This is a genomic window from Streptomyces sp. NPDC007863 (assembly GCF_040633895.1).
Classification (GTDB): domain Bacteria; phylum Actinomycetota; class Actinomycetes; order Streptomycetales; family Streptomycetaceae; genus Streptomyces.
Genome location: NZ_JBEYEI010000019.1, coordinates 1 through 54,560 on the forward strand (window position 1 = coordinate 1; position 54,560 = coordinate 54,560).

General features: G+C 74.0%; 54 protein-coding genes and 1 pseudogene (1 of these 55 running past the window's edge). 29 read left to right on the top strand and 26 right to left on the bottom strand.

The genetic code is table 11. From position 1 onward, the window contains the following. Window positions 1-216: 216 nt before the first annotated feature. Together ABZ621_RS27230 and ABZ621_RS27235 are read left to right on the top strand one after the other, a co-directional pair. Entirely contained in the window at window positions 217-894 is a 678-nt protein-coding gene (locus ABZ621_RS27230) for an aspartate/glutamate racemase family protein (protein ID WP_360609000.1), read from the top strand. Between the two features lie 54 nt (window positions 895-948). Beyond that, window positions 949-2,451: a chlorohydrolase family protein gene (locus ABZ621_RS27235; protein WP_360609002.1), complete on the top strand. Its 1,503-nt coding sequence runs from the start codon at window positions 949-951 to the stop codon at window positions 2,449-2,451. Here the strand turns inward: ABZ621_RS27235 and ABZ621_RS27240 are convergent. The 7 genes from ABZ621_RS27240 to ABZ621_RS27270 form a co-directional block, all read right to left on the bottom strand. After that, window positions 2,409-3,371, bottom strand: coding sequence for a Gfo/Idh/MocA family oxidoreductase (locus ABZ621_RS27240; protein WP_360609004.1), 963 nt, complete (start codon window positions 3,369-3,371; stop codon window positions 2,409-2,411). The two genes, ABZ621_RS27235 and ABZ621_RS27240, sit on opposite strands and share 43 nt — an antisense overlap. A gap of 1 nt (window position 3,372) precedes the next feature. Beyond that, on the bottom strand, window positions 3,373-4,677 hold the full coding sequence (gene ligA / locus ABZ621_RS27245; RefSeq protein ID WP_360609006.1) for a protocatechuate 4,5-dioxygenase subunit alpha: 1,305 nt from the start codon (window positions 4,675-4,677) through the stop codon (window positions 3,373-3,375). Between the two features lie 26 nt (window positions 4,678-4,703). Further along, window positions 4,704-5,624, bottom strand: a complete 921-nt coding sequence (locus ABZ621_RS27250) for an amidohydrolase family protein (protein WP_360609008.1) — start codon at window positions 5,622-5,624, stop codon at window positions 4,704-4,706. A gap of 9 nt (window positions 5,625-5,633) precedes the next feature. After that, complete coding sequence (gene ligK / locus ABZ621_RS27255) at window positions 5,634-6,323, bottom strand: 4-carboxy-4-hydroxy-2-oxoadipate aldolase/oxaloacetate decarboxylase (RefSeq protein WP_360609010.1); 690 nt, start codon at window positions 6,321-6,323, stop codon at window positions 5,634-5,636. Window positions 6,324-6,340: 17 nt separating this feature from the next. Continuing rightward, window positions 6,341-7,366 (bottom strand): amidohydrolase family protein, encoded by a 1,026-nt coding sequence (locus tag ABZ621_RS27260; protein WP_360609012.1) that lies wholly within the window; start codon window positions 7,364-7,366, stop codon window positions 6,341-6,343. A 51-nt stretch (window positions 7,367-7,417) separates the two neighbouring features. Then, window positions 7,418-8,626 carry a 4-hydroxybenzoate 3-monooxygenase gene (locus ABZ621_RS27265; protein WP_360609014.1) on the bottom strand — a complete coding sequence of 403 codons (1,209 nt, stop codon included), beginning with the start codon at window positions 8,624-8,626 and terminating at the stop codon, window positions 7,418-7,420. A 114-nt stretch (window positions 8,627-8,740) separates the two neighbouring features. After that, on the bottom strand, window positions 8,741-9,508 hold the full coding sequence (locus ABZ621_RS27270) for an IclR family transcriptional regulator (protein ID WP_360609016.1): 768 nt from the start codon (window positions 9,506-9,508) through the stop codon (window positions 8,741-8,743). Window positions 9,509-9,640: 132 nt separating this feature from the next. Here ABZ621_RS27270 and ABZ621_RS27275 point away from each other — a divergent pair, with 132 nt between their 5' ends. Further along, the gene (locus tag ABZ621_RS27275; RefSeq protein ID WP_360609018.1) at window positions 9,641-10,300 is read left to right on the top strand and encodes a substrate-binding domain-containing protein; all 660 of its coding nucleotides are present in this window, start codon (window positions 9,641-9,643) and stop codon (window positions 10,298-10,300) included. 26 nt (window positions 10,301-10,326) lie between these two features. Here ABZ621_RS27275 and ABZ621_RS27280 read toward each other — a convergent pair whose 3' ends face one another. Then, window positions 10,327-11,007 carry a beta-glucanase gene (locus ABZ621_RS27280; protein ID WP_360609020.1) on the bottom strand — a complete coding sequence of 227 codons (681 nt, stop codon included), beginning with the start codon at window positions 11,005-11,007 and terminating at the stop codon, window positions 10,327-10,329. A gap of 143 nt (window positions 11,008-11,150) precedes the next feature. Then, entirely contained in the window at window positions 11,151-11,528 is a 378-nt protein-coding gene (locus tag ABZ621_RS27285) for a VOC family protein (protein ID WP_360609022.1), read from the bottom strand. A 106-nt stretch (window positions 11,529-11,634) separates the two neighbouring features. Here ABZ621_RS27285 and ABZ621_RS27290 point away from each other — a divergent pair, with 106 nt between their 5' ends. Further along, window positions 11,635-12,270 carry a hypothetical protein gene (locus tag ABZ621_RS27290; RefSeq protein ID WP_360609024.1) on the top strand — a complete coding sequence of 212 codons (636 nt, stop codon included), beginning with the start codon at window positions 11,635-11,637 and terminating at the stop codon, window positions 12,268-12,270. On the opposite strand, the gene ABZ621_RS27295 is transcribed toward ABZ621_RS27290, so the two are convergent. Further along, the gene (locus tag ABZ621_RS27295; protein ID WP_360609026.1) at window positions 12,267-12,752 is read right to left on the bottom strand and encodes a hypothetical protein; all 486 of its coding nucleotides are present in this window, start codon (window positions 12,750-12,752) and stop codon (window positions 12,267-12,269) included. The two genes, ABZ621_RS27290 and ABZ621_RS27295, sit on opposite strands and share 4 nt — an antisense overlap. A 39-nt stretch (window positions 12,753-12,791) precedes the next feature. Between ABZ621_RS27295 and ABZ621_RS27300 the strand changes: the two genes are divergently transcribed. Continuing rightward, window positions 12,792-13,742: a YafY family protein gene (locus ABZ621_RS27300; protein ID WP_360609028.1), complete on the top strand. Its 951-nt coding sequence runs from the start codon at window positions 12,792-12,794 to the stop codon at window positions 13,740-13,742. 5 nt (window positions 13,743-13,747) lie between these two features. Here the strand turns inward: ABZ621_RS27300 and ABZ621_RS27305 are convergent, their stop codons facing one another. From ABZ621_RS27305 to lanL, 4 genes are all read right to left on the bottom strand, one after another. Continuing rightward, the gene (locus tag ABZ621_RS27305) at window positions 13,748-14,605 is read right to left on the bottom strand and encodes an ABC transporter permease (protein ID WP_360609030.1); all 858 of its coding nucleotides are present in this window, start codon (window positions 14,603-14,605) and stop codon (window positions 13,748-13,750) included. Then, window positions 14,602-15,642 (bottom strand): ATP-binding cassette domain-containing protein, encoded by a 1,041-nt coding sequence (locus tag ABZ621_RS27310; RefSeq protein WP_360609032.1) that lies wholly within the window; start codon window positions 15,640-15,642, stop codon window positions 14,602-14,604. The genes ABZ621_RS27305 and ABZ621_RS27310 overlap by 4 nt, the downstream gene beginning before the upstream one ends. 97 nt (window positions 15,643-15,739) lie before the next feature. Beyond that, window positions 15,740-15,895: a VenA family class IV lanthipeptide gene (locus ABZ621_RS27315; RefSeq protein ID WP_359530790.1), complete on the bottom strand. Its 156-nt coding sequence runs from the start codon at window positions 15,893-15,895 to the stop codon at window positions 15,740-15,742. A gap of 77 nt (window positions 15,896-15,972) precedes the next feature. Further along, window positions 15,973-18,666 (bottom strand): class IV lanthionine synthetase LanL, encoded by a 2,694-nt coding sequence (gene lanL / locus ABZ621_RS27320; protein WP_360609035.1) that lies wholly within the window; start codon window positions 18,664-18,666, stop codon window positions 15,973-15,975. Window positions 18,667-19,028: 362 nt separating this feature from the next. On the opposite strand from lanL, the gene ABZ621_RS27325 reads away from it, so the two are divergent. Next, entirely contained in the window at window positions 19,029-19,619 is a 591-nt protein-coding gene (locus ABZ621_RS27325) for a dihydrofolate reductase family protein (RefSeq protein WP_360609037.1), read from the top strand. 27 nt (window positions 19,620-19,646) lie between these two features. Here the strand turns inward: ABZ621_RS27325 and ABZ621_RS27330 are convergent, their stop codons facing one another. After that, window positions 19,647-20,264, bottom strand: a complete 618-nt coding sequence (locus ABZ621_RS27330; protein WP_360609039.1) for a LysE family translocator — start codon at window positions 20,262-20,264, stop codon at window positions 19,647-19,649. Window positions 20,265-20,376: 112 nt separating this feature from the next. On the opposite strand from ABZ621_RS27330, the gene ABZ621_RS27335 reads away from it, so the two are divergent. From ABZ621_RS27335 to ABZ621_RS27350, 4 genes are all read left to right on the top strand, one after another. Beyond that, window positions 20,377-20,829, top strand: coding sequence for an Lrp/AsnC family transcriptional regulator (locus tag ABZ621_RS27335; protein WP_169092188.1), 453 nt, complete (start codon window positions 20,377-20,379; stop codon window positions 20,827-20,829). Between the two features lie 87 nt (window positions 20,830-20,916). Continuing rightward, a complete protein-coding gene (locus ABZ621_RS27340; RefSeq protein WP_360609041.1) occupies window positions 20,917-21,588 on the top strand; it encodes a HEAT repeat domain-containing protein in 672 nt (223 codons plus the stop codon). 3 nt (window positions 21,589-21,591) lie between these two features. Next, window positions 21,592-22,596, top strand: a complete 1,005-nt coding sequence (locus ABZ621_RS27345; protein WP_360609043.1) for a MerR family transcriptional regulator — start codon at window positions 21,592-21,594, stop codon at window positions 22,594-22,596. Between the two features lie 149 nt (window positions 22,597-22,745). Further along, entirely contained in the window at window positions 22,746-23,315 is a 570-nt protein-coding gene (locus ABZ621_RS27350; RefSeq protein ID WP_360609045.1) for a heme-binding protein, read from the top strand. Between the two features lie 47 nt (window positions 23,316-23,362). On the opposite strand, the gene ABZ621_RS27355 is transcribed toward ABZ621_RS27350, so the two are convergent. From ABZ621_RS27355 to ABZ621_RS27365, 3 genes are all read right to left on the bottom strand, one after another. After that, window positions 23,363-25,417 (bottom strand): phosphocholine-specific phospholipase C, encoded by a 2,055-nt coding sequence (locus ABZ621_RS27355; RefSeq protein ID WP_360609047.1) that lies wholly within the window; start codon window positions 25,415-25,417, stop codon window positions 23,363-23,365. 205 nt (window positions 25,418-25,622) lie between these two features. Continuing rightward, entirely contained in the window at window positions 25,623-25,982 is a 360-nt protein-coding gene (locus tag ABZ621_RS27360; RefSeq protein ID WP_360609049.1) for a metalloregulator ArsR/SmtB family transcription factor, read from the bottom strand. Window positions 25,983-26,136: 154 nt separating this feature from the next. Then, window positions 26,137-26,511 carry a hypothetical protein gene (locus ABZ621_RS27365; RefSeq protein WP_360609051.1) on the bottom strand — a complete coding sequence of 125 codons (375 nt, stop codon included), beginning with the start codon at window positions 26,509-26,511 and terminating at the stop codon, window positions 26,137-26,139. A 179-nt stretch (window positions 26,512-26,690) separates the two neighbouring features. Here ABZ621_RS27365 and ABZ621_RS27370 point away from each other — a divergent pair, with 179 nt between their 5' ends. Beyond that, on the top strand, window positions 26,691-27,359 hold the full coding sequence (locus tag ABZ621_RS27370) for a class I SAM-dependent methyltransferase (protein ID WP_360609053.1): 669 nt from the start codon (window positions 26,691-26,693) through the stop codon (window positions 27,357-27,359). A gap of 94 nt (window positions 27,360-27,453) precedes the next feature. Then, window positions 27,454-29,961, top strand: a complete 2,508-nt coding sequence (locus tag ABZ621_RS27375) for an ADP-ribosyltransferase domain-containing protein (RefSeq protein ID WP_360609055.1) — start codon at window positions 27,454-27,456, stop codon at window positions 29,959-29,961. A 48-nt stretch (window positions 29,962-30,009) separates the two neighbouring features. On the opposite strand, the gene ABZ621_RS27380 is transcribed toward ABZ621_RS27375, so the two are convergent. Further along, entirely contained in the window at window positions 30,010-30,879 is an 870-nt protein-coding gene (locus ABZ621_RS27380; RefSeq protein WP_360609057.1) for an SDR family oxidoreductase, read from the bottom strand. A 180-nt stretch (window positions 30,880-31,059) separates the two neighbouring features. Here ABZ621_RS27380 and ABZ621_RS27385 point away from each other — a divergent pair, with 180 nt between their 5' ends. Next, on the top strand, window positions 31,060-31,917 hold the full coding sequence (locus ABZ621_RS27385; protein WP_360609059.1) for a helix-turn-helix transcriptional regulator: 858 nt from the start codon (window positions 31,060-31,062) through the stop codon (window positions 31,915-31,917). On the opposite strand, the gene ABZ621_RS27390 is transcribed toward ABZ621_RS27385, so the two are convergent. Continuing rightward, a complete protein-coding gene (locus tag ABZ621_RS27390) occupies window positions 31,909-32,745 on the bottom strand; it encodes a dienelactone hydrolase family protein (protein WP_360609061.1) in 837 nt (278 codons plus the stop codon). The two genes, ABZ621_RS27385 and ABZ621_RS27390, sit on opposite strands and share 9 nt — an antisense overlap. 130 nt (window positions 32,746-32,875) lie before the next feature. Between ABZ621_RS27390 and ABZ621_RS27395 the strand changes: the two genes are divergently transcribed. The 6 genes and pseudogenes from ABZ621_RS27395 (at window position 32,876) to ABZ621_RS27420 (ending at window position 38,738) form a co-directional block, all read left to right on the top strand. Then, window positions 32,876-33,868, top strand: a complete 993-nt coding sequence (locus tag ABZ621_RS27395; protein ID WP_360609063.1) for a helix-turn-helix domain-containing protein — start codon at window positions 32,876-32,878, stop codon at window positions 33,866-33,868. A gap of 370 nt (window positions 33,869-34,238) precedes the next feature. Continuing rightward, window positions 34,239-34,823 (top strand): S1 RNA-binding domain-containing protein, encoded by a 585-nt coding sequence (locus ABZ621_RS27400; RefSeq protein WP_360609065.1) that lies wholly within the window; start codon window positions 34,239-34,241, stop codon window positions 34,821-34,823. A 322-nt stretch (window positions 34,824-35,145) separates the two neighbouring features. Further along, entirely contained in the window at window positions 35,146-36,582 is a 1,437-nt protein-coding gene (gene amrS / locus ABZ621_RS27405; protein WP_360609067.1) for an AmmeMemoRadiSam system radical SAM enzyme, read from the top strand. Further along, window positions 36,579-37,157 (top strand): annotated as a pseudogene (locus ABZ621_RS27410) (4Fe-4S cluster-binding domain-containing protein); the annotation flags it as partial. The gene amrS and the pseudogene ABZ621_RS27410, both read left to right, overlap by 4 nt. A 253-nt stretch (window positions 37,158-37,410) precedes the next feature. Next, the gene (locus ABZ621_RS27415) at window positions 37,411-38,190 is read left to right on the top strand and encodes an SPASM domain-containing protein (RefSeq protein WP_360609069.1); all 780 of its coding nucleotides are present in this window, start codon (window positions 37,411-37,413) and stop codon (window positions 38,188-38,190) included. Between the two features lie 218 nt (window positions 38,191-38,408). Further along, window positions 38,409-38,738 carry a WhiB family transcriptional regulator gene (locus tag ABZ621_RS27420; RefSeq protein WP_360609071.1) on the top strand — a complete coding sequence of 110 codons (330 nt, stop codon included), beginning with the start codon at window positions 38,409-38,411 and terminating at the stop codon, window positions 38,736-38,738. 64 nt (window positions 38,739-38,802) lie between these two features. Here ABZ621_RS27420 and ABZ621_RS27425 read toward each other — a convergent pair whose 3' ends face one another. Next, entirely contained in the window at window positions 38,803-39,321 is a 519-nt protein-coding gene (locus ABZ621_RS27425; protein ID WP_360609073.1) for a GNAT family N-acetyltransferase, read from the bottom strand. A 31-nt stretch (window positions 39,322-39,352) separates the two neighbouring features. Here ABZ621_RS27425 and ABZ621_RS27430 point away from each other — a divergent pair, with 31 nt between their 5' ends. Next, the gene (locus ABZ621_RS27430; protein WP_360609075.1) at window positions 39,353-39,523 is read left to right on the top strand and encodes a hypothetical protein; all 171 of its coding nucleotides are present in this window, start codon (window positions 39,353-39,355) and stop codon (window positions 39,521-39,523) included. 17 nt (window positions 39,524-39,540) lie between these two features. Here the strand turns inward: ABZ621_RS27430 and ABZ621_RS27435 are convergent, their stop codons facing one another. Continuing rightward, window positions 39,541-40,101 carry a hypothetical protein gene (locus ABZ621_RS27435; RefSeq protein ID WP_360609077.1) on the bottom strand — a complete coding sequence of 187 codons (561 nt, stop codon included), beginning with the start codon at window positions 40,099-40,101 and terminating at the stop codon, window positions 39,541-39,543. 113 nt (window positions 40,102-40,214) lie between these two features. Here ABZ621_RS27435 and ABZ621_RS27440 point away from each other — a divergent pair, with 113 nt between their 5' ends. Beyond that, the gene (locus ABZ621_RS27440; protein ID WP_360609079.1) at window positions 40,215-40,721 is read left to right on the top strand and encodes a GNAT family N-acetyltransferase; all 507 of its coding nucleotides are present in this window, start codon (window positions 40,215-40,217) and stop codon (window positions 40,719-40,721) included. On the opposite strand, the gene ABZ621_RS27445 is transcribed toward ABZ621_RS27440, so the two are convergent. Further along, window positions 40,702-41,208, bottom strand: a complete 507-nt coding sequence (locus ABZ621_RS27445; protein ID WP_360609081.1) for a hypothetical protein — start codon at window positions 41,206-41,208, stop codon at window positions 40,702-40,704. The two genes, ABZ621_RS27440 and ABZ621_RS27445, sit on opposite strands and share 20 nt — an antisense overlap. A gap of 183 nt (window positions 41,209-41,391) precedes the next feature. Between ABZ621_RS27445 and ABZ621_RS27450 the strand changes: the two genes are divergently transcribed. Continuing rightward, window positions 41,392-42,069 (top strand): MerR family transcriptional regulator, encoded by a 678-nt coding sequence (locus tag ABZ621_RS27450; protein ID WP_360609083.1) that lies wholly within the window; start codon window positions 41,392-41,394, stop codon window positions 42,067-42,069. Window positions 42,070-42,156: 87 nt separating this feature from the next. After that, a complete protein-coding gene (locus tag ABZ621_RS27455; RefSeq protein WP_360609085.1) occupies window positions 42,157-42,843 on the top strand; it encodes a hypothetical protein in 687 nt (228 codons plus the stop codon). An 18-nt stretch (window positions 42,844-42,861) separates the two neighbouring features. On the opposite strand, the gene ABZ621_RS27460 is transcribed toward ABZ621_RS27455, so the two are convergent. Further along, window positions 42,862-43,596 (bottom strand): SOS response-associated peptidase, encoded by a 735-nt coding sequence (locus tag ABZ621_RS27460; protein ID WP_360609087.1) that lies wholly within the window; start codon window positions 43,594-43,596, stop codon window positions 42,862-42,864. Window positions 43,597-43,772: 176 nt separating this feature from the next. Between ABZ621_RS27460 and ABZ621_RS27465 the strand changes: the two genes are divergently transcribed. Then, on the top strand, window positions 43,773-44,291 hold the full coding sequence (locus ABZ621_RS27465; RefSeq protein ID WP_360609089.1) for a hypothetical protein: 519 nt from the start codon (window positions 43,773-43,775) through the stop codon (window positions 44,289-44,291). Between the two features lie 178 nt (window positions 44,292-44,469). Next, window positions 44,470-45,789, top strand: coding sequence for a serine hydrolase domain-containing protein (locus ABZ621_RS27470; protein WP_360609091.1), 1,320 nt, complete (start codon window positions 44,470-44,472; stop codon window positions 45,787-45,789). A 94-nt stretch (window positions 45,790-45,883) separates the two neighbouring features. Here the strand turns inward: ABZ621_RS27470 and ABZ621_RS27475 are convergent, their stop codons facing one another. Together ABZ621_RS27475 and ABZ621_RS27480 are read right to left on the bottom strand one after the other, a co-directional pair. Further along, window positions 45,884-47,023, bottom strand: a complete 1,140-nt coding sequence (locus ABZ621_RS27475; protein ID WP_360609093.1) for a lytic polysaccharide monooxygenase — start codon at window positions 47,021-47,023, stop codon at window positions 45,884-45,886. 41 nt (window positions 47,024-47,064) lie between these two features. After that, window positions 47,065-48,216 (bottom strand): cellulose binding domain-containing protein, encoded by a 1,152-nt coding sequence (locus ABZ621_RS27480; protein ID WP_360609095.1) that lies wholly within the window; start codon window positions 48,214-48,216, stop codon window positions 47,065-47,067. 355 nt (window positions 48,217-48,571) lie between these two features. Here ABZ621_RS27480 and ABZ621_RS27485 point away from each other — a divergent pair, with 355 nt between their 5' ends. The 4 genes from ABZ621_RS27485 to ABZ621_RS27500 all read left to right on the top strand — a co-directional run. Next, entirely contained in the window at window positions 48,572-49,780 is a 1,209-nt protein-coding gene (locus ABZ621_RS27485; protein ID WP_360609220.1) for a glycosyltransferase, read from the top strand. A 204-nt stretch (window positions 49,781-49,984) separates the two neighbouring features. Beyond that, complete coding sequence (locus ABZ621_RS27490) at window positions 49,985-51,313, top strand: MFS transporter (protein WP_360609097.1); 1,329 nt, start codon at window positions 49,985-49,987, stop codon at window positions 51,311-51,313. 106 nt (window positions 51,314-51,419) lie between these two features. Continuing rightward, complete coding sequence (locus tag ABZ621_RS27495) at window positions 51,420-53,120, top strand: helix-turn-helix domain-containing protein (RefSeq protein WP_360609099.1); 1,701 nt, start codon at window positions 51,420-51,422, stop codon at window positions 53,118-53,120. 162 nt (window positions 53,121-53,282) lie between these two features. Next, on the top strand, window positions 53,283-54,560 hold the 5' portion of the coding sequence (locus ABZ621_RS27500; RefSeq protein WP_360609101.1) for a DUF5685 family protein. Its footprint extends 129 nt past the window's final position; only the first 1,278 of its 1,407 coding nucleotides appear in the window; it begins with the start codon at window positions 53,283-53,285; the stop codon falls past the right edge of the window.

The following is a 54,560-nucleotide window of genomic DNA, read 5'->3' on the forward strand; positions in this document are numbered from 1 at the left end:
ACGGACACTCCTCCGACTCGGTGGGAGGCACGGTCGCCGTCCCGCTCTGCCTCCATCCTGGGTCCGGCACACGACCCGGACGGTCGACCCGGCGGGTACGCGATGACGGCGGACGGCTGAGGCGGGGGTCATCCGATCGGTGGATAAGCCCACCCGGTCCCCGGGCTCGGACACCGACGTGCCATAGTCCGTCCGCCGCCACCGAGAAGGAGACGCATGACCCTCGTCGCGCTCGTCAACCCCAACACCGACCGGGCCACGACCGCGATGATGGCCGCGATCGCGCGCCGCACCCTGCGCCCGGAGGACGGCTTCGACGTCCGCGGCGTCACCGTCGCCGCCGGCCCGCCGATGCTCGTCGACGAGGCGGCGCTGCGCGCCTCGGTCCGGCACGTCCTCGACGCGGCGGACGCCCTCCTCGCCGGCCCGGACGGCCCCGAGGCGGCGGCCCTCGTCGTCGGCGCCTTCGGCGACCCCGGCGTCGAGGAGCTCCGCGCCCGCACCGCCGTCCCCGTCATCGGCATCGCCGAGGCCGCCCTGCGCGAGGCCGGCGCGGACGGCCGCCGCTTCGGCATCGCCACCACCACCCCCGGCCTGGCCGCCGCGATCGACGCCCGCGTCGCCCGCCTCGGCCGGTCCGCCCGGTACACCGGCGTCCGTCTCACCCCCGGCGACCCGAACCGGCTGGCCGCGCGCCCCGACGAGATGACGGAGCGCCTCGCCGAAGCCGTGGCGGCGTGCGTGCGGGAGGACGGCGCCGAGGCCGTCGTCATCGGCGGCGGCCCCCTCGGCGAAGCCGCCGAAGCCCTCCGCGACCGCTTCCCTGTCCCGGTCATCGGCCCGATCCCCGCCGCGAGCCGCGAGGTCCTGCGCCTCCTGAAGCCCGCCCGCTGAGCGCCGCCGCCCGTTCCGTACCCTCGGACGACCCTCCGAACAAGGAAGCCCCGCATGCGCACCCTCGTCACCGCGAGCCACGTCATCGGCTACGACCCCGAGGCCGACGACCACGTTCTGATCCGCGACGGCCAGGTCGTCTACGAGGGGAACAGGATCGTGCACGTCGGCCACGGCCACGACCCCGCCGACTGCGACGTCGTCATCGACGCCGGACTCGCCCTGGTGGGCCCCGGCTTCGTGGACCTGGACGCCCTCGCGGACATCGACCACGCCCTCCTGGACACCTGGCACGCCGACGGCCGGGGACTCCAGTGGTCGCAGGAGTACGCGAACGGCGGCCCGGCGGCGGTCTTCGACGCCGACGACCGCGCCTTCCTCCGCGCGTACGCCCTCGGCCAGCTCCTCCGCAACGGCATCACGACCGCGATGCCCATCGCCGCCGAGACCCACTCCGACTGGGCCGAGACCTACGACGACCTGATGAGCGTCGCCGACAGCGCCGCCCGTCTGGGCCTGCGCATGTACCTGGGCCCGAGCTACCGCAGCGCCGTCCCCGTCGTCACCGCCGACGGGAACCGCACCCTCCACTGGCGCCCGGAGCGGGGAGAGGCCGGTCTGGCGGACGCGATCCGCTTCGTCCGCGACGTCGACGGCGCGCACGACGGCCTGATCCGCGGCGCGCTGCTGCCCTGTCGCATCGAGACCCTGACACCGGAGCTGATGCGCGCCACCGCGCGCGCCGCCGAGGACCTCGACTGCCTGGTACGCCTCCACTGCCTGCAGGGCACCGGTGAACTCCGCGAACTGGCGGACCGTCACCACACCACCCCGCTCGGCCTGTTGAAGGAGACGGGCCTGCTCGGCGGGCGGCTCCTCATCCCGCACGCGATCTACATCGGCGGCCACGGCGAGGTCGACACCCCGTACGCGGGCGAGCTCGACGACCTGGCCACGATCGCCGGCATCGTCCACTGCCCGCACACGATGGTCCGCTACGGAGCGGCCCTGGAGGACTTCGACCGCTACCGCGCCGCCGGAGTCACCATCGCCATGGGCACGGACTCCTTCCCGCCGGACATGATCCGCAACATGGACTACGGCACCAACCTCTCCAAGCTCACCACCGGCCGCCTGGAGGCGGGCTCCGCCGCCGACTACCACCGCGCCGCCACCCTCGGCGGGGCGAGGGCCCTGGGCCGCGACGACCTCGGCCGCCTCGCCCCGGGGGCCCTCGCCGACCTGGTCGTCGTCCGGCTCGACGGCCCGCGCACCGGCCCGGTCGACGACCCGGTCCGCACGATGCTCATGAACACCTCGGGCGCGGACGTCGACACCGTCGTCGTCGACGGCCGCACCGTCCTGCGCGGCGGCACCCTCCCCGGCGTCGACGAGACGGCCTGGAGGCTGCGCGCCCAGGGCCTCTTCGACCGCATGAAGGACGCCTACGCGGGCCGCGACTACCTCCACCGCACCACCGCCGAGCTCTTCCCCGGCTCCTTCCGCTCCGGGGATCAGCCGCCCAGCTGCTCCTCCAGCGCCGCCAGCGTGCGGTAGCAGGCAAGCACCTGCGCGACGGAGGAGTTCGGCTCGCGGCCCTCGCGGATCGCGGCGACGAACTCGCGGTCCTGGAGCTCGATGCCGTCCAGCGACACGTCGACCCCGCTCACGTCGATCGGCTCGTCCCTGCCGGTGAAGAGGTCGTCGTACCGGGCGAGGTAGGTTCCGGTGTCGCCGATGTAGCGGAAGAAGGTGCCCAGCGGGCCGTCGTTGTTGAACGACAGCGACAGGGTGCAGATGGCGCCGTTCTCCGCCCGCAGCTGGATCGACATGTCCATCGCGATGCCGAGCTCGGGGTGGATCGGCCCCTGCACGGCGTTCGCCCGCACGATCGGCGAGCCGGTCTGGTACGCGAACAGGTCGACCGTGTGCGCCGCGTGGTGCCACAGGAGGTGGTCGGTCCAGGAGCGCGGCTGCCCCAGCGCGTTGAGGTTCGTCCGGCGGAAGAAGTACGTCTGCACGTCCATCTGCTGGAGGTGGAACCCGCCCGCGTCGATGCGCCGCTTCACCCACTGGTGGCTGGGGTTGAAGCGCCGGGTGTGGCCCGCCATGGCGACGAGCCCGGTGCGCTCCTGCGCCGCCACGACCCGCTCGGCGTCGCCGAGGGAGTCGGCGAGCGGGATCTCGACCTGCACGTGCTTGCCCGCCTCCAGGCAGGCGAGGGTCTGCGCGGCGTGCAGCTGGGTGGGGGTGGCGAGGACGACGGCGTCGACGTCGTCCATGGCGAGCACCTCGTCGAGGGAGCCGGCGGCGCGTCCCACGCCCTGCTCGGCGGCGAACTTCCGGGCGCGTTCGAGGCTGCTGCTCACGACGGCGGCCACCTCGACGCCCTCGATCCGCTGCAGCGCGGCCGCGTGCTTGGCGCCGAAGGCGCCGCCGCCGGCCAGGGCGATCCGCAGGGTCCGGTCGTCAGTCATGTCACTCCTTCTCGGCGGGCTCTTCGGCCCGGGGGCGGTTGTCCAGGATCAGGTGGCCGACGGCGGTGTTGGACGCCGGCACATGGTAGAAGCGGTGCTCGACCGCGACCTCTCCCGAGCCGTCGACGTCGCTCAGCGCGCCGCGCGCGATCAGCCACATGACCAGCTCGATGCCCTCGGAGCCGGCCTCCTCGACGTACTCCAGGTGCGGCACCCCGGCCAGGCCGGCCGGGTCCTCGACCAGCCGGTCGAGGAAGGCGTTGTCCCAGGTCCGGTTGATGAGGCCGGCGCGCGGTCCCTGGAGCTGGTGGCTCATGCCGCCGGTGCCCCACACCTGCACCTTGAGGGGGCGGTCGTACGACTCGATCGCCTTCCGCAGCGCCTGGCCGAGCCGGAAGCAGCGGGCGCCGGAGGGCACCGGGTACTGCACCACGTTGACGTGGAACGGGATGACCTTGCACGGCCACTTCTCCACCTCGCCGAACATCAGCGACAGCGGCACCGTCAGCCCGTGGTCGACGGCCATCTCGTGGGCGAGGGTGAGGTCGAAGTCGTCGCGGATGAGGGAGTGCGCGAGGTGCGCCGCCAGGTCGGGGTCGCCCTCGACGGCGGGCACGGGCCGGGGGCCGTACCCCTCGTCGGCGACGGGGTAGGAGGCGCCGGTGCCGAGCACGAAGGTCGGGACGAGCGACTGGTCGAAGGCGCTGGCGTGGTCGTTGTAGACGAGGACGACGACGTCGGGCACGTTCTCCCGCAGCCAGGCCCTGGAGTGCTCGTACCCCTCGAACACCGGCCGCCAGTAGGGTTCTTCGGTCTTCCCGTGGTCCATCGCCGCGCCGATCGCGGGGACGTGCGAGGTGAAGACGGCGCCGGTGACCCTCGCGTGCTCGGCGGGGGCGGCGGGGGCGTGGGCCGCTTCGAGGACCGCGTGGTCGATGCGGTTGCCCTCCACGGAGCGGCCGCCGCCGGCCATCATGGCCCGGTACTCCTCCTCGGTCATCCCGGTCATCGAGCCGGCCATCTGCTGGAACGAGAAGCCCAGCGTGGCGCCCCACTTGGCGAGGAAGTAGATGTTGCCGCCCTCGCGCATGGCGGCGTTGAGGTCGCGGTCGAGCAGCGCCCGCTTCTGTTCCTCGCGCAGCGGCCAGGCGTCCAGGTAGGCGCGCTCGTCGGCGAGGTACGCGGCGCGGTTCTCGGCCGTCATCAGCGACATGCAGAACTGGTTGAGGTGGTATCCCTTGGCCGACTGCTCGGCGTCGAAGATCGTCGTCCCCGGAACCAGCTTGTAGGTCTTGTCCAGCGGCATGGCCGGAACTCCAATCGTGGTGCGGGTCAGTCGGCCTCGGGCCAGTACAGGCGCGTCGGGTTGTCGACGAGGAGCTTGTGCCGGAGTTCCGGCGTCGGCGCGATGTGCGGGACGAAGTCGACGAGCAGCCCGTCGTCTGGCATGTGGTCGGTGAGGTTGGGGTGCGGCCAGTCGGTGCCCCACAGCACCCGGTCGGGGAACTCCTCGACCACGCGCCGGGCGAAGGGGACGACGTCCCGGTAGGCGGCCCGCTCCCCGTCGAGCGCCGGCGGACCGCTCACCGTCAGCCGCTCCGGGCACGTCACCTTGCACCAGATGTCGGTGCGGGCCCGCAGGAGGTTCAGGAAGGCCTCGAAGTCCGGCCCGTCCGGGTCCTTCGCGGTGTCGGGACGGCCCATGTGGTCGACGACGAGCGGCACGGGTATCGACAGGAGGAAGTCCCGCAGGTCGGGCAGGTCGGCCGCCTCGAAGTAGACGACGACGTGCCAGCCGTACGGCGCGATCCTCTCGACGGTGTCCAGGAGGTCCTGCCGGGGCGACGCGTCCACCAGCCGTTTCACGAAGTTGAACCGCACCCCGCGCACACCGGCCTCGTGCAGCTCCCGCACCTCGGCGTCGGTGATGTCGGGCCGCAGCGTCGCCACGCCCCTGGCCAGCCCGCCGGAGGCCCGCAGCGCGTCGACCATGGCGGAGTTGTCGGCGCCGTGACAGGTGGCCTGCACGACGACGTTGCGGGTGAATCCCAGGTGGTCGCGGAGCGCGAAGAGCTGCTCCTTGGACGCGTCGCAGGGCGTGTACTTGCGCTCGGGCGCGTACGGGAACTCCTCGCCCGGCCCGAAGACGTGGCAGTGCGCGTCGACGGCGCCCTCGGGGAGGCGGAGTCCGGGGCGGCTCGGGCCGGCGTACCAGTCCAGCCAGCCGGGGGTCTTCTCGAAGTCCGTGGTCATGGCGGGTCCTCAGTCCTCGTAGCGCAGTCCGAGCCCGGCCAGCGGGCCGCGCATCCCGTACAGGTCCAGGCCGAGCTTCCCCGCGCGGAACTGCGCGCGCTTGCCCTCCTCGTTCGCCTCGCGGGCGGCCGACGCGGCGGCCACCTCGGCGGCCCGCTCGCGCGGCACGACGACGACGCCGTCGGCGTCCGCGACGACCACGTCACCGGGCCGGACGAGGGCGTTGCCGCAGACCACCGGCACGTTGACCGAGCCGAGGGTGGCCTTGACCGTGCCCTTGGCGTTGACGGCCCGGGAGAAGACCGGGAAGTCCATCCCCTCCAGGTCGGCGACGTCCCGCACGCCGCCGTCGATGACGAGGCCGCGGCAGCCGCGGGCGCGGAAGGAGGTGGCGAGCAGCTCGCCGAAGAAGCCGTCCTCGCTCTCCGTCGTGCAGGCCGCGACGACGACGTCGCCGTCCCGGATCTGCTCGGCCGCGACGTGCAGCATCCAGTTGTCGCCGGGCTGGAGGAGCACGGTCACGGCCGTCCCGCACATCCGGGCCTTCGGATAGACCGGGCGCAGGTAGGGGCGCATCAGCCCGACCCGGCCCATGGCCTCGTGGACGGTGGCGACGCCGTACTTCGACAGCGCGGCGACGGCCTCGGGGTCGGCCCGGTCGATCGTCGTGCGCACGACGCCGATCTCGGTGTGTTCCATGGGTGCTTCTCCTGGGGTCAGCGGCCGGCCGCGGCGAGGCGGGCGGCGAGTCGGGGGTAGACGCGCAGGGCGTTGCCGGAGTACACGGCGGCGCGTTCGGCGTCCGACAGGTGCGGGGTGGCGTCGACGTACCGCTTCGTGTCGTCGAAGTGGTGGCCGGTGCGCGGGTCGACGTCGCGGACCGCGCCGATCATCTCGCTGGCGAAGAGGACGGACCGGCCGGGGATCACCCGCGTGAGCAGGTCGACGCCGGGCTGGTGGTAGACGCAGGTGTCGAAGAAGACGTTGTCGAGCAGCGCCTCCGGATCCGGCCGGCCCAGGGCCATCGCGAGGCCGCGGAACCTGCCCCAGTGGTAAGGGACGGCGCCGCCGCCGTGCGGGATCACGAACCGCAGCGTGGGGAAGTCGGCGAACAGGTCGCCCTGCACCAGCTGCATGAAGGCGGTGGTGTCGGCGTTCAGATAGTGCGCGCCGGTGGTGTGGAAGGCCGGGTTGCAGGAGGTGCTGACGTGGATCATCGCCGGGATGTCGTACGCGACCATCGCCTCGTACAGCGGGTACCAGCTGCGGTCGGTCAGCGGCGGAGCCGTCCACCGCCCGCCCGACGGGTCGGGGTTGAGGTTCACCGTGACGGCGCCCAACTCCTCGACCGCCCGGGTCAGTTCGGGCAGACAGGTCGCCGGGTCGACGCCGGGGGACTGCGGCAGCATCGCGCCCGTCGCGAAGCGGTCGGGGTACAGGTCGCAGACGCGGCGCACCAGGTCGTTGCAGATCCGCGCCCACGCCGAGGAGACGGCGAAGTCGCCGATGTGGTGGGCCATGAAACTGGCGCGCGGCGAGAAGATGGTGAGGTCGCTGCCGCGCTCGTCCATCAGGCGCAGCTGGTTGCCCTCGATCGCGGCGCGCAGCTCGTCGTCGGTGATGACCAGCTCGGCGGGGTCCGGGACGGGGCCGCGGCCCTCGGCGGCGGCGATCTGCCGGTCGCGCCACGCGGCGAGTTGCGGAGGGGCGGTGGTGAAGTGGCCGTGACAGTCGATGATCATGGGAAGGCCTCGGGGTCGTCCGGTGCGGTGGTCGGCGGTGCTCGGCGGTGGTCAGTGGTCGCGGGTGGGCCAGCCGGTGTACTGCTCGGCCAGATACGTCCGTCCGGCGCGCGTCCCCACCACGTTCTCCAGCTCGCCGAGCCGGCGCCGCAGGTCGAACCCGGAGGCGCCGGGCGGGGTGTGCAGCATCCGGGTCATCCAGTACGAGAAGTTCTGCGCCCGCCACACCCGTCGGAGCGCGCGCGGCTGGTACGTGTCCAGGGCCGCCTCGCCCTCGCCGCCGAGGGCCCGCGTCAGCACGTCGGCGAGCACCTTCACGTCGTGCAGCGCCAGGTTGAGCCCGCGGGCCCCGGTCGGCGGCACCGTGTGCGCGGCGTCGCCGGCCAGCAGCAGCGAGCCCCAGCGCATCGGCTCCTGCACGAAGGAACGGAACCGCAGCACCGTCTTCTCGGTGATCGGCCCCTCCTTCAGCCGGAAGCCGTCCTCGCCGGCCACCCGCGCCTGGAGCGTCTCCCAGATCCGGTCGTCGGACCAGGCGTCGGGCGCGTCGTCGGGGGAGCACTGGAAGTACATGCGCTGGACGGCCTCCGTGCGCTGGCTGACCAGCGCGAAACCGTGCTCCGAGTGCGCGTACACCAGCTCGGGCGCGCTCATCGGCGCCTCGGCGAGGATCCCGAACCAGGCGAAGGGGTACTCCTTGCCGTACCGCACCCGCCGGTCCTCCGGCACCAGGTCGCGGCACATGCTCCGCGAGCCGTCGGCGCCGACGACGTACCGCGCCCGGATCTCGTGCCGGGTCCCGTCCGGCGCCGTGTAGCGCACCCGCGGGGCGTCGGTGGTGACGTCGAGGACCTCGGTGTCGCGGACCCCGAAGCGGACCGTGCCGCCGTCGCGCTCGCGGGCGTCCGCCAGGTCGACGAAGACGTCGGTCTGCGGGTACAGCCACACGGACGCGCCGACGAGCTCCCGGAAGTCGATCCGGTACGAGCGCCCCGCCGACCGCAGTTCGACGCCCTCGTGCTCGTACCCGTCCCGCAGGATCCGGTCCGACACCCCCGAGTCGACCAGGTCCCGGGCCACGTCGGCCTCCAGGATCCCGGCCCGCTGCGTCGTCTCGATCGCGTGACGCGTACGGGTGTCGACGGCGACCGCCTCGATCCCGGCGCGGCCGAGGAGGTGCGTCAGCATGAGGCCCGCGGGCCCCGCACCGACCACCGCGACCGGGACCGAGACGACGGAGTCGACGGGGGCGTCGGCCATGGCATCTCCCAAGCAGCTGTGAGCGATCCGAACGGTTCGGAACGGCCCGAACGCTGCCAGCCCGGCCCGCCCCCGGTCTGCGGCGTTTCCGTCAGGCGGAAGCCGGTCCCGAACTCACTCCGTCGTCCGCGTCCGCCTGCCGAGTTCGTCGGAGATCCCGTACGCGGCCCGCAGCAGCGGCTCGCGCAGCTGGTGCGCCCGGTCCGCGCCCTGCGCCGTGACCACGATCCCGAGGGCCGCGCTCACCGGCCCCGACCGCCCGATCCGCACCGGCGCGGCCACCGCCACCGTGCTCTCCGACAACTGCCGGTCGCTGACGAAGACCTGCTCCCGGCGGATCCGGTCCAACTGCGCCCGCAGCGTCTTCGGATCGGTGACGGTGTGCGGGGTCCACGCCCGCTGCGGCGCGCCCAGGACCTCCTCCTGGAGGTCCCTCGGGGCGTGCGCGAGGAGCACCCGCCCCATGCCCGTCGCCCCCACCGGGAACCGGGTCCCGACCCCGGTGAGCAGCTCCACCGACCGGTGCCCGGCGATCCGCTCCACGAACACCAGCTCGGTGCCCTCCCGCACCGCGAGCTGCACGTTCTCGTGCGTCGCCTCGTACAGGTCCTGCATGAACGGCAGCGCCACATCGCGCAGGATCTGCGTCCGGGGACAGCCCGAGGCGATCTCCCAGAGCCGCAGCCCCACGTGCCACGCCCCGTCCTCGCCCCGCTCCAGGGCTCCCCACGCGGCCAGCTCGCTCACCACCCGGTGCGCGGTGCTCAGGGCCAGGCCGGTCCGCTGGGCGATCTCGGATAGTGTCTGCGCCGGGTGCTCACGGTCGAAGACCGCGAGGACCTCCAGCACCTTGCCTGCCGCCGTGCTCCGGGTCGTGCTCACGCCGCCAGTCTCGCAGACCCGCCCGAGCCGCCGGCCGCGCTCCTCGCTTGACCCCCTCCCCCTCCCCATCCCGATCCCGACGCGACGACGTGAGGCCTCGACATGCACCGAGAACTCGTAGGACTGTCCTCGATGGCGACCCGCCCGATCCTCGCGGAGCTCTGCGCGCACCTCCGCCTGGCCGACGGGACGCGGATACGCTTCGAGTCCGCCGGCGGCGTGGAGATCGCCCGCCGGGTGCGCGAGGGTGCCGAGGCGGACCTCCTCGTCCTCGCCGCCGACGCGGTGACCGCACTGGAGCGGGCCGGACACGTGGTGCCGGGAACGGCCCGCCCCCTGTGGGTCTCCCAGGTCGTCGCCGCCGTGCCGGCGGACGCCCCGGCCCCCGCCCTCGACACGGTCGACGACCTCCGCGCCGCCCTCACCTCGGCGACCGCCGTCGCCTACTCCACCGGCCCCAGCGGCACGGCCCTGCTGGACCTGCTCCGCCGCCTCGCCCTGGCCGACACGCTCGCCGACCGCCTGGTCCAGGCCCCGCCCGGCGTCCCCGCCGGCAGCCTCCTCGCCTCCGGCCGGGCCGATCTTGCCTTCCAGCAGCACAGCGAACTGATGGACCTCGCCGGCGTCGCCGTCCTCGGCCCCCTGCCCGGCGACACGGCCATCACCTCGCTCTTCGGCGCCGCCGTCCTCGCCACCACCACCGCCCCGGCCCGCGCCCGCGAGGCCCTGGCCCTCCTGACCGGCGACGAGGCGACGCGGCGCGCGGCGGCCCGGGGAATGACCAGGGCCTGACGGGCGGGCCCGGGAGACCGCTCGCCTCACCGGCGGCTCCGGAGGACCCGGAGTTCCGCCACCTCGAAGGACATCTCGGTCGTCCCGGGATCGGGCGCGGGGTGGTATCGGCCCGCGCAGACGGAGAGGTTGACGATCAGACAGGCGTGCCAGGAGCGCCCGACGCCCCGGCCGTCGGCGAAGACCTCGGTGCCGTTCACCCACCACACCACGGACCGGGCCCCGAACTCGGTCCGCAGCTCCACCCACTCCCCGGGCCGGACGTCGGGCGAACGGTGGTAGTGATGGGTACCCCGCACCCGGTTGGAGAGCTCCAGCAGATCGGGGTTGTCCGGGTGGTACTCGAAGACGTCGACCTCCTGCCCGCCGTCGCGCCAGGTCCAGATCGCCGGCCAGGCCCCCGTCTCCGAAGGCAGCCGCACCCGGGCCTCCAGCACGTCCCCCGCCCGGACCTCGAACCCCTCCTCGCTGCCCTCCGTCGTCAGCAGCCCGCTGTCCCACAGGCCGTCGGGCCGCCGGGTCGCCCGGAAGACCCCCGAGCGGCAGTAGGCGGGATCGTCCACGAGGTGGTCGAGCTTGTTGTCGAGCGGGTTGACCGGCCCGCCGTCCGGATAGGCCCAGGAACGCCCGGCGACCCACTGCGAGGGCGAGCCGAAGTCGGCGGCGAGGATGGGCTCGTCGGGCGACGGGGGATACGGCACGGACATGGCGGCTCCTCGTGGGGTGAATCGGCCGACAACGGACACCGGCATGGCTCCCCGCTCCCGCGCCCCCCATGCGGAATCACGGCTTCCTGTCCGGAACTCGTCACGGCCCGCCGGCCCCGCGCACGCCCCGGGGACCGGCGCGCTCAGTCCCGCACGAGGCAGAACGGATGCCCCGCCGGATCCGCGTACACCCGCCAACTCCGCTTCCCGTCACCGCCGTCGAGGAGCGTCGCCCCCAGCGCGAGGACCTCCGCCCCGGCCCGCTCCAGGTCCGCCACGCCCAGGTCGAGGTGGACCTGCTGGGGGTGGACGGGATCCGGCCAGCGAGGCGGCCGGTACGGGTCCACCCGCTGGAACGCCAGCACGAGCCCGCCGTCGCCGTGCAGCGTCGCCCAGGCGTCGTCGAGCGACCACCGGGGATCGGGCCGGTTGACCTCGCCCCCGAGCAACGAGGCGTAGAAGCGGGCGAGTTCCCTGACGTCAGGGCAGTCCAGTACGACGCATTGCAGCTTTCCGATCATGCGGAGCAGACTAGGGGACCGCCGCGGTCGCGGCGGCCTGACCGGGGGTGGGGGAATGGTACGAGGGTGGAGAGCCGGCGCTCTTCTGGCATGCGCGGTGCTGGCCGTGACGTCCTGCGTGGGGGCGGAGGGACCGCCGCGGACGCCGAAGGCGGCGGCGGGCGGAACGGCGTCGCCGAGCCCCACGCCGTCCGCCACCGCCACCGCCACCGCCACTTCCACCGGGAGTGTGGAGGACGCCGTCGCCGTGGCGGGCGAGGCGGTGCGGGCCGCCGCCGCCGGACGCAACGCGCCCGGTTCCCAGGGACTGCTGGTCGCCGCCGAGTCGACCGGCGGGGCGCTCTTCGTCTGGGAGACCGCGGACGGGCGGTTCTGCCACGGTGCCTCCGGCGGGATGACCATGGTGGCCTGCGTCTCGGCTCCCCACAGGCCCCCGGTGGGGGAGAAGCCCCGGCTCGTCCGCCTGGTCGCCATGATGGCCGTCGGCTGGAACGTGGTCTTCGGCGCCGAGCACGAGACCGTCGAGTCCGTGACCTGCGACGGCGTACCGGTCCCCGTGAAGGACGTCGGCGTCATGGCGGACGGCCGTCGTCGGGTCCACGCCCTCGCCTTCCCCGACCTGACGGTCGGAACGGTCGACGTACGGGTGCGCAGGGGCTCGCGCGTCGTCACCGAGTCCCTCACGCTGATGACCCCCGGGAAGGGGGACACGGCGCAGGTCGCGTCCTGCGGAAAGCCCTAGTCGGTCGTGCCCGACCGGAGCGCGTCCGCGAGGTAGGCGGGGAGGTCCGGGGCGTCGGGGGCGAGGACGTGGCGGATCCAGGCGGCGCGTTCGTGGGCGAGCGGCGCCAGCTCCCAGACGCAGCCGATCCACGAGCGGTCCCGGTCCGTGCCCGTGAGGGGGACGAAGTGCGTGGGGTCCGTGTCGGGGCAGTCGAGCGCCGGCTGGCCCGCCGCCGCGCCCGCGAAGTGGAGGACGTTGTCCCACGCCCAGCTGTAGACGTTCAGGTACGCCCCGGTGTCGCCGCCCCGGTGGAGGACGGCGAAGCCCGCCGCCGGGGTGCCGTCCGGCTCCGGCAGGAGCTCGGGGAGCAGGGCGTAGGCCGCCTTCTCCACCTCCGGTTCGATGCCGGCCGGGTCGGCCGTGACGTGGTAGCGCTTGACGTGCCGGCCGCCGATCTCGACGGCCTCCAGGGCGATGAGATGCTTCTCCGTGTAAGCCATGGCTGGACTGTAGGAGGACTTCACTGACACCTTGTGTCAGTGAAGTCGAGCCGAATGCTGACGATCCTGCTGCTCCTGGAGACCCGCGGCCGGATGACCGCCACCGAGCTCGCCGAGGAGCTGGAGGTCTCCGTCCGCACCGTCTACCGGGACGTCGAGGCGCTGCACACCGCGGGCGTGCCGCTGTACGGCGACGCCGGGCACCGCGGCGGCTACCGGCTGCTCGCCGGCCACCGCTCCCGCCTCACCGGCCTGTACGCGCGCGAGGCCGAGGCGCTCGTGCTCGCCGGGCTGCCCGGCGCGGCCGAGGAACTCGGCCTCGGCGCCCACTTCGCCGACGCCCAGCTGAAACTGCGCGCCGCGCTGCCCGCCCCGCTGCGCGAGCACGTCGACCGGCTGCGCGCCCGCTTCCACATCGACGCGCCCGGCTGGTACGCCGAGGACGACGACACCCGCTTCCTGCCGCAGGTCGCCGAGGCGGTCCGCGCCGGGCGGGTGCTCGCCGTCCGCTACCGGCGCTGGAAGGAGCCGACCGACGTCGACCGGCGCCTCGCACCGTACGGCCTGGTGCTGAAGGCGGGCCGCTGGTACCTCGTCGCCGGGCCGGGACCGCGGACGTACCGGGTCGACCGGATCCTCGGCCTGACCGTCACCGACGAGGAGGCGGACGTCCCCGCGGGCTTCGACCTCGCCGCGCACTGGCGGGCCTGCCAGGAGGACTTCCACGCCCGCCTTCACCAGGGGGAGGCCGTCGTCCGGATCTCCCCGCGCGGAGCCGCCCGCCTCACCGGCGCCGCCGCCCGCGCCCTCGCCGAGAACGGCGTCCCCGAACCCGACGGCTGGACCCGCGCCACCCTCCCCGTCGAGACCCCCGACCACGCCCACGCCACCCTCCTCGCCCTCGGCACGGACGTCGAGGTCCTCGCCCCGCCCGCCCTCCGCGACCGCATCGCGGCCACGGCCCGCGCCCTGGCGGACCGGTACGGCTGACCCGGCTACTCCGGGCGGCCGAAGCGGCGGGCCGCCCAGAGGAGGGCCGTCACGCCCACCGCCAGGAGGAGGCCCGCTTCGAGGAGGAGGGGCGGCTGGTGGCCCGCCCAGGCGAGGCCGTCGGCCGCCGCCTGGTCCGGCGCCCGGAGGGCGATCGACCGGCGCAGCACGTCCACGCCGTACGCGAGGGGGTTCGCGGCCGCCAGGGCCTGCGCCCAGCCGGGCAGGGACGTCAGGGGGAAGAAGCCGCCGGAGAGGAAGAGGAGCGGCATCATCACCAGGCCGAGCAGCGTGTGGAAGGTCTCGGGAGCGCGCAGGCCCACGGCCAGCGCCAGGGACAGCGCGGTGATGGCGAACGACGCGAGGACCATGCCGCCGAGCAGCAGCGCGAGCAGCACCGGGTCGTACGGGAGCCCCACCGCGCCCGCCAGGAGGAGGAGGACCGCGCCCTGGACCGTCGCCACCAGCGTGCCGCCGGCGCAGCTGCCGAGGAGGAGGGTGGCGCGGCCCACGGGGGCCATGAGCAGTTCGCGCAGGTATCCGCTCTGCCGGTCGGTGATCAGCCGGATCCCGACCATGATCGCCGGAGTCTGCACGGTCATCATCAGCATCCCCGGGAAGAGGTACGTCCGGTAGCCGACGCCGAGGGCGGCGGCGGGGATCAGCGCCGCCAGGCCGCCGCCCAGGATGAAGAGGTACAGGACCGGGTGGAGCAGCATCAGCGCGGTGGGGACCCGCTGGCAGGCGAGGCGGAGCAGATCGCGGTGGACCAGGGCGTGCACCGCGCGCAGTTCGTGCCGGAGCCCGGTGCCGGGCCGGGCGGCCGTGGCTGTGCCGGTGTCCTGGCCGGCGAGGGCCGTCATCGGCCGTCCCCTTCCCCCGGGGTCATGCTGCGGCCGGTGTGGTGGAAGAAGACGTCGTCGAGGGTGGGCGGGGTGGCGGAGGCGGCGTGGACGGCGATGCCGTGGGAGCCGAGCGCCGCGCACAGGCGGGGGATCCAGGTGCTGCCGTCGGGCACGCGCAGCCAGAGGCCGTCCCCGTCGACCGTGACGGGCCGGCCGGGCGGCGCGAGCGCGGCGACGACCCGCCGCGCGCCCGCGTCGTCGCTCGTGCGCAGCGCCACCCGGTCGTCCCCGATCGCGGCCTTCACCTCGTACGGCGTCCCCTGCGCCACCAGCCGGCCCCGGTCGACGATGGCGAGACGGTCGCAGTGCTCCGCCTCGTCCAGATAGTGGGTGGTGACGAAGAGCGTGCTGCCGTGCCGGTCGCGCAGCGTCCGCAGGTGGTCCCGGACGAGGACGCGGGCGTGCGGGTCGAGGCCCGTGGTCGGCTCGTCGAGGAACAGCACCCCGGGCGAGTGCAGCAGCTGGCGGGCGAGCTCCAGACGCCGCCGCATGCCGCCCGACAGGGTGCGGACGGGCGCGCGGCGCCGGTCGGACAGGCCGGCGACGTCGAGCGCCTCGGCCGTGCGGCGGCGGGCCTCGCCGCGGCGGAGCCCGTACAGGCGCGCGTGGACGCGGAGGTTCTGCTCTGCCGTCAGGTCGGTGTCGAGGGCGCTGTGCTGGAAGAGCAGCCCGACCCTGCTCCGCACCAGGTCGGGCTCGGTGAGCACGTCGGCGCCCGCCACCGTCGCGCACCCGGAGGTGGGGCGGGTGAGGGCGCAGAGCATCGCGATGGTCGTGGACTTCCCGGCGCCGTTGGGGCCGAGGAAGGCGAACGTCTCTCCCTGGCGCACGTCCAGATCGAGCCCGCGGACCGCGTGCGTGGAGGTGCCGTCCGGTCCCCGGAAGCTCTTGACCAGACCGCGCGTGCGGATGGCGGAGGGGACGGGTGAGGCCGACGGTACGGGACGCGCGGCGGCGGTGCGGGGGGAGTCGTGGTCACCGGGGTGCAGCGGCATGGTCGGTCCTCGTCGGTGGGGCCGGGCGGGCGGTCCGGGGCCTCGCCCCGGCCGGTGGCTGCCCCGGGACAGCCACCGGCCGGGGGAGGCGTTGCGGCTACGCGCAGCTCACACCGATACAGACGGTGTTGAGGAGCGTGAGCAGGCCGACGCACTCGCACGTGGCGGCGAAGGGCGCGCCGTCGACGCCGACCGGGTCGGTCTCCGGGAGGGCGTGCAGCCGGGCGAGGAGGTCGAGGTCCTTGTTCTCCATGGTCTTCTCCTTCTTCGTGGTGTGTCGTGTCGTTCGCTGCGCTGTTCCTCGGCGTGCGGCGGCGGGCCCGCCGCCGCTCATACCGGCGGCTGGACCATCCAGTGCCGGGGCTGTGTGTGGCGCACCCGCAGGAGGAACGCCAGGATTCCGACGGAGCCGTCGCTCCAGCCCGTCGAGACCTCCCCGTACTCGTTGGGGAAGACGACGTGGCCGCCGCGTACGGACCGTTCGGCGACGAGGAGGCGGGCCAGGTCGCCGGCCCGCGCGCGGTGGACCGGGTCGCCGGTGGCGTCGGCCAGGTCGAGGAGGAAGTCGCCGTTGCCCGCCAGGCCGTGGCACTGGGTGAGCGCGGCGCGGGAGGCCCGCTCGACGACGGCCCGGCCGGCGGCGCGGGCGAGGTCGCCGTACCGGTCGTCACCGGTCGCGCGCCACAGCCGGACCAGGAACGACCCGATTCCGGCCGAGCCGTGGCACCAGTACGGAGCCGTCGGCACGTCCCCCGTCTGGGACGGCCACTGGGCCGCGCCGCCCACGTCCACGGCGTGCGCCACCAGGTGCTCGCCCGCCGCCACGGCCAGCTCCCGGTGGTCCGGGCGGCCGGTGACGGACGCGGCGGCGAGGAGGAAGCAGCCGATGCCCGACGAGCCGTGGGCGAAGCCGAGGTAGCGCTTGCCCGCCTCCTGGGCGACGGCCTCCGCCGGTACCGGCCAGCTCACCCCCGATCCCTCGCGCCGGGCCGCGCCGGCCAGCCGGTCGGCCGCCTCGCCGACCAGCGCGGCGAGACGCGGATCGCCGGTGCGCCGCCACAGGTGCGCGCGCGCCATGCCGCTGCCGGCCGTGCCGTGGGTGATGTCGTGGCTGGGTGTCGGCCGCTGCGGGGCCGATGCCAGGGCCAGGGCGTGGTCGACGAGCTCCCGGTCCTCGACGGCCCGTCCGGCCTCGTACAACGCCCAGGCGGTGCCGCCGGTGCCGAAGTGCAGCCCCGGGCGGGCGGACCGGGGGTCGCTGCGGTCGGCGATCCAGCGTCCCGCCGCGGCGAGCGGTCCGGGCAGCCGGGGGTCGCCGGTCAGCTCGAAGTACCGGGTGAGCACCGCGAGGACACCGGCCGCGCCCTGCTGCACCGTGCACGGGTCGGTCTCCCCGGCGAGGGTCGAGACGGGCCACAGCCTCCGGTCGTCGTCGGGCGTCATCGTGTCGACGAGGTGCCGCACGATCCCGTCGACGGCGCTCCCGATCACGTCGTCGTCGGCGCGGGCGGTGGCCGGGGCGGACCCGGCCGGGGACGGCCGCGAGGGGCGCGCCGCCGGCCCGCCGGCGGTCCGCCCGAGGGCCTCGCGGGCCCTGGCCGGATCCCAGCGCGCGGCCGGATCGTCGCGCATGAGCCCGAGGATCGACTCCCGCATCCCGTCAGGGAGTCGTACGGAGACGAGGCAGGCGTCCAGCCACTCGGCGAGCCGCTCCTCCGCCGGCCGGCCCTGCGGCTCCTCGGCCAGCAGGTTCGGCACCTTGCCCGCGAGCACGAAGCACACGGTCGCGCCGAGGCTGTAGTAGTCGGCCGTCGGGGAGACGGGCGCGTCGAGCAGGCGCTCGGGGGCGCTGAAGCCGGGCGTGCCCACCCGGGTCGGGAGCGCGGCGTCGTCCGCGAGGACGGCCAGTTCCAGGTCGATCAGGCGCAGGTCGCCGTCCGGGCGGACCATCACGTTGCCGGGCGTGAAGTCGCGCAGCACACAGCCGTGTGCGTGGGCGGCGGCCACCAGGTCGACGAGCCGGGCGACCTGGGCCGTCGCCTCGGCCCCGTACCGCTCGCCGCCGGCGTCGCGGAAGCGCTCGGCGACCCAGGTCCGCAGCGGGACGCCCGGCACCTCCTCCTGCGCGAGGAACAGGTGCCCGGCGTGCTCGAACAGCGCCAGCGGCTCCGGCGCGAGCCCCGAACCCCGCAGCTTCTCCAGCGTCCGCGCCTCGGCGCGCAGCCAGTCCCGGACGTCGCTGCCGGAGGCGTCGGCCTCCACGTGCGGGCGGGTCTCCTTGATGACGACGGCCGCGCCGGTGCGGACGTCGCTGCCCCGGTACACGCCGCCCTTGTTGGTGTGCCGGATCGCCTCCCGCACCGCGAACCGGCCGCCGACCACCACGGGGCGCGGCGCGGCGGGAGCCGGGGCGGGGGAGGGGACGTGGGCCGGGGCGGGGAAGGGGCTCACGGCCCACTCCGGGGGCGTGTACCGCCCGGTGCGCCGGTCCTCCACCGGATTGCCGTCGGGGTCCTCGAAGTACCAGACCAGCAGGCCGTCGTCCGAGAGCCGCCGCCGGCCGACGAAGGCGCCGTACCGGTAGTGGACCAGACTGTCGGCGGCGTACTGCTGGTCGGAGAGGATCCGGGGGCCGGCGAGCCCCGCCGTCGCGCGGTGCAACTCCGCGGCGATGCGGGCCGCGTCGGCGTCCGAACGCGGGTACACCGTCAGGAACTTCCCGGAGCTGCCGCGCGGTGTGGCACGCGAGTTGAGCGCGCCGACCCGCTCAAGGGAGCGGGCGAACTTGAAGCCCGACGCGTCCGGCAGCAGCACCTCCAGGGACTTCAGGAGGACGGCGGGCGCGGAGGCGGCCGTCGCCGACACGTGCAGCTTCCAGCCCTGCGGGCGCTGCTCCCCGTCGAGGGGCGTCACCCGGCACCACATGTCGTCGGACCCGGTCGTCCAGCGCTCGCCCGTGTCCGTGGCGAGCAGGGCTCGGTGGAGGAGGTCTTCGAGTAAGGCTTCGGTGGCGTGGCTCGTCATGCCCATCCCTCTCGACGGCGAGAACCGCTGGCGGGAACGTGCCCGGCGCACGTGTCGGACCCACATACCCGGCGCCGGATTCACCGGTTCCGCCGAGCGCGCGGCGAAGTTGTCCCACCATGAGGTGCGACCGGCGCGGAAGGGCGCACAGCGGCTCACCAGGGGGTTTCATACGATCCTGACCAGGCCTTCGGGGCCCGCGAGCCGGGTGCCGGACGTGCCGGGGAGGGGTCCGCGGACATGCCCCGGGAAAATCTCCCGCGAAAGTGCCGCACCGGATGTAGAGACCGCCTTCGCGGCTCCGACCCAAGGGCGACGGTGTCGCAGGGGCACCGGCGTCCACGCGAGGATCGGTCGACATCATGGGCAAGCTCATCCACTTCGTGCACCAGTCCCTCGACGGCTACATCGAGGGCCCGAACGGCGAGTTCGACTGGCCGGCGATGGGACCCGAACTCTCCGCCCACTCGCGGGAACTGACCCCGGAGGGCACGGTCTTCCTCTACGGCCGCAAGGTGTGGGACCTGATGTCCGGCTTCTGGCCGCAGGCCGAGCGGTACTCGCAGGACCCGCACGACCTGGCCTTCGCGCCGCTCTGGCGCAGGGCACCCAAGATCGTCGTCTCCCGCACCCTGAGCGAAGGTGCCCTGGGCGAGGGCTCCGCGGGCGAGGCCGGGCTCGACGCCCGCGTCATCTCCGAGAACGTGGCGGAGGAGCTGACCGCCCTGAAGGAGGCCGGCCACGACCTGGTCCTCTTCGGAGGCTCGGAACTCGCCGCCCACCTCACCGAGCACGGCGTGATCGACGAGTACCACGTCGTCGTCCACCCGGTCCTCCTCGGCGGCGGACGCCCCGCCTTCCACCCGGCCCAGGCCCGCACCCCGCTCGCCCTCGCCGGGACGCGCACCTTCGACGCGCGCGCCGTCCTCCTCGTCCACACCCGCACGGCATGACGGAGGACGGCGAGGGGCACGGCCCCGTCAGCCCGCCAGGTGCTCGGCCAGCAGCAGGGCGCCGATGGCGATCATCATGACGCCGGAGACCCGCGTCACCGCGCGCGCGGCGGTGGGCCGGCCGCGCAGCACCGTGCGGGCGAGGACGCCGACGCCGAGGTAGACGACGGCGCAGGCGGTCATGTGGAGGGAGCCGAGGAGACCGGTCTGCGCGGCCACCGGCCAGCCCGTCGCCGGGTCGATGAACTGGGGGAAGAGCGAGAAGTACAGCAGCAGCGCCTTCGGGTTGAGGCCGCTGATCCCCATGCCCCGCAGCGCGAGCTGGGCCCGGGACGCCCCCGCGGCCTCGTCGGAGGCCGTCAGGACGGCCGGCTGCCGGAGCACGCCGATGCCCAGCCAGACGAGGTAGCAGGCGCCGGCCAGGGTCAGCGCGGTGAGGACGGCCGGTGAGCTCGCGACGAGGACGACCAGGCCCGCGACGGCGAGCAGGGTGTATCCCGCGTAGCCGGCGACGAGCCCGGCGACGGCGGGCACGACCGACCGTCCGCGCAGTCCGGCCGAGATCGCGTACGCCCAGTCCGCGCCCGGCGTGAGGACCAGCAGCAGGTCCACGGCCAGGAAGGCCGCCAGCGTCGTCGTGTCCAATGGTTCGAGCCCTCTCACGTGCCGTATGACGTGAGGAAGGCTAGGCGGGATATGCCCGAAAGTGTTCCCTTCTTTACCCCGCTGAGAAGAGATGCGGGGGAGAATCTTCTCCATGGATGCCATGGACCGGAAGATTCTTGCCGAGCTGCAGCAGGACGGCCGTCTGACCGTCACCGAGCTCGCCGCCCGCGTGCGGCTCAGCGTCTCGCCCTGCCACCGCCGGCTGCGCGACCTCGAACGCGCCGGAGCGATCCGCGGCTACCGCGCCGTGGTGGATCCGGCAGCCGTCGGCCTGAACTTCGAGGCGCTCGTCTTCGCCACCCTCCGCTGGGAGGACCCCGACACCGTCACCGCCTTCGAGGAGGCCGTCGCGGCCGTCCCCCACGTCCTCCAGGCCCAGCGCCTCTTCGGCGAGCCCGACTACCTCCTGCGCGTCGCCACCGCCGACCTCCCCGCCTTCCAGGAGCTCTACGACCAGCGGCTCGCCCGCCTCCCCGGCGTCCAGCGCCTGACCTCCACCCTCGTCATGAAGCACGTCGTCGACGACCGCCCCCTGCCCCAGTGACCGGCCCCCGGACCGGAAGGGGCCGGTGGCGCGCTTGACCTTGACACGGTGACAAGCCTTTGACTGCCGGGCGAGGAGGTGGTCCCCATGACCACGACGTACCAGGACCCGGAGGTACGCCGCGCGCTCCGGGCGCTCGCGGACGACCGTCCGTCGGTGCGGCTCAAGGCCGCCCTGGCGGTCGGCACCACGCCTGACGCGCGATTCGTCGACGCGCTCGTCGAGCGGTGCGCCGTCGAGCCCGAGTTCTTCGTCCGCGACATGCTGACCTGGGCCCTGACCCGGCACCCCGAGTCCCTGACGCTGCCCCGCGTGCTCGGCGAGCTCGGCTCGGAGCGGGCCAGGGCACGCAGCCAGGCCCTGCACACCCTGTCCAAGATCGGCGACCGTCGGGCCTGGCCGGCGATCACCCGCGCGCACCTCGCCGACCCCGACGACGAGGTCGCCAGGGCCGCCTGGCGGACGGCCGTCCTGCTCGTCCCGGACGGCGAGGAGCCCGCCCTCGCCGCCGTGCTCGCCACCCAGCTGGGACGCGGCGGGCAGGAGACGCAGCTCAGCCTGAGCCGGGCCCTGATCGGGCTCGGCGACGTGATCCTGCCGGTCCTGGACACCGCGGCGGCCGCCCCCGACCCGCAGGCGCGCGCCCACGCCCTCGCCACCCGGCGGATCCTGCGCGACCCCGACACCGGGTTCGCGTACGCGATCGAGGAGGCGAAGCGGGTCGTGGCGCTCGACGGGGCCCCGGGGGAGGGACACTAGGGCGTGTTGATCGGTGAGGTGGCGCGTCGCTCCGGCGTCAGCGCCCGCATGCTCAGGCATTACGAGAAGCTCGGCCTGGTGCGGCCCTCGGACCGCACCGGCTCCGGCTACCGGGAGTACCGCGACGAGGACATCCGGCGGATCTTCCACATCGAGAGCCTCCGCTCGCTGGGGCTGTCGCTGCGGGAGATCGGCCGCGCCCTCGACGACCCCGGCTTCACGCCCGGGCGGCTCGTCGGCGACCTCATCGAGCAGACCCGTGCCCGCATCGCGGCCGAGACCGAACTGCTCACCCGGCTGCGCCGCATCGACGCCACCGAACCCGCGGGCTGGGACGACGCCCTGCGGGTCGTGGCGCTGCTCCAGGCCCTCGGCTCGGCGAGCAAGGACACCCGCCAGCGCGCCGCGCTCGCCGCCGCCGACGGTGTCCCCGTACCGGTGGAGGCGCTCGTCGAGGCCGCCCTGGGCGAGACGGAGACCAACGTCGCGGGCGCCCTGCGCTGGGCGCTCGCCCGCTCCGGCGACGGTGGGCCCGCGCTCCTGGCCAAGGGCCTGGACGCGCCCGAGGCGGCGGTACGCGAACGGGCCGTCCGCGCGCTCGCCGGGCTCCCCGGCGAGGAGACGACCGCCCTGCTCCGCGCCGCCCTCGCCCACCCCGACCCGGTGGTCGGAGGCCAGGCGGCCCTCGCGCTCGGCAACCGGGGCGACGCCGACGCGATCCCCACGCTCGTCGAGATGGTCGTCGACGGCCGCAACGACACCGACGCGGCCGACGCGCTCGCCGCCCTGGCCACCGACGACACCACGGGCGACGCGCTCGCGGCCGGACTCCTCGCCCGGCTCGCCGACGCCGCCACCGGGCCCGCCGCCCGGGGCCGGCTCACCCAGGCCCTCGCCGACATCCCCGGCCCCGCCGCCGGCCGCGCCCTCGCCGGTCTCACACGCGACGTGGACCCCGCGGTCGCGCTGACCGCGGCGTACCTGCTCCGCCTCCGCGACAGCCGCTGACCCGCCGCGCCCGACCGCCCGGCGGGGGCTTCGGCCGTCCGGCCCAGCGGGCCGTGTCGGTGCCCGGCGCGCGGCCCCGGCGACGCTGCAATGCCGCTACGAAGGCGGCCCGCGCCCCGCCGGCCGCCGCGAACGAGCCGGGAGAGTCCGTGAAGAGATCCACGCCGGGTGTACGCGCCGCGGCCTGCGGCACCCTGATGGCGATCGGCCTGGGCCTCGGCTTGGCCGTCCCCGCGCAGGCGGCGGGCGACGCCCCCTGCCGGTCGGCGGCGTGCGCCGCGCCGGCGACGAACGACGGCGTCGCACCCCAGAACGTGGTCACGACCGCGCACCTGACGGAACGGGCCGCCGAGAAGGCCGCGCGCGCCGCGCTCGCGGCGGCGACCGCCGCCGGGCAGCGGGTCAGCGTCGCCGTCCTCGACCGCGGCGGGAACGCGATCGTCGTGCTGCGCGGCGACGGCGCCGGACCCCACACGTACGAGTCCGCGCAGCGCAAGGCGTACACGGCGGCGTCGTTCAACGCCCCGACGTCGGTGCTCGTCGGCCGCCTCGAACAGAACCCGACGCTCGCCGACATCCCCGGCACCCTCTTCCTCGCCGGCGGCCTGCCCATCCGGTACCAGGGCTCCCCGATCGCCGGCATCGGCGTCGCCGGCGCGCCCAGCGGACTCCTCGACGAGGAGTTCGCCCAGGCGGGAATCGACGCCCTCGGCCACTGACCACCACGGGGGCGGCACACGGTGCGCGCGTGCCGCCCCCCGGCGGGTCAGTAGGTGAGGATGCCCGGGTCCGTCACGCCCTCCGCGCCCGTCTCCACGTGCCCGGCCAGGCGGCGGACGTAGTCGGTGTGGGCGGGCGAGGTGACCGTGACGTCGTACCACCGGCCGGAGTCGGCGAGCGGCACGGTGTGGGTGACGGTCGCGCCGCGGGCCACCGTCAGCGTCTGCGGGCCGCCCGCGTAGGCGTTGACGACGGTCACGGTCGTGGTGGCGCCGGCGTTGGTGAAGGTGAGGCGCAGGGTGCCGGTGGCGGCGTCGTGACGGGCGCTCACCTCCGGGACGGCGGTCTTCCCGGGCGAGCGGAAGCGGCGCAGGAAGCCGTTGGGGCCGTGCACGGTGAGGTCGGTGGTGCCCTTGGAGTACTTGGTGTTCCAGGTGTCCGCGATCGACTTGCCCGCCTCGGTCGTGTACGTCCAGGGGGCGTCGGTGCGGTTCGCGGACGTCACGTAGAACTGGGCGCCGGCGGACGGGCCGCCGCTGAAGGCGAGGCGGAAGGTCCCGGCCGTGGTGTCGGCGGCGCCGTCCACGTACGGGGCGTACTTGAGCGGACGCGTCGGCTTCGCCCCGGGCTCCTGGCGCGGCATCGTGCCGACGGCCGGCGCGGTGGCGGGGAAGTCGGGGTGACGGTCGCGGTCCGGCGGGTAGTAGCCGGCCGTGGACGGCAGCGCGACCGGCTGCGGCTGGCTGCGGCCGAAGTCGAAGGCCGAGGTCAGGTCGCCGCAGACGGCCCGCCGCCAGGGCGAGATCTGCGGCTCCTGGACGCCGAAGCGGCTCTCCATGAAGCGGATGACCGAGGTGTGGTCGAAGGTCTCGGAGCAGGTGTAGCCGCCGGTGGACCACGGGGAGACGACGATCATGGGGACGCGGGGGCCGAGGCCGTAGGGCCCGGCGACGTACCCCGTCTTCCCGGGGAAGTGGTCCAGGGCGGTCGGCGTGGTCGACAGGCCCTGCGCCGCCGAGGCCGGGACGTACGGCGGGACGACGTGGTCGAAGAAGCCGTCGTTCTCGTCGTACGTGATGAACAGCGCCGTACGCGCCCACACGTCAGGGTTCGAGGTCAGCGCGTCCAGGACCTGGGCTATGTACCAGGCGCCGTAGTTCGAGGGCCAGTTGGAGTGCTCGGAGAAGGCCTCGGGGGCGGCGATCCAGGAGACCTGCGGCAGCCGCCCGGCCTGGACGTCGGCGCGCAGCCGGTCGAAGTACCCCTCGCCCGCCTTGGCGTCGGTGCCCGTGCGGGCCTTGTCGTAGAGCGGGTTCCCGGGCTGGGCGTTGCGGTAGGTGTTGAAGTAGAGCAGCGAGTTGTCGCCGTAGTTGCCGCGGTAGGCGTCGTTGATCCAGCCCCAGGAGCCGGCCGCGTTCAGGCCGTCGCCGACGTCCTGGTAGACCCGCCAGGAGATCCCGGCCGCCTCCAGGCGCTCGGGGTACGTCTTCCAGCCGTACCCGGCCTCGGCGTTGTTGAGGACCGGCCCGCCGCCGGTGCCGTCGTTGCCGGTGTGACCCGACCACAGGTAGTAGCGGTTCGGGTCGGTCGAGCCGATGAACGAACAGTGGTACGCGTCGCAGAGGGTGAACGCGTCGGCGAGCGCGTAGTGGAAGGGGATGTCGTCCCGGGTCAGGTGCGCCATCGTCGCCTTGGTCTTGGCCGGAATCCACTGGTCGTAACGCCCGTGGTTGAACGCCTTCTGGCCACCCGCCCAGTCGTGGTTGAGCCCCTGGAGGAACTCCATCCCGAGCTTCGCGCTCTCCGGACGGAAGGGCAGCGTCACCTTGGAGCCGTCGGCCTGGTTCCACACCGACTTCCCGCTCGGCAGCGTCACGGGGCGCGGGTCGCCGAAGCCGCGGACGCCCTTCATCGCTCCGAAGTAATGATCGAAGGAACGATTCTCCTGCATGAGGACGACGATGTGCTCGACGTCCTGGATCGTGCCGGTGGACCCCTGCGCGGGGATCGCCGCGGCCCGGGCGATGGACTCGGAGAGCGCGCTGAACGCGACGGCACCACCTGCGAGCTGAAGGAACCTGCGACGATCGAGATCGGCCATGGGGGAAGCCTCCGGAGGACGAGCGGATACGGGAACCGAGCGCCGGCCGTGGACCGGCGCGGAGCGCCACAAGAAGAGCGCCCGAGAACCACCACCCCACGACCGTCCCGTGACTTCCCGCTGTACGCGTGGAGAAATCCCCCGCGTCCCGGAAGCGCCGGAACCCGCCCCTGGCGCGTGCGCCCCGCGGGCCCGCCCTGTCCGGTCAGCCGTGCGGCGCGGGCGGGGCCGTGGCGCTCTCGGCGTGGCGGAGTTCCGCGAGGAGCTCGCTCTGGCCGACGAGCAGCTCCGTGAGGATGCGGCGCGCTGCCTTGAGGAGGTCGGCGACGTCGCCGCCGGCGAGCGCGTAGCTGACGGTGGCGCCGTCGCGGACGGAGACCACGATCCCCGAGCGGCGCAGGACGGCCAGCTGCTGGCTGAGGTTGGACGGCTCGACGTCGATGTCCTTGAGCAGCTCGCGTACGGGAAGAGGGCCGTACTGGAGCAGTTCCAGGACGCGGATACGGACCGGATGTCCGAGCATGCGGAAGAACTCCGCCTTGGCCTGGTACAGCGGCACCTGCATACGACGACTCTCCCCGACGTTCCGACCTCTGGTGACGGCGCCCATCCTCCCGTGTCCCGGCTTCCGCCCGCCCTCGACTGCATCACTTTCGGATGTGTCGACTTGAAGACTTCTTCAAGTCATGGGCGTGCGGAGCCGGGCATCAGGAGGACGGTTACAGCTCCAGGCCCGCCTCGATCCGCTTCAGCTGGTGCCGCGCCATGGCCAGGTTCGCGCGGCTCTTGTCCAGGACGATGTACAGGAACAGGCCGTTGCCGCCCCGCCCCTTGATCAGCCGGATGAGGTGGTACTGGGTGTCGAGGGTGATCAGGACGTCCTCGATGCCCTCCTCTATGCCCAGCATCTCCATCGCCCGCAGCTTCGCCCGGACGACGTCGGTGTTGCCGGCCGCCGCCACGCTCAGGTCGAGGTCCTTGCCCCCGCCCAGCGTGCCGAGCGCCATGCCGCTCGTGTAGTCGACCAGCGCGGCCCCCACGCTCCCCTCGATGGAGGTCATCGCCTCCTTCAGAGACGTCTCCACACTCACCATCAGTACGTGCTCCCTCGGTTCTCGACATGCCGGCCGGGCGGCAGGCCCCCACGGCCGGGTGGTGCTCACGGACGGACTCCACTAGACACCAAAGACGCCCGGAACGAGGGGCTTTCGCCGGAAGACGATGCCCCGGGCATAGGACAACGCGCCATTTCCGCGCGGTCTATCGTGGGCCGATGACCCCACACCCCATCGACCGCCCGGACGACCTCGACACCGTGCGCGACTCCTACGACCGCGTGGCGGACAACTACGTCGACATGGTGCTGAACACGGGCATCGGCGACATCCGCCAGGACCCCTGGCTCAAGGCCTCCATCGACGCCTTCGCCGACACCGTGCGCGGCCTCGGGCCCGTCCTCGACGTCGGCTGCGGGCCCGGGACGGTGACCGCGTACCTCGCCGAGCGGGGGATCGACGTGTCCGGCGTGGACCTCTCGCCCCGGATGATCGAGCACGCGCGCCGGCTCCACCCGCGGTGCCGCTTCGCCGTCGCCTCCGCCACCGAGCTCGACCTCGCCGAGGCCTCCCTCGGCGGCGTGCTCGGCTGGTGGTCGCTCTTCAACCTCCCCCGCGAGATCCTCCCGCAGGTCCTCGCCCACTTCGCACGGGCGCTGAAGCCCGGCGGACACTTCGTCACCGCCTTCCACGTCGGCGACGGCGACCTGCTGCGCACCGAGGCCTACTTCGGAGTGCCGGTCCGGTGGACGACCCACCGGTGGCAGCCGGAGCAGCTCCTCGCCCTGATCGAGGACGCCGGACTGCGGACGGTCGCCGAACTGCGGCTTCCCGCCGACGCGACGCGCGGCCCCGGCGTGGTCGTCATGGCCCGGCGGGACGCCTGACGGCGGGCTCGCCGACCGCCGTTGTCAGTGGGGCCCACTAGCTTCGGAGGTGCTGCGAGAGAGTCGCACGACACCGTTCCGACAGGGGGCTTCGATGACCGACGGCTGTGTGGACACCGCGCTCAGGGTGGTGCTGACGGATGTCAACGCGGGGGTGGTGCAGGCCTGGCGCGCCGCCTTCGCCGACGTTCCCGGCATCGAGATCCGGCGGGGTTCGATCCTCGACGAGGACGTGGACGCCTGGGTCACGCCGACGAACGCGGCGGGCAGGATGGACGGCGGCGTCGACGCGGCGATCAAGCGCCACCTGGGCGCCGGGATCCAGCTGAGGGTCCGTCAGGCGATCGCCGACCGCTTCGACGGCGGCATGCCGGTCGGCAGCGCGGTGTGCGTCCCCTCGGGGGCGACCGTGCCGCGCTTCGTCATCTCGACGCCGACCATGGTCGCCTCGTCGCAGAACGTGAGCGAGACGCTCAACGTCGCCATGGCCTGCGCCGCCGCCTTCCAGGCCGTCCACCGGCAGAACCGCAAGGCGCCCGGCAGCATCCGCTCGGTGGCGCTCGTCGGCATGGGAGCCCGCACCGGCCGCGTCCCCGCCCGCGTGTGCGCCAACCTGATGTGGACCGGCTACACCCTCTTCCACGACCACTGGTTCCAGGACGACGACGAGCTGCGCGCCACCATCACCGCCCAGCTCTCCGCCATCGACCAGACCTCGCCCACGACCCGGGTACGGATCGTGCCGCCGGGCGGGACACCGGAGCAGTACGCGTCCCCGGCCGTAGGCGCGGGTGGCGGCGGGGCGGCCGCCAAAGGAGCCGTCGGTAAGGGCACCCCTGGCACCGCTGACGGCGCCCAGCCGGCCGCCGCCGGCGCGGCGCACACCTCCGCCACCGCCCACCCCGCAGGCACGACCACCGGGAGCACCGCCGCCATGAGCGACACCACCGCCACACCCTCGCCGCAGCCCGACCCGAACGACCCGCTCGCCCTCGCCGAGCTGTTCACCGGCGGCGGCGAGCCCTGGCTGCCCGTCCTCAAGCCGGTCATCGAGGCCCGCGCGGAGGCCGACCGGTTCATCGGCCCCGGCCGCAGCCCGCAGGTGGTGCCCGTCCGCGAGCTCACCTTCCAGGCGCTCAAGCCGCACCCGGCGCACAAGTGGAAGGTCGTCGTCTTCGGGCAGAACCCCTACCCGAGGCCGGAGAGCGCCACCGGCATCGCCATGTTCGACAACACCTTCAACGACTGGAAGGACAGCCAGTTCGGACGGGTCGTCAGCATCCGCTGCCTCATCAAGGCGGCGGCCATGTGGAAGTACGGCATCGTCAAGAAGACCCCCATCAAGGACATCCGCGCCCTGCTGAAGGAGCGCGAGACCGTCCAGCCGCCCGAGTGGTTCCAGGCGATGCTCACCCAGGGCGTCCTCCTCCTGAACGCCTCGCTGACCGCCAGCGCCGACGGCGCCCTGGCCACCGACCGGCACACCTCGTTCTGGCGGCCCGTCGCCGAGCGGATCGTCGAGGAGATCCTCCGCGCCAAGCAGGAGGCGGAGGACCCGGAGGACCGGGGCGTCGTCTTCGCCTGGTGGGGCGCCCACGCCCGCAGCCTCAAGAAGACCGTGCAGCGCCTGGAGAAGAACTACCCGGGCGTCGAGGTCCGCCACATCGACCACGCCAACCCGGCCGCGCAGGGCGACCTCTTCTGCGACGGCGACCACCTCGCCACCGTGAACGACGCCCTGATGTCCCTCGGCGCCGACCCCGTCGACTGGCTGCCGAGCAAGGGCTGGGACCGGCCCCCGGCGGCCGCCGCCGGCGGTACGGGCTCCACGACGCCGGGCACCGGTACCGGCGGCGCCCCGGACATCGACGTCGCCGCCCGCATGGGCGCCTTCATCACCTCGACGATGGAGCTCCACCAGCTGTACCTGGAGCGGCTCACCAGCGTCCGTGACGAGGGGCACGTCCTGCCCCCGCTCACCGGCGTCTTCGACACCCCGCTGATGCCGTTCGAGGACGCCGTCGCGCCGGTCACCCGGGTGCTGCGCGGCCTCGCCGGACACATCGACCGCTCCCGCGACTTCGGCAAGCGGCGGGCCGACGAGCAGGCCGGCGCGGAGCTCTCCGCCGACGCGATCGCCGCGCTGTACCTCTACACCTGCGAGTCCGGCTTCTACCGGAACATCAACGCCGTTCTCCGCTCCCCGGACCGCCACCGCGTCACGCCGTACCTGCCCTACCTGCGGCTGCTGTTCGCGGCCGTGGAGTCGCTGCCCGCCCGCACCGAGCCCCTGTGGCGCGGCGTCGCCCTCGACCTGCGGGCGCAGTACCCCCTGGGGGAGACGGTCACCTGGTGGGGCGTCTCCTCCTGCACCTCGGAGCTGGGCGTCGCCCGCTCGTTCCTCGGCAGCCGGGGCAAGCGGACCCTGTTCGAGGTGACTCCGGCCCGCGCCGTCGGCATCCGCAGCTTCTCCGCCTTCACCGGCGAGGAGGAGTACATCCTGGCCCCCGGCACCCAGCTGGAGGTCACCGACGTGAAGGCGGAGCGCGGCGGACTGTGCACCGTGAAGCTCAGGGAGGTGGAGACCCGCCTCGTCTCCTGACCGGGCAGGGGGGACGTGCCGGGGGCGGCCGTCCCGGGGAGACGGCGGTCAGCTCGCCTGGCCGGTGGGCATGACGGTGACCTGCTGGAGGTTCACCCGGGGCGGCAGCGAGGCGAGGAAGGCGATGGTGTCGGCGACGTCCTGCGGGGTCAGCCACTCCATCGACCGCCGCGCGTCCGCCAGCCACGCCCGTGCGCCCTCGTCGGTGACGTGGCTCTGCAGCTCGGTCCCGACGATGCCCGGCTCGATCGCCGCCACCCGCACGTTCTTCGGGCCCAGTTCGGTGCGCAGATGCCGGGAGAAGTGCGTGACGTACGCCTTGGTGCCGGAGTAGACGGCGAAGGTGGGGAAGATGTTCTGCGCCGCGATCGACGAGGTGTTGATCAGGTCGGCCACCCCGCGCTCGGCCGCGGCGGCGACCAGCTGCGGCGTGAACGCGCCGGTCACGTTCATCAGACCCGTGATGTTCAGGTCGATCTGCCGCTGCCACTGGTCGGTGGCCAGCTCCTCGATCGGGGCGGGCAGCATGACGCCGGCGTTGTTCAACAGCAGGTCCGCGCCGCCCAGTTCGGCCGCGACACGGTCGGCCGCCGCGCGGACGGCCACCGGGTCCGTGACATCGGCCGCGATCGCCAGCGCCCGGCCGCCGTTCCTCTCGACACGGGCGACGAGCGCGCCGAGCCGCTCGGCCCGCCGGGCCAGCACGACGACGTGCGCGCCGAGCCCGGCCAGCGTCTCGGCGGCCGCCTCGCCGATCCCGCTGGAGGCGCCGGTGACGACGGCGACACGGTCGCGCAGGGGCAGGGCGGCGCCGGGGGCGTGCCGCGCGGCCAGGGAGGCCTGCGGCGCGGCCACGACGGTGTTCCGCGCGGCCACGACGGTGTTCTGCGTGGAGAGGGAGGTGTTCCGCGTGGACATCAGGTGCCGCCTTCCGGAGGAACGAGGAGGAGGGGGAGGTGCCGCGGACTGCTCCCGGCACACCTCAAGAACACCAGCCCGCGACCCCCGCCGGGACGCCCGAGCAGGCCCTGCCGAAACAGGTACCGGCAGGGCCACCCCCGGGCCTCCACCGACCCCGGGACGCCCCACACTGGAACCATGGACCGCAGCAAAGAGATCGCCGACTTCCTCCGGGGCCGCCGTGCCGCGCTCGGTCCGGAGCGGGCCGGGCTCCCGGCCGACGGCCGGGTACGCCGTGTCCCGGGCCTGCGCCGGGACGAGGTGGCCCGCCTGGCCGGGGTCAGCACCGAGTACTACACGCGCCTGGAGCAGGGCCGCGCGGGCAACCCCTCGGCCGAGGTGGTCGCGGCCCTGGCCGAGGCGCTCCGCCTGGACGCCTCCGAGCGCGAGCACCTCTCCGACCTGCTGCTGCCCGCACCGCACACGGCCCGCCGCGCCCCGAACCGGCCCCAGCGGGTCCGCCCCGGCCTGTACCTCATGCTGGAGACGCTCGGCCACGTGCCGGCCTTCATCCTCGGCCGCCGCACCGACGTCCTCGCCGCCAACCACCTCGCCCGGGCCGTCCTCACCGACTTCGACGCCCTCCCCGCCCCCCGGCGCAACCTCGCCCGCTACTACCTCCTGGACCCGAGTGCCCGCGAACGGGTCGGCGACTGGGAACGGATCGCCGCCGAGACCGTGGCCGTGCTGCGCCTGGAGGCCGGCCGCCACCCCGGCGACCGCAGGCTCGCCGACCTGGTCGGCGAACTCACCCTCGGCTGCCCGGAGTTCTCCGCCTGGTGGAACGACCACAAGGTGCTGCGCCGCACCCACGGCGCCAAGTACTACCTCCACCCCGTGGCGGGCGAACTGCACTTCTCCTACGAGTCGTTCCAGGTCCCCGGCGACACCGAGCAGACCCTCTGCGTCTACAACGTCGAACCCGCCTCGGGGACCGCCCGCTCCCTCCGTCTCCTCGCCGACTGGACGACCCAGGCGACGACTCCCTCAGCGTGACGCCTCCCCCGGCGGCGAGAGCCGCTCCGCCAGGAACGCGACGATCTCGTCCCGGGCCCGCACGGTGGGGTGACCGGCGGTGTCCACGAGATGGGCGGTGACGACGCTGTGCGCGCAGCCGACGACATCGCGGAAGAACGGCGGCGGGTCGGGGTTCGCCGCCCCGGCGGGTAGGACCCGCCCGTCGAAGGCCTCGCCGAGCAGCGCGCGGTAGGCGGCGAACCTCCGGCCCGTGCACCAGCGGTCGCCCTCGAAGCGGTAGGCGAGCACCTTCAGCCCGTCGCGCCGGACCCGCTCGGCGACGGCGACCGCGTCCTCCTCGCCCAGTTCGAGCCCCGCCGGGTCGTCGAGCGGAAGCGAGGGATGGTTGACGACGGGCGCGACGACGGCCGGTTCCAGCGTCATGGACAGGGCGAAGTTGCCGGTGAAGCAGAGCCCGACCGCCCCGACCCCGACCCCGCCCCGCTCGGCGTGCGCCACCCGCGCGAGCCCCCGCAGCCAGGCGACCACGGGACTGGTCCCGCCGCCGGCGAACGCCCGGAACTCGGCGCTGACGCAGGCCCGCCGTACGACGGTTTCGGCCGCCTCCGCCAGCGGGTAGGCCCCGTCGACGCCGAACAGCGACGGCACGTACACCGAGAAGCCCGCGTCCCGGATCCACCGGGCGAACCGGGCCACGTCAGGACTGATGCCGGGCATCTCCGGCATCAGGACGACGGCGGGCCCCGCCCCGGTCACGTACACCCGCTTGCCGACGCCCTCGACCTCGACGACCCGGCACGAGAAGTCGTCCAGCGGGTCGTCGAGCCGCTTCTTCCGCTCTGTCATGGCCGCCAGCATGGCGAGCCCCGGCCTTCCCGGGAACGGGCGATACCGCCGATACTCCGGGGTATCCCGCCACCCACCGCCGCTGCCATCGCCACCGTGACCGACCACGGCCCACCGGGAGGACCCGCCCATGAGCCCGCTGCGCGTCAGCGTCCTCGCCTACCCCGGCTGCTTCGCGTCGGAGGTGTACGGCGTCCCCGACCTGCTGACGATGGCCGCGCACGTCACCGCCGCGCGGGGCCGCGCCGAGCCCTCGTACGAGACCTCCGTGGTCTCGCCGCGCCGACGGGTCCTCGCGGCCGGCGGAGCCCGTATCGACGTCGCGGCGGTCCGCCCGGCCGACGTCCTGATCGTCCCCGGCTTCGACCTGCCGCCCGCGCTCGACCCGGACGCGGCGCTCGCGGAGCTCGCCCCGGAACTCGCCACGATCCGGGAGCGGGCCGCCTCGGGAGCGGCCGTGGTGTCCCTCTGCGTCGGCTCCTACCTCCTGGCGGAGGCCGGACTCCTCCACGGCCGGGAGGCGACCACCTCGTGGCTCCACGCGGACCGCTTCGCGCGCCGCTACCCGGAGGTGCGGGTACGCCCGGAGAGCCTGGTGGTCACGGACCGCGGGGTGACGACGACGGCGGCGTTCAGCGCGATGTACGACTTCGCGCTCGGCTTCGTCCGCGACCACGACGGCCCCGGCACCGCCCGGGCCACGGCGCGCGTCGCCCTCCTCGACGACACCCGCTCCTCCCAGTCCCCGTACGTCGACGCGGCCCTCCTCCCGGCGACGGGCCACGCCTTCTCGTCGGCCGTCATGCGCCACCTCGACCAGAACCTCGCCACCCGCTACGACCTGCCGGCCCTCGCCCGGGAGTTCGGCGTCAGCGCCCGCACCCTGCTGCGCCGCTTCGGCGCGGAGACGGGCCGGACGCCCCTCACGTACCTCCACACCGCCCGCGTCCGCAGGGCCCGCCACCTCCTGGAGACCACGGACCGCACCATCGCGACGATCGCCGCGGACGTCGGCTACCGCGACCCCGGCACCTTCTCGGCCGTCTTCACCCGCCACACGGGCCGCCGCCCCAGCGTGTACCGCGCGACGACGGCCACGCCCCCGGCCCCGAACGACCGGTGAGGCCGCGACCCCCGACGCGCGGGAACGCGCCGACGGACACGGCGGGGAGGCAAGGCACTGCGCGGCGACGGCCCCGCGATCTTCCCCCCGGCATCTCCGATCGGCAGGCCAGCGTCCCCGGTCCGGCCCGGGCCGAAGGCCGCCCCCACGGCCGGACACCGAGCCCGCTCCGGTCTGCAGATGATGGATGCTGCCCCCATGCCCGACGAGCCGGTCCGGATCGCGGCGAAGCAGCACCCACCCGACGAGATCCGAAGGAGCTCCAGACCGGACTCCCGCTCACGGGCACGTGCACGCGTCATACGAGGGAGCCTGCCGGAGCGCCGACGGCCCCGGTCCACCGCACGGTGTGGTGTGCCAGGGTGGCGGTATGGATTGGCAGACTGAGAGCCCGGAACTCTGGGCGTTCCTGGAGTCCCTGAACTGCGGCGACATCCTGTCGGGCACCGTCGCGGCGATCGAGCGGTTCGGGGTCTTCGTGGCCCTGGACGACGGACCCGCCCATCCTCTCTTCCCCGGTGTGGGGTTCATCTCCTTCCCCGAACTGTCCTGGCGGTACTTCGCCGACCCCACCGATGTCGTTCAGGTGGGTCAGCGTGTCTCGTGCGAGCTCCTCCAGTTCGACACCTACAACGCGGAGGCGAGACTGTCCTTGAAGGCGCTGGAGCCCGATCCGCTCCGGGCCTTCGCCGACCGCACAGCGGTGGGCCAGGAACTCCTCGGGACGGTGGAGAAGGTGGTCCCCATCGGCATCTTCGTCCACGTCGGGGACGGGATCGTCGGGCTGGTTCCCTTCAGGGAGCCCCATGGCCGCCCGGCAGCGAGTCCGGTGGAGAACGTCGACGCCGGAGACGAGATCGCCGTCGTCGTCACGGAGATCGACCCGCCGAGGCGCCGGGTTCTCCTCTCCAGGCCGCGGCGTGGCCGGCTCGAAGGTGAGGCGCCGGCCACGTGACGGCCGGCGTGCCCGGACCGTGGACGTGACCGGTACGCGGACCTCCGCCCGCACCCCGCCCCCTTCGTCGCCCTGGTCCCGTGAACTCGCCGGCGGCGAAGGCGCGTTCAGAGGCGACGAGTCGCGTCCGTCGATGCCTTGACGGCGGCGAGAGGGCTCGGTCATGCTCGTCGCCAGGCGCTGTGAGGAACGTTCAACAATCCTCAAGCAGCGTAACGGCGGTTCATCGGGCAGATCGTGCCAAGACGCCCGCCTTCCCGACGCCCGCACTCCCCGTACCTCCCCGTCACCTCCCCACCCCTCCTTCGTGGAAGGACCGCACGTGACGAAGACGAACTGGAACAGCGAGGCCCGCCCCGCACGTCTGGAGGAGCGCCTGGACGACGACGTCGTCCGGTGTCACCTCAGTCCCCGCAACTGCCGTATCCGGCCCGGTCAGCACGGCTTCTGCCGGGTGCGGGCGAACCGTGACGGCCGGCTGGTGACCCTGAACTACGGGCGGTCGGTGCACGCCACCGAGGAGACCATCGAGACCGAGGCCGTGTTCCACTACGCGCCCGGCGCCCGGATCCTGTCCATGGGCAACGTCGGCTGCATGCTCAACTGCGACTACTGCCACAACTGGAAGACCTCGCAGGCGCGTCACGTCGAGGACAAGGACGTCCACCGGTACACGCCCGAGGAGGTCGTCGACATCGCCGTCCGGCACGGGATCAAGGTGATCTCCTGGACGTACAACGACCCGGTCGTCTGGCACGAGTTCGTCGTCGAGACGGCCGCGCTCGCGAAGGCCGCGGGCCTCGTGAACCTCTACAAGTCCGCCTTCTTCATCACCGGCGAGGCGATCGACGAACTCCTCCCGGTCATCGACATCTTCTCGGTGTCCATCAAGTCCCTGGACCCGAAGTACTACCGCCGGATCACCAAGGGCTGGCTGGAGCCGGTCCTGGAGGGGACGGAGCGGGTCTTCCGGGCCGGAAAGCACGTCGAGGTCTCGACGCTGATGGTCACCGACCTGAGCGACGACGAGAAGACCGCCCGCGACATGGCGACCTTCGTCGGCGAGCGCCTGAGCCCCGACGTGCCGACGCACTTCGTACGCTTCCACCCCGACTACAAGATGACCGACACCGTCCGGACCCCCGTCGACCGTTTGGAGAAGGCGCGAAACGCCGCGCTGGGCATGGGACTTCGCCATGTCTACCTCGGCAACGTCTACGACACCGAGTCGACGCACACCCGGTGCGGCCGGTGCGGACGGCTCCAGGTCACCCGCTACGGCCTGAACGCCGACCTCGTCGGCCTCGACGCCGACGCCCGCTGCGCCGGCTGCGGCGACGACGCCGGCTTCACCCTCCTCCCGGACTCCCGTCCGCGCGCCCGGCTCCGCGACCTCCCGCCGGGGGAGCCGCTCTCCGTCGCCGGCTTCGACTGGCACGGGGACGTACGGGCCCTCCACTTCCAGCTCCGCAACACCTCCTCCGCACCGCTGCGGGCCTATGCCCGCCGTCACGGCGACACCGGCGCCGACCGGGCGTGGGAGGTCATTGACCTGGCGCCGCACGAGAGCTTCCGCTCCATCGCCGCCAAGAGCACCCCCGGAGAGACGGGCGTGCAGGTCGCCGTGCCGGCGGGCTGCGAGTCCACCCTCCACCAGGTCTTCGACCGGGCCCACTTCCCCACGGTGGAGGCGACGGCCGGCACGCTCAACGCCGACGTCTCCCCGCTGCCCCTCTTCCGCCCGGGCGCGCGACCGTGACCGGGGACCGGAACGACGGCTCCCGGGCGGGAACGCCCGCCCTGCGCCACGGCACGGACTACCGGGTCCTCCCCTTGGGCGACGGCCACGGCGACGGCGACGGCCACGGCGGCACCGGCAACGGCAGCGGCGGCGACAGCTCCGAGACCGCCGCCGTCCTCATCACCGGCAACCACCGCCTCCTGCTCGCCCCCGCCTCCACCGCCCGCCGCCTCGAAGCCGGGGAGGACCACCTCCTGCCGGACGAGCGAGCGGCTTGGGAACGCCTCCGGGCCGAGGCCGGCGTCGGCGACGACACCCACAGGACCCTGCTGGCCGAGAGCGCCCTGTCCGACGGCGCCGACTTCGCGGTCAACGTCAACCTCACCAACGTCTGCAACCTCGCCTGCGCCTACTGCTTCGCGGAAGGCGGCGACTACGGCCGGATCACCGAGGCCATGGGGGAGCATTCGGTCGCCTGGATCTTCGACTTCATCGCGACGCACGCGGCTCCGGGACAGCGCGTCCGCTTCGAGTTCTTCGGCGGCGAACCGCTGGCCAACCTCCCCGTCATCCGGACGATCTGCGAGCGCGCGCGGGGCATCGCGCAGCGGGACGGCACGCGCCTCCTGCACCGCGTCTCCACCAACCTGACGCTCCTGCCCCCCGGGCACCACCGAGCTCTTCCGCGAGTACGGCTTCATCGTCTCCGTCTCGATCGACGGCGGACGCCGGGTCCAGGACGCCAACCGGCCCTCGAAGAACGGCAAGGGCTCGTACGACCGGATCCTGCGCAACCTCCGGCGGGTCCGCGCGGAGTGCGGCGACGCGGTGACGCTCGTCGCGCGGATGACCATCGCGACCGCCGAGCCCCGCCTCAAGGACAGCGTGCGGGACCTCTGGCGCCTCGACCTCTTCGACCACTTCCAGATCTACCCGGGCGTCTACCCGGTCCGCACGGGTACGACGGTCCCCGTCGCGCTCACCCTGGGCGACCGGACGCTCTCCGAACCGCAGGGCGGGATCCGGTACATCAACCACTTCCTCCAGCCGGGCATCGTCGAGCAGTTCAAGGAGTTCCTCGCCGACTACCCCGCCCTCTTCGACCCCGGCAACCGCTTCCAGGGCGTCCTGGAGTACGAGCGGACCGTCCAGATGATCAGCGAGGGCGCGGCGGCCCTCGCCTTCTGCTCCGGCGGCCGCACCTACTACACCCACTCTCCGGACGGCAGCATCAGTCCCTGTCACCGCCTCGTCGGCGACGAGGGCTTCGACGTCGGCACCGGTGACCGGGGCATCACGCGCGAACACCCCGAATGGCGCCGCTCGGTCGACGAGCACCCGGTCTGCGGGGGCTGTTGGGCCCGCTACCTGTGCGGGGGAGGCTGCCGGCAGGAGAACCACGTGGCCACCGGAGACCTGAACACCCTCAACTCCGAGTCCTGTCAGTACCAGTTGATGCTCGCGGAGGAGGTGGTCAAGATGCTGGCGCGTGCCACGGCGGGCTACCGGGACCGCGCCCGTACCCGCTACGACGACCTCTTCGTCTCCTGCGGCCGCCCCGTGGTCCCGAGCGCGCGTGCCGCCGCGCCCGCCGGCGACTACGGCCCCTTCCGGCTCATCTGCTGAGCTTTGGCCACGGATCCGGCCACGGAGGCCGGGGAGACCACGGAGAGTGGCCGGAACTGTGTGCGGTCGTCACCCGTTGGAGCGAAGGACGGGGCGAGGTGTAGACCCGCAGCACATGCCTACGTAGCGTGCCTGATCAACGAGGGCCGACCGACGAGGACCGGTCCGGGGAGATCGACAGCCCGTGGCTCAAGGGGGAGTGCGTGGAAGGTAGTTGGATGGCGTCGGGTCGGTGCAGGGAGGCGGACGCCGAAGACCTGTTCGTCGAGGGGGCGGCCCAGAACCAGGCCAAGGAGCTGTGCGTGGGCTGTCCCGCACGCTCCGAATGCCTCGCGTACGCGCTGGACCGGCGGATCGAGCACGGTGTCTGGGGCGGTATGACGGAGCGCGAGCGCCGCGCCCTCCTGAAGCGCCGCCCCACGGTGCGGGACTGGGCCGGCCTGCTCCAGGCCGCCCGCCGCGAATACGCCGCGGGTGCGGGTGTGAGCGCGGGTGCGGGCGCAGGTGCGGGCCTGGTGGCGGCATCGGCGGCGCGCCGATCCGCCTGAGACCGAGCGGACGGACGGACGGGCGGACCGGCGGACCGGCGGTCGGACGGCCGAGGCGGGTGCGTCACGCGCGGGGCAGGTCGAGGATCCAGTTCTGGCCGACGAGGTCATGGCCGAAGCTGTGGTGGGGTTCCTCGTCGGCGAGGGTGAAGCCGAAGGCCTGGTAGATCCTGCGGGCCGAGACCAGGACGTCGTTGGTCCACAGGGTCACCCGCTCGTACCCCGCCTCGCGGGCGAAGGCCAGACACTCCGCGACAAGCCGGGTCCCGAGGCCGTGCCCCCGCCCCTCCGGCGTCACCAGGAGGAGCCGCAGCTTGGCCAGACCCGGCCGTCCGCCGTCGACCAGGAAGACGCAGCCCACACGCCGGCCGTCGGTCTCGGCGATCCAGGCGGCCTCCCGGGCGGGATCGTGGCGCGTCCCGTAGTCGGCGACGATCCGGGCGACCAGGACCTCGAAGTCGGTGTCCCAGCCGAACTGCTCGTCGTAGCCCTCGCCGTGGGCCATCACGACCCACCCCAGGTCGCCGGGGCGGTCCGCGCGACGCACGACCACCCGTCCCTCTTCCTGACGCACCGTGACCATCCTCCCGTAGGGAAACACCCGTTGCGGTTACGTGAGGTCAGCCACGTGTCCCAGGAAGCTCCCGCTCCGTCCGCCCGCCGAGGCCATCGGCTCCAGCCCACGGGTCCTGCCGGCCCCCTGCGGACGCGACACCGACCGGGGCGCGCCCCTCCGCACCCTGACCCTGGCCGTCCTCCGGGGCGCCCTGCTCCGCGTCGTCTGACGATGCGTCGGTCGGCGTCAGGCCGCCGGAAGGCCGCCGCGTCCGGTGCGGCCGACGCCGCGCGGCGAGAACGTCATCGGGCCGATCCATCCGTGGCGGACGAGGGCCACCTGCGACGGCAGCGGCGTCACCGGGTCCACCGCCCTCCCGCGCGCCCAGTTCGCGAACAGCCCCTCGGTCGTCGCCACGGCGGACACCACCATCGTCACCCTGACGTCCCCGTCCCGGTCCCAGGTGTTCCACAGCGCCCAGCCCTCCTCCCGGGGCTCGACCCCGATCCGCGCGCACACCGCCTCGTACGACTCGTCCACCCCGGCCGGCATGACCCCGGGCTTCAGGACCGAGGCGCCGACGAGGCGGACCGGCGGCCGGTCCTCCTCCAGGCAGCCGTCGCCTTCGAAGTGGTAGTGGCGCAGCGCCCGGGCGAGCGCGTTGACGCTGCGCTGGAGGGGTGTCGCCTCCTCCGGGTCGCCCCGGTGCGAGAGCCAGCCCTCGGCGGAGGCCTCCAGGGTGACGCGGTGGGCGAGGCGTTCGATCTCCCGGAGGTGGTCCGGCTCCGTCGGCTCGGGTGCGGTCATGGCCCGGAGTCTCGCATCGGGGCTGCCGGAGGGGACACCGGATAAGGGGAGGCGGCGCCGGGCGGGGAGACGGCGCCGAGTGATCGGGCGGGGGCGTGGGGCAGAGTGGGGGCATGGGTACTTACGAGACGATGGCGTTCCATCTGGAGACCGAGCGGCTGGTCCTGCGTCCGTGGGCCGAGTCGGACGCCGACTGGTTCCGTGCTCTCCTCGACGAACGCGGCACGGACACGTTCACCGTCGAGCGCGCCCGGGCCGGGATCGTGAAGCTGCTGGCCGAGACGGAGACCACGGGCTTCGCCCTGCTGCCGATCCAGCGGCGCGAGGAGGGGGACGTCATCGGTTACTGCGGGCTGATCGTCGGGCGGGCCTCCGTGGAGGAGCCGGAGATCGCGTACGAGCTGTTCCGGCACGCGCACGGCCAGGGCTACGCCACGGAGGCGGCCCGGGCCGTGCTCGACGCGGCGGCCGCCACCGGGCGGAAGCGGCTCTGGTCGACCGTCGGCGCGTGGAACGCGCCGTCCCTCCGCGTCCTGGAGAAGCTCGACTTCGCGCGCGACCGCGTCTCCCGGGAGGAGGGCGCGGGCGAGGTCGTGTGGCTCACCCGCGCCCTGCGGTGACGCGTACCCGGCGGACGCCCTGGGGAACGTACGCCGCCCAGAGCGCTATCGCGATGAACAGCAGCTGCTCCGGGATCCGGAACCAGAGCGGCGTCGCCGGTTCGCCGTTGAAGTCGATGCCGGAGACGGCCGCGTGGACGTTGGCCGGGAGCATCAGGACGAACAGCACGGCGAGGCCGACGCCGGCTGCCGGGCGGGTCGCCTCTCTGACCAGCCCCGCCGCGCCGGCGAGCTCCAGGACGCCGGTCGCGTAGACCGCGAAGCGGGGGAACGGCACGAACGACGGGACCATCGCGACCAGGTCCTGATGGCCGGGCATCGGGCCGAGGGCCGACGGGGCGAAGTGGGCGCTCGCCGTGAAGACCAGCATCATCGCGAGGCCGTGCAGCGTGGAGACCCGCCAGGTCGCGAACCGCCCGACGCCCAGGGCGCCGAGCAGCCGGAACAGCAGGGTGGGGACGGCGAGGAGCATGAGGGTGCCGAACATGGGAGGGGTGTCCTTCCGGTGGAGGGTGTTCGGGCGGAGCTCGGGAAGGTGAGGAACTCGGTGCTCAGGTGCTCAGGTGCTCAGGTGCTCGGGGCGTGCGTGGCCGTCGCGGGCCGCGGTGCCGTGACCGTCACAGAGTAGATAATAGCGCTATCCATTATCCGTTATCGAGGGGAAGAGCCGATGAAGGTCTCCGAGCTGAGCCGCCGCACCGGCGTGCAGGTGCCACTGATCAAGTACTACCTGCGTGAGGGGATGCTCCCCCCGGGCCGCGCCACCGCCGCCAACCAGGCCGACTACGGCGAGGACCACGTCCGCCGCCTCCGGCTGATCCGCACCCTCATCGGGACGCGCGGGCTGTCGGCCGGCGCGACGAAGGAGATCCTCGACGCGATCACCGCCGGACAGGAGGACCTGCACCAGGTCCTCGGCATCGTGCTGGGCGTCCGTCCGGCGAAGGGCGCGGGGCCCGAACCGGCGGCGGACCCGGCGCAGGGCCCGGACGAGAACCCGGAAGGGCTCGCCGAGGCGCGCGGCCTGATCGACGCGATGGGCTGGGACGTCTCCCCGGGCAATCCCGCCACGCGCACCCTCGCCGAGGTCCTCGCCGCCCTCGACCACCTCGGCGCGGGCGTCGACTGGCACAGCCTCCTGCCGTACGCCCGCCTCGCCGACGACATGGCCGAGCTGGACCTGCGGCAGCTGGACGGCGGGGACGACCCCCTGGCCCAGGCGGAGAGGGCCGTCCTCGTCACCGTCCTCCTCGAACCGGCCCTGCTCGCACTGCGGCGGCTGGCCCAGGAGGACAAGTCCTCCCGGCTCTTCGGCGGCGCCCACGCCGACGGCACGGACGAGGCGTAGGCCGTGCGGCCGACCCGTTCGGCCGACCGCCTGCCACCACCGCGCTCCCGGCTCGTTGAGCGCGGTGTGAACACCATCGACACCATCATGCGCGGACGCACGTGCGTCCTGGTCGCGGCCGGCGCCCTCACGCTGGGCCTCTCGGGCCTCTCCGGTGTGGCGAGCGCCGGGGTGGCGGGTGCGACGGCAGGCACGGCGGACGGTGCCTGCCGGGCCGAGGCGGAGATCTTCGCGACCGACAACACCGCGATCATCACGGATCCGGCCGATCCCCGCCTCGACACCCGCCTCGTCCGCTTCGACCACGAGGTACGCCGCATCCTCCGCGCCCACGGGACGCGGCCCGGCGCCTCCACGCTCCTGGAAGGGGTCTTCTGGTCGTCGGACCTCCAGCGGGCCACGTACGAGCGCTCGCGCGAGTTCGACGTCGACGGGGTCGGCCGCGACGGGCTCCGGCACGTCGCCGGCGTCATCGCCAAGCGGTACCGGCAGGAATCGGTGCTCACCTTCCGCTGCCTGCCGAGGACGGACCCGGAGACGGACGCGGTGCGGATCCAGGCCGACGGCGTCACCTCGACCCGTCTGCACGACGCGCTCCTCGCCGACCCCCAGGCGCGCGAACGGCTCGGCGGCGGCTCGACCACCCTCGACGACCAGCTGATCCTCGTGGCCCCGCTCGCCGATCTGGCGCTGGCCCGGAAGTTCACGAAGGACCTGGGCGTCGACTGGAACTCCGTCGAGACGCGGTACGGCGACGAGGAGTTCGTCGGCTGACCGCCGCCCCGCCCGGGGTCAGCCCGGGGCGTCCAGCAGGTGGGGGCCGTCGTTGCGGACGTTGTTCACGGCGGGGGAGACCGCTCTGGCGTCGAGGTGCCCGTCGGCGGGCTGGGTGAGCATCGCGCGCAGGTCGCCGGTGTCCTGGTGGTGCGGGTCGAGCCAGGCGTCGTAGTGGTCGGGGGAGAGGGCGAGCGGCATGCGGGGGTGGACGCGGCCGGCGGCGTCGGTGGCCTCGGTCGTGATGATCGTGCAGGTGATCAGCCAGGCGGCCGCGTCGTCGTCGGCGGCGACGTCGGGGTCGCGCCAGAACTCGTACAGGCCCGCCATGGCCATCGGGCCGCCGTCGGCCGGGTGGATGAAGTAGGGCTGCTTGCGGGTCCTGCCCGTCGTCTCGTCCTTCACCGGGTCCCACTCGTAGAAGCCGTCGGCGGGCAGCAGGCAGCGGCGCTTGGCGAAGGCGCGGCGGTAGGCGGGCTTCTCGTGCACGGTCTCGACCCGGGCGTTGATCATGCGGGCCCCCGATCCGGGGTCCTTCGACCACGACGGCACCAGCCCCCAGCGCAGGGTCCGCAGCTCGCGGCGCACCTCTCCGCCGCCGTCCCGCCCGGCCCGCTCCAGGACGGCGTACACCTGGTCGGTGGGCGCGACGTTCCAGCTGGGCTCCAGCGTCTCCTCCGGCTGCCAGTCGGTCACCTGGAAGAGCCGGGTCAGCTCCTGGGGGCTGCGGGTGGAAGCGTAACGGCCGCACATACGACCACTCTCCCACCACCACCGCGCCCCGGGCCGCTCCCGCGCCGCCCGCCGGTCCGCCCGTGCGGCCGGCCGTACCCCGCTCGGCCCCGTCCGGCGGTACGGGGGCCGAGCGGGGCACGCCACCGCCCCTTCCCCACTTCCCTTACGTGCCACGGGTGTTGGAGGATTCCCGCATGAATCCCCATGCTCCCGAGCCGACCGCCGACGCGGCGGCCACGTACCTGACGGCCCTCCGGGAACGGCTGGCCGGAGACGGCTGCACGGTGACCACGCCGGAGTGGAACGGCCACCGGGTGGTGACCGGCTCCCGCGCCGACCGGAAGGCGCGGTGGTTCGGGACCAAGACCGAACTGTTCGTCTTCGCGGCCGCCGTGCCCGAGGTCGACGCCGGCGACCTGGCCGGGTTCACCACCTGGGCCATGAGCTACGCGAAGAGCCTGCGGAGCGGCATACCCGGCGCCCGCAACGCGGCCACCGTGCTGCCCGCCCTGGTGAGCACGCGCGTCCGGCCCGAGGCGGCGCGGTGGGCCGCCGAGGACGCCCGGATCCTCGGCACGACGCTGATCGCCCGGCCCCTGACGGTCGAGACCGCACCCGGCGGGGTGCGGACGACGATGTACCGGGGGCAGGTGCAATGGGGAGGCCTGTTCACGCGGCACGTGCTGGAGAAGGCCGCCCTGTACTTCCCCTGAGACCCGTCCGAGCCCGTACACCCCCGATCGGCCCAGGCGCGGGACGTGCCGGAGCCTCCTGCCGGGGGATCCGCACGCCCGGGTGGCGCAGCCCCGGCCGACGGCCCCGGAGCCGTGGGCCGAAGCTGGACGGGCCGGTGCGCCGCACCCGGCCGCCGGCCCGTCCAGGAGGTCACGCATGCCCCGTTCCGCCCCCGCCCGCCGCCCGCACCGTGCGTACCGCCCACGCCGGGCGGCCGTCGCCGCGCTGCTCCTCGCCGCCGCGCTGACCGCCCCCGCCCTTCCGTACGCGACGGCCGGCGAGCGGTCCCCCTCCGGGACGTACGGCTACGGCGGCGCAAGCGGCGGCGGGAAGGAGAGCGCCGAGGACCGGGAGCTGCGCCGCGCCCTCGCCGAGCTCGTCGCCGCCCCCGGCGGGCCGCCCGGCGCGATCGCCGTCCTCACCCGCGACGGCGAACGCCGCGTCTACCGTGCCGGAACCGCCGAACTCGCCGGTCCTCCGAGGACCGGTACCGGCACGAAGGCCGGGACCGACAGCTCCCGGCCGCCCCGCGCGGACGACCACATGCGGATCGCGAGCGCCGCCAAGGCGTTCAGCGGGGCCGTCTCCCTCGCCCTGGTGGACCGGGGCGCGCTCGCCCTCGACGACACCCTGGGGCAGCGGCTGCCGCACCTGCCGGAGGCCTGGCACGCCGTCACCCTGCGCCAGCTGCTCCAGCACACCAGCGGCCTGCCCGACTTCAGCCGCAGCCCGCGCTTCCAGGCGATCGTCCGCGCCGATCCGCGCCACCGCTTCGACTCCCGGCGCCTCCTGGAGTTCGTCGCGGGCGAGGGCCTCGCCTTCCCGCCGGGCAGCCGCTACGCCTACTCCAACTCGGACAACATCGCCGTCGCCCTGATGGCCGAACAGGCCACCGGCCGGCGCTACGAGGACCTGCTGCGGGAGCTGGTGTACCGCCCGCTCGACCTCCGCGACACCAGCCTCCCCTCCGGGTTCCGGCTGCCGCGCCCCTTCCTCCACGGCTACGACACGACGCCCGGCGAACCGCCCGAGGACGTCAGCGAGGCGATCAGCGCCTCCGGCGCGTGGGCCTCGGGCGGGATCGTGTCCACCCCGGCCGACCTGAACACCTTCATCGGCGGCTACGCCGGGCCCGCCCTGCTGTCGCCGCGCACCCGCCACGCCCAGCAGCGGTTCGTGCCCGGGGCGTCCGAGCCCGCGGGCCCCGGCGAGAACGCCGCCGGGCTCGCCCTCTTCCGGTACGAGACCCGCTGCGGCACCGTCTACGGCCACACCGGGAACACCCCGGGCTACACCCAGTTCGCCGCCGCCACCCGTGACGGCCGCCGCGCCGTCACGGTCTCCGTCACGAGCCAGGTCACGCGCGACCCGGCGCTGCTCGCCCGCCTGCGCGCGACGGAGGAGCGTTTCGTCTGCGCCCTCCTGGACGGAGGAGGCGAGGGGCCGCACGGCGGGTACGGCGACCCCGACGCCTGACCGGGAGGACGGGAAGGATCGAGGGGCCGCCCCCCGCGGCGCGTCACGGGAGACAGCCCCTTGTCCCTTCCTCAGAGGCGAGGACCGACGACGGTCACGGTGTGACGCAGACGACGGATCCGACCGGGTGGTCGTTCCCGGTCGACGTCGCGGTGAAGCCGAAGGTCACGCTGCCGTCCGCGGGGATGGTCCGGTTGTAGTCGACGTTCCCGACGGTGACCGTGCCGTCGGTTCCGGTGGTCAGGGCGCCGTTCCACAGGTTGCTGATCCGGGTGCCGGCGCCCGGTGTCCAGCGCACCGCCCAGCCGTCGCGCGCCGTCGTGGCGTGGTTCATCACCTCGACGGAAGCCTGGAAGCCGCTGGCCCAGGCGTTGACCACGGTGTAGACGGCCATGCAGCCGGTGTGCGGGTCGGTCGGAGTCGGCGTCGGGGTCGGCTCCGTGGGGGTGGGAGTGGGAGTGGGGGTCGGCGTAGGAGTCGGAGTGGGGGTGGGGGTGGGCGTCGGGGTGCTGCCCGAGCCTCGGATGCCGGTCACCTCGCCGTTGCCGCCGTCGAAGACGATGTCGGAGCAGGAGAAGAAGTTCTCCTGGCTGTCCGAGCGGACCCACTGGATGAAGAGCACCGCGTCACCCGAGCGTCCCGAAGGCAGCGCGAGGTCCCAGTAGTAGTGTCCGCCGTCCGTGCCCGGGGAGCCCGTCTGCGGCGGGTCGGTGACGGTCTGGATCAACTCCAGGTCGTCCCAGCCGAGTTCAGTCGTGGGGGAGTAGCCGGGCTTGGAGAGGTACACCCGGAAGGAGCCCGGGTGCGCGGCCCAGTTGCTGTGCTTGACCTGGATCGTGCGCCCGGAGGTCAGATGCGTGCGGGGCCAGTCGGCGCGGGCCGCGTTGTAGCCGGTGAAGTCGTACGGCGAGCGGTCGCCGGCGCTGCACAGGGTGCCGTCGGGGACGTAACCGGCGCCGCGTCCGCCCGCGTTGGAGTCGAGGACGGCGAACCAGTTGTACAGCGAGTTCGGTCCGCTCTCGGCGAGCGCCGCCTCGCACGCGGGGTTGGTCGGGTCGAGGCTGCCGGTGCCGGTCCTGGCGTCCAGCCAGCAGAGGTACGTGCGTGATCCGGGTGTCATGGTGACGCCGTGCGCCTGTGCGCTGCCCTGGCCCAGCAGGGTCAGGCCGATTCCGGCGAGCAGGGTCGCGAGCACCGCCGCGAGGGAGGCGAGTCGCTTCTTGCGTCCAGCCATCGTGTCTCCTGTACGTGTGTGGGGGAGGCTCGCGCCTCGGGTCACGAGCAGGGCACCCCGCCGAGGGCGAATCCGGACGGCGGGGCGAACGTGCCGCTGTACGTCCCCTGGAAGCCGAAGGACTGGCTGCCCCCGGCCGGGATCCGTGCGTTGTGGGCGAGGGCGGTCGCCGTCACCGCGCCGGTGGACGGGGAGACGGCGGCGTTCCAGGACTGGGTGATCCGGTGGCCGGCCGGGAGGGTGAAGGCCAGGTTCCAGGGCTCGACGGCCGTCGCGCCGGTGTTGGCGACGGTGACGTCCGCGGTGAAGCCGCCGGTCCAGACGTTCGGCGTGACCGTGACCCGGCAGGCCGTCGTGGGGCCCGGCTCACCGGGGCCGGGCTCTTCCGGGCCCGGCTCCTCCGGGCCGGTGGGCGGGGTGCCGAGGTTCACGGCCGAGGAGAAGGAGTGCACGGCGAGCCCGGCGCCGTTCTGCCAGGGTTCGAAGCCGGCCTGGACGCTCGTCAGGTACCAGTCGTTGCGGGCCATGCCCCGGGAGACGGTCTCCCGGACGAAGTCCATGACGTCGAAGTTCCACTCCGCGAGGGCGGACGGGGCGACGAAGGAGATGACGTCGTTGGAGCCGTTGCCGCCCGTCCACACCTGCCACGACCGCCCGCCGACGGTCGCGGTGCCGACCGGCGAGCCGATCGGCTGGACCGGGCCGTTCTTGTGGAACCAGATCATGATCTCGGTCCGGTTCACCCCGTCGGTCCGGGGCGTCGGGTCCAGCCAGATGTCGTACGAGGCGTTGTAGACGGCGTCGCCGACGAAGCCGTACGAGATGGAGCTCGGGGCCCCGGCGATGCCGTCGACGCGCGCGGGGAGGGCTGTGCCGGGCGAACAGCGCGTGTAGTGACAGCCGTTGAAGAGCGACGGGTACGCCTTCGGCGGGCCGTCGGTCGGCACGGAGCCGTCGGCGCGGGTCAGCCGGAAGCCCGTGTCGGTGGCCGTGACGCACTGGGTCGCGCCGGTGCCCCAGCGGTTGTTCTGGACGATGTACCGGCCCTGGACGGTGGCCGTGCCGTACTGCTCGCAGACCAGGGTGTCGGCCGTGGCCGCCGGCGCGGTGCCCACGAGCATCGCCACGACGGTGGCGAAGGCGAGGAGCAGCGCGCCGAGTGCGGCACGGAGGCGATGGGGGGACGCTCGCACGGGGGACCTCCTGGGGAGGGGAGACCGGTCAGGGGGGGCGGACGGACCGCAGGGGAGGTTCCCGGAAGATACGGGTTTCGGACGATTGGGAGCGCTCCCACGCGACGGTGCTGGACGCACTGTAGGAGCCGGAGGCGTGCCTGACAACCCGTCGGGCGCGAAGCGGGAGGGCCGGGTTCGTGGGCGGCGGGCCGGTGGCCCCCGAGGCCCGCGTCGCCTGCCCGGACCCGCTGATCGGGCTCGCCGACGGCCTGGCGCGCTTCCGGCGGCTCCGCGGACCGGCCCGGTACGGTCCCGAGCCTGCTCGTGTCCCGCCCGCCGGTGGGGCACACTGGCGGGCGTGCGCATCGTGATGATGACGGCGGGTTCGCGGGGCGACGTCGCGCCGTACACGGGTCTGGGCGCCGGTCTCGTACGGGCCGGACACGAGGTGACGCTGGCCGCGCACGCGGTGTTCGAGCCGCTGGTGGCGGGGTCGGGGGTGCGGTTCCGTCCGCTGCCCGTGGACCCGCGCGCCGAGCTGCACTCCGCGCGGGGCCGGCGGCTGCACGACGCGCGCACCGGCGCGGGGAAGCTCGTACGGCTGGCGTCCATGGCCCGCGGAGCGGTCGACGAGATGACCGCCGCCCTGGTGGGGGTCGCCCGGGAGGGTGAAGTCCTGCTGGTCGGCGGGGCGTTGGGGCCGCTCGGGTACGCCATCGCCGAGGGCCTGTCCGTGCCCGCCCTGGGGCTGCACCTCCAGCCGTTGCACCCGACCGCCGAGTTCCCCGCCCCGGTCCTGGGCACGCGCTCCCTGGGCGCGGTGGGGAACCGGCTGAGCGGACGGGCCGTCATGACGTCGGTGGAGCTGATGTTCCACGACGCCGTACGGTCGCTGCCGCGGCGGTACGGGCTCGCCGGGACCCGGGTGCGCCGGGCGCGGCCGGTGCTGCACGGCTACAGCGAGCTCGTCGTCCCCCGGCCCCGGGACTGGCCCGCCGGCCTGGAGATCTCCGGCTACTGGTGGCCGCACGAGACCGGGACCGGGCGGCTGCCCCGGGAGCTGGAGGACTTCCTCGCCGCCGGCCCCCCGCCGGTCTTCGTCGGGCTCGGCAGTGCCACCGTGCCCGATCCCGAGCGGGTGAGCGGCGAGATCGTCGCGGCGCTGCGCGCGGCGAAGGTGCGCGGGGTCGTGCAGAGGGGCTGGGCCGGGCTGGCCGCCCGGGGCGACGACATCCTGACCGTCGACGAGGTGCCGCACTCCCTGTTGTTCCCGCGCACGGCCGCCGTCGTCCACCACGCGGGGGCGGGTACGACCGGCGCCGTCCTGCGGGCCGGGGTGCCGACCGTGCCGGTGCCGGTCCAGTTCGACGCGGCGTTCTGGGCGTCCCGCCTGACCGCCCTGGGCACCGCCCCCGGGGCCGTACCCCTGCGCCGTCTCACCGCCGAGACCCTGGCGCCTGCCCTGCGCAGCGCGACGGGGGACCCGTCGCACCGGGCCCGGGCCCGTGCCCTGGCCGACCGTCTGGCCACGGAGGACGGCGTGGCGCCGGTCCTCGCCGCACTCGCGCGGCTGACCCGCTGACCCGCTGACCACGCGCCGGCCGGCCCGCGCCCCTCCCCTGGGGCCGGGCCGGCCGGGCGTTGTCCGGCCGGACAACGGGGGCGGGCCATCCCTGTCCGGCCGGACAGGGATCACGGGGTGGTCAGGGCCATAGGTTCACGTCCTGTCCGCGTTCTGCGGCGTTCACCCACCCGGCACCCCCGCCCTGAGTCACCGGAGCATGCCATGAGCACGCGACCCGACACCCCCACGCCTCCACCGGCCACGACACCGGCCGTCGCGGAACCCGGAGGCTTGCGGAGGATCGCGACCGCCAGCTTCATCGGCACGGCGATCGAGTTCTACGACTACTACATCTACGGCACGGCGGCCGCTCTCGTCCTCGACGAGGCGTTCTTCCCCGAGCTGTCGGAGACCGCGGGCACCCTGGCGACCCTCTCGACCTTCGCGATCGGCTTCGCGGCCCGCCCCCTCGGCGCGGCGGTCTTCGGGCACTTCGGCGACCGGATCGGCCGCAAGGCCGTACTGGTCGTCTCCCTCCTGATGATGGGACTGTCCACCGGCCTGATCGGCCTCCTGCCCGGGTACGCCACGCTCGGGATCTGGGCCCCGGTCCTGCTCGTGCTCCTGCGCGTGGTCCAGGGCCTCGGCCTCGGCGGCGAGTGGGGCGGCGCGGCGCTGATGGCCGTCGAGCACGCCCCGAAGGGCAAGCGGGGCCTGTACGCGGCGGCGCCGCAGATGGGCTCGCCGGTCGGCTACTTCGCCGCCACCGTCACCTTCCTCTTCATGTCCTCGGTCCTCGACGAGGCCGCCTTCCAGAGCTGGGGCTGGCGCATACCCTTCCTGCTCTCCTTCGGCCTCGTCGCCGTCGGCATGGCCATCCGGCTGAAGGTCGCCGAGACCCCGGCCTTCGCCAAGGTCACCGAGGAACGGGAGACCGCCAAGGCGCCGCTGGTCGAGGCGTTCCGCAGGCACCCGAAGGAGATGCTGCTCGGCGCGGGCATGATCACAGTGGTGTACGTGATGTTCTACACGGCCGTGACCTTCTGCATCACGTACACGACGAAGACCCTCGGCATCCCCAAGAACGACATGCTGGGGCTCACGCTCGTCGCCGTCGTCGTCCTCGGCGTCTCGACCTTCCTGGTCGCCCGATGGTCCGACCGGATCGGGCGCCGCAAGCTGATCATCGCCGGCGCCGCCTTCGGCGTGGTGTGGGGCGCGGTCCTCTTCCCGCTCCTCGACACCCGGAACCCCCTGCTGATCGCGATCGCGCTGAGCGGCGCCCTGCTCTGCATGGGCATCATCTACGGACCCGCCGGTGCGTACCTGCCCGAGCTGTTCGGCACCCGCATGCGGTACTCGGGCGCCGGCTTCTCGTACAACCTGGGCGGCGTGCTCGGCGGCGCCGCGGCCCCGCTGATCGTCACCGCGCTCGCCGAGACCTACCGGCCCGCGGTCGGCGGTTGGTTCCTGAGCGCCATGGCCCTGCTGTCGCTGCTGTGCGTGCTGGCCCTGCCCGAGACCAAGGACCGGTACCTCGACCTCGTCTGAGGGACACACGGACGTCCCGCCGAGCCGGCCGCCGCGCCCCGCGGCGCACCGGCCACGAGACCGCCCTCACAGGGAGGCCACAGCAGATCCCCCTACCCTCGGAGCCATGGACCACCCCACCGACCACCCCGCCTCCGACGCGTTCGCCACCGGCGCCCGCGCCCGCCTGGGCGCGGTGCTCGCGGCGATCCCGGACGGCCTCGCCGCCGTGGTCCTCACCGGAGCGGGACAGGACGCCGAGGTCACCGACGTGGCCGTCATCGGGCCGGGGGAGGAGCTCGGGCCGGCTCCCGGCGCGCTCGTGCTCGCCGCCGGAGCGCGCGGCGCCACCGCCGTGGCCGCCGTCGAGGACGCCGGCCGGGCGGGCGCCACCGCCGTCGTCCTCAAGGCGGGGCCCGCCGGACTCCCGGAAGGCCTCGCGGACGCCGCCCGCGCGGCGGGCGTCTCGGTCCTCGCCACGGACGAGCGGGCGCGCTGGGACCGGCTGGCCGAGGAGGCGCGGGCCGTGCTGGCCGCCCCCTCCGCCCGGCGGGGTGTGCCCGCGGGCACACCGGGGGACCTCTTCTCGCTGGCCCAGACGCTGGCCACGGTGACCCACGGGGCGGCCATCATCGAGGACACGGCGGGCCACGTCCTCGCCTACTCCCGCTCCGGCGACGAGGCGGACGAGCTGCGGCGCCTCACCATCCTGGGCCGCAGCTGCCCGGAGCCGTACCTGCGGCTGCTGCGGGAACGGGGCACGTTCACCCGGCTCCGCGCCGGCGAGGACGTCGTCGAGATCGAGGAGCAGCCGGAGCACGGCTACCGGCGCCGGCTCGCCGTCGGCGTCATCGCGGGCCCGCGCCCGCTCGGCACCATCTGGCTCCAGGAGGGCCGCCGTCCGCTCGACGCGAGGAGCGACGAGGCCCTGCGGGGCGCCGCCCGGCTCGCCGCCCCGCAGCTGATCGACCACCACTACCAGGGGGACGCCTCCGCCCGGGTGGCCTCCCGCGCCGAGCTCGCGCACGGACTGCTCACCGGCCGGTTCGACGCGGTGGCGCTCGCCGGGCACCTGGGGCTCGACCCCGGCCAGGGCGCCACCGTCGTCGCCGTCGACCTGCGCGAACCGGAGCACCCCGGCACCTCCGCCGCCGTCGACCTGCGACGAGGCGAGGCCGCGGGCATCGTCTCCGTCCACGCGGCGGCCTTCCGCCGCGACGCCCTGGTCGCCCAGGCCTGCGGCCAGATCTACGTGATGCTCCCGGCGAAGGAGACCGGCGGCGACCCGGCGGCGGCCGACGCCGAACTCCACCGCTGGGCCGCCGCCCTGGTCACCTCGCTCCGCCGCCACACCGGCACACCGGTGCAGGCCGCCCTCGCCGGTACCGCACCGCGCCTCGACGCCGTCCCGGCGGCGAAGAAGCGCGGCCACCGGACCCTCCGGCTCATGGCCCGCACCCCGGACCGCCCGGTGGCGACCCACGCCGAACTGCACGCCTCCCTGGTCCTGGACGAGGTGCTGCGCCTCCTCGACGCCCACCCCGACACCCGGCACGCCGGGCTGGCCATCCTGGTCGACCACGACACCGAGCACCGCTCCGAACTCGCCAGGTCCCTCCTCGCCTACCTCGACGGCTTCGGCGACGTGACGCGTACCGCCGAGGCGCTCAACGTCCACCCCAACACCCTCCGTTACCGGGTGCGCAAGGCGGTCGCGCTCAGCGGGATCGGCCTGGACGACCCCGACCAGCGGCTCGTCGCGATGCTCCAGCTCCGCCTCGCCGTCCACGGCGACCCCTCCGGGAACACCCCGTTCCCCACCCCCTGACGTGCCGCGCGCCCGCCGCCCGCCGCGTCTCGGCCGCCCCGCGCCGACCCGCCGGATCGCCGCGGGCGTTCCCCGGAAAGGGAACCTTTAGGATCCTGAACCGTGAGCCGTCCGACGCGAGGTGTCCGGGCGGCGGTCGCTTTCTACGGGGGGAGAACTTCGGTGTTCGGAATCATCAGGCCATGCCGCCATCGGCTGGGCGAGGGCCTGCGTACGGAGTGGATGGCGCACCTGTGCGGACTGTGTCTGGCATTGCGCGGCGAGTACGGGCAGTTCGCGCGGGTGGCGACCAACTACGACGGCCTGATCGTCTCGGTGCTCACCGAGGCGCAGTCGGAGCGCACCGGTGACTGGCGGCGGGCCGCCGGTCCCTGCCCGCTGCGCGGGATGCGGTCGGCCGACGTGGCCCAGGGCGAGGGCGCGCGGCTCGCGGCGACGGTGTCGCTGGTGCTCGCCGCGGCGAAGATACGCGACCATGTCGCCGACGGCGACGGCCTGGTGGCCCGCCGCCCGGTGGCGCTGGCGGCCCGTCGGATCGCGCGCGGCTGGGACCGCGCGGGCGCGGCGGGCGGCGAACGGCTCGGCTTCGACACGGCGGTGCTCGTCGACGCGGTCGAGCGCCAGCCGGAGATCGAGCGGGTCACCGGCCTCGGCGGCTCGCTGCTGACGGTGACCGAGCCGACGGAGACGGCGACCGCGGCCGCCTTCGCGTACACGGCGGTCCTCACCGACCGCCCGGGCAACGCCGGACCGCTCGCGGAGGCAGGGCGCCTCTTCGGCCGGCTGGCCCATCTGCTGGACGCGGTGGAGGACCTGGACACGGACGCGGCCTCGGGAGCGTGGAACCCGATCGCCGTGACCGGCACGGACCGCGCCGAGGTGCGACGGCTCTGCGACGACGCCGTCCATGGCATCCGACTTGCCCTGGCCGAGGCGGACTTCGTCGACGGACGACTCGTACGGACCCTGCTCGGAGGCGAGTTGGAGCGCGCCGTCGACCGCGCCTTCGACCCCCGGCACCGTCACCACGCCCACCAGCACGACAGCAGGCCGCGACTGTTCGGCCTGCTGCCCTTGCCGGGACGTCGTACGGAGACGCCCCCGGCGCCGGGCGCCGACCACTCCTGCGGTGTCGGGACGCTCACGGCCACGGCCCCGGAGGGCGGTATGACGGCGGCGAACCGGCCGCCGGACGGCGAGTGCCGGCGGTGCGGCCAGTGGCGCCGTCTCTGCCCCGACTGCAGGCTGTGCTACGACTGCTGCCGCTGCGACGACGAGATCGAGGGCGAGGACCTGGAGTCCGTGCAGTTCGGCGACGGCGGCGGCGGGAGCGGCGACGGCTCCGGTGGCGGTTCCGGCGGCGACGGCTGGTTCGGCGGGCGCGGCGGGGGCGGCAACTCCGGTGGCTCGTCCGGTGGTTCGGGCGGTTCGGGAGGTTCG

Excerpts from the sequence above, each read along its gene's own strand:
- ABZ621_RS27230 (WP_360609000.1), top strand. The coding sequence starts at position 217 with ATGACCCTCGTCGCGCTCGTCAACCCCAACACCGACCGGGCCACGACC.
- ABZ621_RS27235 (WP_360609002.1), top strand. The coding sequence starts at position 949 with ATGCGCACCCTCGTCACCGCGAGCCACGTCATCGGCTACGACCCCGAG.
- ABZ621_RS27240 (WP_360609004.1), bottom strand. The coding sequence starts at position 3,371 with ATGACTGACGACCGGACCCTGCGGATCGCCCTGGCCGGCGGCGGCGCC.
- ligA (WP_360609006.1), bottom strand. The coding sequence starts at position 4,677 with ATGCCGCTGGACAAGACCTACAAGCTGGTTCCGGGGACGACGATCTTC.
- ABZ621_RS27250 (WP_360609008.1), bottom strand. The coding sequence starts at position 5,624 with ATGACCACGGACTTCGAGAAGACCCCCGGCTGGCTGGACTGGTACGCC.
- ligK (WP_360609010.1), bottom strand. The coding sequence starts at position 6,323 with ATGGAACACACCGAGATCGGCGTCGTGCGCACGACGATCGACCGGGCC.
- ABZ621_RS27260 (WP_360609012.1), bottom strand. The coding sequence starts at position 7,366 with ATGATCATCGACTGTCACGGCCACTTCACCACCGCCCCTCCGCAACTC.
- ABZ621_RS27265 (WP_360609014.1), bottom strand. The coding sequence starts at position 8,626 with ATGGCCGACGCCCCCGTCGACTCCGTCGTCTCGGTCCCGGTCGCGGTG.
- ABZ621_RS27275 (WP_360609018.1), top strand. The coding sequence starts at position 9,641 with ATGGCGACCCGCCCGATCCTCGCGGAGCTCTGCGCGCACCTCCGCCTG.
- ABZ621_RS27280 (WP_360609020.1), bottom strand. The coding sequence starts at position 11,007 with ATGTCCGTGCCGTATCCCCCGTCGCCCGACGAGCCCATCCTCGCCGCC.
- ABZ621_RS27285 (WP_360609022.1), bottom strand. The coding sequence starts at position 11,528 with ATGATCGGAAAGCTGCAATGCGTCGTACTGGACTGCCCTGACGTCAGG.
- ABZ621_RS27295 (WP_360609026.1), bottom strand. The coding sequence starts at position 12,752 with ATGGCTTACACGGAGAAGCATCTCATCGCCCTGGAGGCCGTCGAGATC.
- ABZ621_RS27305 (WP_360609030.1), bottom strand. The coding sequence starts at position 14,605 with ATGACGGCCCTCGCCGGCCAGGACACCGGCACAGCCACGGCCGCCCGG.
- ABZ621_RS27310 (WP_360609032.1), bottom strand. The coding sequence starts at position 15,642 with ATGCCGCTGCACCCCGGTGACCACGACTCCCCCCGCACCGCCGCCGCG.
- ABZ621_RS27315 (WP_359530790.1), bottom strand. The coding sequence starts at position 15,895 with ATGGAGAACAAGGACCTCGACCTCCTCGCCCGGCTGCACGCCCTCCCG.
- lanL (WP_360609035.1), bottom strand. The coding sequence starts at position 18,666 with ATGACGAGCCACGCCACCGAAGCCTTACTCGAAGACCTCCTCCACCGA.
- ABZ621_RS27325 (WP_360609037.1), top strand. The coding sequence starts at position 19,029 with ATGGGCAAGCTCATCCACTTCGTGCACCAGTCCCTCGACGGCTACATC.
- ABZ621_RS27335 (WP_169092188.1), top strand. The coding sequence starts at position 20,377 with ATGGATGCCATGGACCGGAAGATTCTTGCCGAGCTGCAGCAGGACGGC.
- ABZ621_RS27340 (WP_360609041.1), top strand. The coding sequence starts at position 20,917 with ATGACCACGACGTACCAGGACCCGGAGGTACGCCGCGCGCTCCGGGCG.
- ABZ621_RS27355 (WP_360609047.1), bottom strand. The coding sequence starts at position 25,417 with ATGGCCGATCTCGATCGTCGCAGGTTCCTTCAGCTCGCAGGTGGTGCC.
- ABZ621_RS27360 (WP_360609049.1), bottom strand. The coding sequence starts at position 25,982 with ATGCAGGTGCCGCTGTACCAGGCCAAGGCGGAGTTCTTCCGCATGCTC.
- ABZ621_RS27365 (WP_360609051.1), bottom strand. The coding sequence starts at position 26,511 with ATGGTGAGTGTGGAGACGTCTCTGAAGGAGGCGATGACCTCCATCGAG.
- ABZ621_RS27370 (WP_360609053.1), top strand. The coding sequence starts at position 26,691 with ATGACCCCACACCCCATCGACCGCCCGGACGACCTCGACACCGTGCGC.
- ABZ621_RS27375 (WP_360609055.1), top strand. The coding sequence starts at position 27,454 with ATGACCGACGGCTGTGTGGACACCGCGCTCAGGGTGGTGCTGACGGAT.
- ABZ621_RS27380 (WP_360609057.1), bottom strand. The coding sequence starts at position 30,879 with ATGTCCACGCGGAACACCTCCCTCTCCACGCAGAACACCGTCGTGGCC.
- ABZ621_RS27385 (WP_360609059.1), top strand. The coding sequence starts at position 31,060 with ATGGACCGCAGCAAAGAGATCGCCGACTTCCTCCGGGGCCGCCGTGCC.
- ABZ621_RS27390 (WP_360609061.1), bottom strand. The coding sequence starts at position 32,745 with ATGACAGAGCGGAAGAAGCGGCTCGACGACCCGCTGGACGACTTCTCG.
- ABZ621_RS27395 (WP_360609063.1), top strand. The coding sequence starts at position 32,876 with ATGAGCCCGCTGCGCGTCAGCGTCCTCGCCTACCCCGGCTGCTTCGCG.
- ABZ621_RS27400 (WP_360609065.1), top strand. The coding sequence starts at position 34,239 with ATGGATTGGCAGACTGAGAGCCCGGAACTCTGGGCGTTCCTGGAGTCC.
- ABZ621_RS27415 (WP_360609069.1), top strand. The coding sequence starts at position 37,411 with ATGACCATCGCGACCGCCGAGCCCCGCCTCAAGGACAGCGTGCGGGAC.
- ABZ621_RS27420 (WP_360609071.1), top strand. The coding sequence starts at position 38,409 with ATGGCGTCGGGTCGGTGCAGGGAGGCGGACGCCGAAGACCTGTTCGTC.
- ABZ621_RS27425 (WP_360609073.1), bottom strand. The coding sequence starts at position 39,321 with ATGGTCACGGTGCGTCAGGAAGAGGGACGGGTGGTCGTGCGTCGCGCG.
- ABZ621_RS27435 (WP_360609077.1), bottom strand. The coding sequence starts at position 40,101 with ATGACCGCACCCGAGCCGACGGAGCCGGACCACCTCCGGGAGATCGAA.
- ABZ621_RS27440 (WP_360609079.1), top strand. The coding sequence starts at position 40,215 with ATGGGTACTTACGAGACGATGGCGTTCCATCTGGAGACCGAGCGGCTG.
- ABZ621_RS27445 (WP_360609081.1), bottom strand. The coding sequence starts at position 41,208 with ATGTTCGGCACCCTCATGCTCCTCGCCGTCCCCACCCTGCTGTTCCGG.
- ABZ621_RS27450 (WP_360609083.1), top strand. The coding sequence starts at position 41,392 with ATGAAGGTCTCCGAGCTGAGCCGCCGCACCGGCGTGCAGGTGCCACTG.
- ABZ621_RS27455 (WP_360609085.1), top strand. The coding sequence starts at position 42,157 with ATGCGCGGACGCACGTGCGTCCTGGTCGCGGCCGGCGCCCTCACGCTG.
- ABZ621_RS27460 (WP_360609087.1), bottom strand. The coding sequence starts at position 43,596 with ATGTGCGGCCGTTACGCTTCCACCCGCAGCCCCCAGGAGCTGACCCGG.
- ABZ621_RS27465 (WP_360609089.1), top strand. The coding sequence starts at position 43,773 with ATGAATCCCCATGCTCCCGAGCCGACCGCCGACGCGGCGGCCACGTAC.
- ABZ621_RS27470 (WP_360609091.1), top strand. The coding sequence starts at position 44,470 with ATGCCCCGTTCCGCCCCCGCCCGCCGCCCGCACCGTGCGTACCGCCCA.
- ABZ621_RS27475 (WP_360609093.1), bottom strand. The coding sequence starts at position 47,023 with ATGGCTGGACGCAAGAAGCGACTCGCCTCCCTCGCGGCGGTGCTCGCG.
- ABZ621_RS27485 (WP_360609220.1), top strand. The coding sequence starts at position 48,572 with ATGACGGCGGGTTCGCGGGGCGACGTCGCGCCGTACACGGGTCTGGGC.
- ABZ621_RS27490 (WP_360609097.1), top strand. The coding sequence starts at position 49,985 with ATGAGCACGCGACCCGACACCCCCACGCCTCCACCGGCCACGACACCG.
- ABZ621_RS27495 (WP_360609099.1), top strand. The coding sequence starts at position 51,420 with ATGGACCACCCCACCGACCACCCCGCCTCCGACGCGTTCGCCACCGGC.